This window comes from Citrobacter sp. S-77 (genome assembly GCF_963864895.1).
GTDB lineage: Bacteria > Pseudomonadota > Gammaproteobacteria > Enterobacterales > Enterobacteriaceae > Citrobacter > Citrobacter murliniae.
Genome location: NZ_CAWLWU010000002.1, coordinates 255,611 through 312,933 on the forward strand (window position 1 = coordinate 255,611; position 57,323 = coordinate 312,933).

At 52.1% G+C, this 57,323-nt stretch carries 54 protein-coding genes (1 of these 54 cut by a window edge); 34 read left to right on the forward strand and 20 right to left on the reverse strand.

What is annotated here, in order from left to right; all coding sequences use genetic code 11:
- Both AACS05_RS01900 and AACS05_RS01905 read left to right on the forward strand, forming a co-directional pair.
- A protein-coding gene (locus AACS05_RS01900; protein ID WP_045439014.1) for an L-ribulose-5-phosphate 3-epimerase crosses the window boundary here: on the forward strand, positions 1 to 155 show its 3' portion. Its footprint begins 700 nt before the window's first position; the window shows 155 of its 855 coding nt (coding positions 701-855); the start codon falls outside the window, past its left edge; its stop codon occupies positions 153 to 155.
- Positions 155 to 841 (forward strand): L-ribulose-5-phosphate 4-epimerase, encoded by a 687-nt coding sequence (locus tag AACS05_RS01905; RefSeq protein WP_045439017.1) that lies wholly within the window; start codon positions 155 to 157, stop codon positions 839 to 841. Before AACS05_RS01900 ends, AACS05_RS01905 begins: the two co-directional genes overlap by 1 nt.
- A gap of 134 nt (positions 842 to 975) precedes the next feature.
- Here AACS05_RS01905 and yjfY read toward each other — a convergent pair whose 3' ends face one another.
- Positions 976 to 1,251 carry a DUF1471 family protein YjfY gene (gene yjfY / locus AACS05_RS01910; protein ID WP_045439020.1) on the reverse strand — a complete coding sequence of 92 codons (276 nt, stop codon included), beginning with the start codon at positions 1,249 to 1,251 and terminating at the stop codon, positions 976 to 978.
- Between the two features lie 297 nt (positions 1,252 to 1,548).
- Between yjfY and AACS05_RS01915 the strand changes: the two genes are divergently transcribed.
- The 6 genes from AACS05_RS01915 (at position 1,549) to AACS05_RS01940 (ending at position 5,003) form a co-directional block, all read left to right on the forward strand.
- On the forward strand, positions 1,549 to 2,313 hold the full coding sequence (locus AACS05_RS01915) for a TSUP family transporter (RefSeq protein ID WP_045439023.1): 765 nt from the start codon (positions 1,549 to 1,551) through the stop codon (positions 2,311 to 2,313).
- A gap of 159 nt (positions 2,314 to 2,472) precedes the next feature.
- Entirely contained in the window at positions 2,473 to 2,868 is a 396-nt protein-coding gene (rpsF, locus tag AACS05_RS01920) for a 30S ribosomal protein S6 (protein ID WP_006686337.1), read from the forward strand.
- Positions 2,869 to 2,874: 6 nt separating this feature from the next.
- Complete coding sequence (gene priB, locus AACS05_RS01925) at positions 2,875 to 3,189, forward strand: primosomal replication protein N (RefSeq protein ID WP_006686338.1); 315 nt, start codon at positions 2,875 to 2,877, stop codon at positions 3,187 to 3,189.
- A gap of 4 nt (positions 3,190 to 3,193) precedes the next feature.
- The gene (gene rpsR, locus AACS05_RS01930) at positions 3,194 to 3,421 is read left to right on the forward strand and encodes a 30S ribosomal protein S18 (RefSeq protein ID WP_000135199.1); all 228 of its coding nucleotides are present in this window, start codon (positions 3,194 to 3,196) and stop codon (positions 3,419 to 3,421) included.
- Between the two features lie 41 nt (positions 3,422 to 3,462).
- Entirely contained in the window at positions 3,463 to 3,912 is a 450-nt protein-coding gene (gene rplI / locus AACS05_RS01935; protein WP_003025676.1) for a 50S ribosomal protein L9, read from the forward strand.
- A 143-nt stretch (positions 3,913 to 4,055) separates the two neighbouring features.
- Positions 4,056 to 5,003 (forward strand): DMT family transporter, encoded by a 948-nt coding sequence (locus AACS05_RS01940; protein WP_045439029.1) that lies wholly within the window; start codon positions 4,056 to 4,058, stop codon positions 5,001 to 5,003.
- Between the two features lie 67 nt (positions 5,004 to 5,070).
- On the opposite strand, the gene AACS05_RS01945 is transcribed toward AACS05_RS01940, so the two are convergent.
- Entirely contained in the window at positions 5,071 to 5,721 is a 651-nt protein-coding gene (locus AACS05_RS01945) for an OapA family protein (protein WP_045439032.1), read from the reverse strand.
- Positions 5,722 to 6,057: 336 nt separating this feature from the next.
- Between AACS05_RS01945 and fklB the strand changes: the two genes are divergently transcribed.
- Together fklB and cycA are read left to right on the forward strand one after the other, a co-directional pair.
- A complete protein-coding gene (gene fklB, locus AACS05_RS01950) occupies positions 6,058 to 6,678 on the forward strand; it encodes an FKBP-type peptidyl-prolyl cis-trans isomerase (RefSeq protein ID WP_045449404.1) in 621 nt (206 codons plus the stop codon).
- A gap of 309 nt (positions 6,679 to 6,987) precedes the next feature.
- Positions 6,988 to 8,397 carry a D-serine/D-alanine/glycine transporter gene (gene cycA / locus AACS05_RS01955; RefSeq protein ID WP_045439035.1) on the forward strand — a complete coding sequence of 470 codons (1,410 nt, stop codon included), beginning with the start codon at positions 6,988 to 6,990 and terminating at the stop codon, positions 8,395 to 8,397.
- A 63-nt stretch (positions 8,398 to 8,460) separates the two neighbouring features.
- On the opposite strand, the gene ytfE is transcribed toward cycA, so the two are convergent.
- Positions 8,461 to 9,123: an iron-sulfur cluster repair protein YtfE gene (gene ytfE / locus AACS05_RS01960; RefSeq protein ID WP_045439037.1), complete on the reverse strand. Its 663-nt coding sequence runs from the start codon at positions 9,121 to 9,123 to the stop codon at positions 8,461 to 8,463.
- A gap of 245 nt (positions 9,124 to 9,368) precedes the next feature.
- On the opposite strand from ytfE, the gene AACS05_RS01965 reads away from it, so the two are divergent.
- Complete coding sequence (locus AACS05_RS01965; RefSeq protein ID WP_045439045.1) at positions 9,369 to 10,922, forward strand: methyl-accepting chemotaxis protein; 1,554 nt, start codon at positions 9,369 to 9,371, stop codon at positions 10,920 to 10,922.
- A gap of 63 nt (positions 10,923 to 10,985) precedes the next feature.
- On the opposite strand, the gene AACS05_RS01970 is transcribed toward AACS05_RS01965, so the two are convergent.
- From AACS05_RS01970 to AACS05_RS01980, 3 genes are all read right to left on the reverse strand, one after another.
- Positions 10,986 to 11,951, reverse strand: coding sequence for a DMT family transporter (locus AACS05_RS01970; protein ID WP_045439048.1), 966 nt, complete (start codon positions 11,949 to 11,951; stop codon positions 10,986 to 10,988).
- 76 nt (positions 11,952 to 12,027) lie between these two features.
- On the reverse strand, positions 12,028 to 12,852 hold the full coding sequence (locus AACS05_RS01975; protein ID WP_045439051.1) for an AraC family transcriptional regulator: 825 nt from the start codon (positions 12,850 to 12,852) through the stop codon (positions 12,028 to 12,030).
- Positions 12,853 to 12,932: 80 nt separating this feature from the next.
- Entirely contained in the window at positions 12,933 to 13,781 is an 849-nt protein-coding gene (locus tag AACS05_RS01980) for an SDR family oxidoreductase (RefSeq protein ID WP_045439053.1), read from the reverse strand.
- An 89-nt stretch (positions 13,782 to 13,870) separates the two neighbouring features.
- On the opposite strand from AACS05_RS01980, the gene AACS05_RS01985 reads away from it, so the two are divergent.
- Positions 13,871 to 14,251 carry a winged helix-turn-helix transcriptional regulator gene (locus AACS05_RS01985; RefSeq protein ID WP_045439054.1) on the forward strand — a complete coding sequence of 127 codons (381 nt, stop codon included), beginning with the start codon at positions 13,871 to 13,873 and terminating at the stop codon, positions 14,249 to 14,251.
- A gap of 91 nt (positions 14,252 to 14,342) precedes the next feature.
- Here the strand turns inward: AACS05_RS01985 and AACS05_RS01990 are convergent, their stop codons facing one another.
- Positions 14,343 to 16,286: a bifunctional 2',3'-cyclic-nucleotide 2'-phosphodiesterase/3'-nucleotidase gene (locus tag AACS05_RS01990; protein ID WP_071828882.1), complete on the reverse strand. Its 1,944-nt coding sequence runs from the start codon at positions 16,284 to 16,286 to the stop codon at positions 14,343 to 14,345.
- A gap of 256 nt (positions 16,287 to 16,542) precedes the next feature.
- On the opposite strand from AACS05_RS01990, the gene cysQ reads away from it, so the two are divergent.
- Positions 16,543 to 17,283, forward strand: a complete 741-nt coding sequence (cysQ, locus tag AACS05_RS01995) for a 3'(2'),5'-bisphosphate nucleotidase CysQ (protein WP_045439058.1) — start codon at positions 16,543 to 16,545, stop codon at positions 17,281 to 17,283.
- Here cysQ and AACS05_RS02000 read toward each other — a convergent pair.
- Positions 17,273 to 17,830, reverse strand: a complete 558-nt coding sequence (locus AACS05_RS02000) for a YtfJ family protein (RefSeq protein WP_045439061.1) — start codon at positions 17,828 to 17,830, stop codon at positions 17,273 to 17,275. The two genes, cysQ and AACS05_RS02000, sit on opposite strands and share 11 nt — an antisense overlap.
- A 329-nt stretch (positions 17,831 to 18,159) precedes the next feature.
- Between AACS05_RS02000 and AACS05_RS02005 the strand changes: the two genes are divergently transcribed.
- The gene (locus AACS05_RS02005) at positions 18,160 to 18,366 is read left to right on the forward strand and encodes a DUF1107 domain-containing protein (RefSeq protein WP_041143739.1); all 207 of its coding nucleotides are present in this window, start codon (positions 18,160 to 18,162) and stop codon (positions 18,364 to 18,366) included.
- A gap of 84 nt (positions 18,367 to 18,450) precedes the next feature.
- Here AACS05_RS02005 and AACS05_RS02010 read toward each other — a convergent pair whose 3' ends face one another.
- A complete protein-coding gene (locus AACS05_RS02010; RefSeq protein WP_045439075.1) occupies positions 18,451 to 19,788 on the reverse strand; it encodes a hemolysin family protein in 1,338 nt (445 codons plus the stop codon).
- 273 nt (positions 19,789 to 20,061) lie between these two features.
- Positions 20,062 to 20,700 carry a peptide-methionine (S)-S-oxide reductase MsrA gene (msrA, locus tag AACS05_RS02015; protein ID WP_045439078.1) on the reverse strand — a complete coding sequence of 213 codons (639 nt, stop codon included), beginning with the start codon at positions 20,698 to 20,700 and terminating at the stop codon, positions 20,062 to 20,064.
- 212 nt (positions 20,701 to 20,912) lie between these two features.
- On the opposite strand from msrA, the gene tamA reads away from it, so the two are divergent.
- From tamA to AACS05_RS02030, 3 genes are read left to right on the forward strand one after another with little or no spacing between them, the layout of a single operon-like run.
- Positions 20,913 to 22,646 (forward strand): autotransporter assembly complex protein TamA, encoded by a 1,734-nt coding sequence (tamA, locus tag AACS05_RS02020; protein WP_045439081.1) that lies wholly within the window; start codon positions 20,913 to 20,915, stop codon positions 22,644 to 22,646.
- Complete coding sequence (tamB, locus tag AACS05_RS02025; protein ID WP_045439084.1) at positions 22,643 to 26,419, forward strand: autotransporter assembly complex protein TamB; 3,777 nt, start codon at positions 22,643 to 22,645, stop codon at positions 26,417 to 26,419. Before tamA ends, tamB begins: the two co-directional genes overlap by 4 nt.
- Positions 26,420 to 26,421: 2 nt before the next feature.
- On the forward strand, positions 26,422 to 26,766 hold the full coding sequence (locus AACS05_RS02030; RefSeq protein WP_045439093.1) for a gamma-glutamylcyclotransferase family protein: 345 nt from the start codon (positions 26,422 to 26,424) through the stop codon (positions 26,764 to 26,766).
- Between the two features lie 43 nt (positions 26,767 to 26,809).
- Here the strand turns inward: AACS05_RS02030 and AACS05_RS02035 are convergent, their stop codons facing one another.
- The 3 genes from AACS05_RS02035 to ppa all read right to left on the reverse strand — a co-directional run bounded on the left by AACS05_RS02035 (position 26,810) and on the right by ppa (position 30,713).
- Positions 26,810 to 28,819, reverse strand: a complete 2,010-nt coding sequence (locus tag AACS05_RS02035) for a TonB-dependent receptor domain-containing protein (RefSeq protein ID WP_045439094.1) — start codon at positions 28,817 to 28,819, stop codon at positions 26,810 to 26,812.
- 83 nt (positions 28,820 to 28,902) lie between these two features.
- Positions 28,903 to 29,973 carry a 7-bladed beta-propeller protein YncE gene (gene yncE, locus AACS05_RS02040; protein ID WP_045439095.1) on the reverse strand — a complete coding sequence of 357 codons (1,071 nt, stop codon included), beginning with the start codon at positions 29,971 to 29,973 and terminating at the stop codon, positions 28,903 to 28,905.
- 209 nt (positions 29,974 to 30,182) lie between these two features.
- Positions 30,183 to 30,713, reverse strand: a complete 531-nt coding sequence (gene ppa, locus AACS05_RS02045) for an inorganic diphosphatase (protein WP_045439097.1) — start codon at positions 30,711 to 30,713, stop codon at positions 30,183 to 30,185.
- Between the two features lie 310 nt (positions 30,714 to 31,023).
- Here ppa and ytfQ point away from each other — a divergent pair, with 310 nt between their 5' ends.
- The 5 genes from ytfQ (at position 31,024) to AACS05_RS02070 (ending at position 36,829) form a co-directional block, all read left to right on the forward strand.
- The gene (gene ytfQ, locus AACS05_RS02050; protein ID WP_045439100.1) at positions 31,024 to 31,980 is read left to right on the forward strand and encodes a galactofuranose ABC transporter substrate-binding protein YtfQ; all 957 of its coding nucleotides are present in this window, start codon (positions 31,024 to 31,026) and stop codon (positions 31,978 to 31,980) included.
- A 106-nt stretch (positions 31,981 to 32,086) separates the two neighbouring features.
- Positions 32,087 to 33,589, forward strand: a complete 1,503-nt coding sequence (ytfR, locus tag AACS05_RS02055; RefSeq protein WP_045439104.1) for a galactofuranose ABC transporter, ATP-binding protein YtfR — start codon at positions 32,087 to 32,089, stop codon at positions 33,587 to 33,589.
- Positions 33,590 to 33,602: 13 nt separating this feature from the next.
- The gene (gene ytfT, locus AACS05_RS02060; protein ID WP_045439107.1) at positions 33,603 to 34,625 is read left to right on the forward strand and encodes a galactofuranose ABC transporter, ATP-binding protein YtfT; all 1,023 of its coding nucleotides are present in this window, start codon (positions 33,603 to 33,605) and stop codon (positions 34,623 to 34,625) included.
- On the forward strand, positions 34,612 to 35,610 hold the full coding sequence (gene yjfF / locus AACS05_RS02065) for a galactofuranose ABC transporter, permease protein YjfF (protein ID WP_045439110.1): 999 nt from the start codon (positions 34,612 to 34,614) through the stop codon (positions 35,608 to 35,610). Before ytfT ends, yjfF begins: the two co-directional genes overlap by 14 nt.
- 106 nt (positions 35,611 to 35,716) lie before the next feature.
- Entirely contained in the window at positions 35,717 to 36,829 is a 1,113-nt protein-coding gene (locus AACS05_RS02070) for a methyl-accepting chemotaxis protein (protein ID WP_081918180.1), read from the forward strand.
- Between the two features lie 126 nt (positions 36,830 to 36,955).
- Here AACS05_RS02070 and fbp read toward each other — a convergent pair whose 3' ends face one another.
- Positions 36,956 to 37,954, reverse strand: coding sequence for a class 1 fructose-bisphosphatase (gene fbp, locus AACS05_RS02075; RefSeq protein ID WP_045439113.1), 999 nt, complete (start codon positions 37,952 to 37,954; stop codon positions 36,956 to 36,958).
- A gap of 175 nt (positions 37,955 to 38,129) precedes the next feature.
- On the opposite strand from fbp, the gene mpl reads away from it, so the two are divergent.
- Positions 38,130 to 39,515, forward strand: coding sequence for a UDP-N-acetylmuramate:L-alanyl-gamma-D-glutamyl-meso-diaminopimelate ligase (gene mpl, locus AACS05_RS02080; protein ID WP_045439115.1), 1,386 nt, complete (start codon positions 38,130 to 38,132; stop codon positions 39,513 to 39,515).
- Positions 39,516 to 39,612: 97 nt separating this feature from the next.
- On the opposite strand, the gene yjgA is transcribed toward mpl, so the two are convergent.
- On the reverse strand, positions 39,613 to 40,164 hold the full coding sequence (gene yjgA / locus AACS05_RS02085; protein ID WP_045439118.1) for a ribosome biogenesis factor YjgA: 552 nt from the start codon (positions 40,162 to 40,164) through the stop codon (positions 39,613 to 39,615).
- 93 nt (positions 40,165 to 40,257) lie between these two features.
- On the opposite strand from yjgA, the gene pmbA reads away from it, so the two are divergent.
- From pmbA to AACS05_RS02140, 11 genes are all read left to right on the forward strand, one after another.
- The gene (pmbA, locus tag AACS05_RS02090; RefSeq protein WP_045439120.1) at positions 40,258 to 41,610 is read left to right on the forward strand and encodes a metalloprotease PmbA; all 1,353 of its coding nucleotides are present in this window, start codon (positions 40,258 to 40,260) and stop codon (positions 41,608 to 41,610) included.
- A gap of 160 nt (positions 41,611 to 41,770) precedes the next feature.
- Positions 41,771 to 42,157 carry a cytochrome b562 gene (gene cybC, locus AACS05_RS02095; RefSeq protein ID WP_045439122.1) on the forward strand — a complete coding sequence of 129 codons (387 nt, stop codon included), beginning with the start codon at positions 41,771 to 41,773 and terminating at the stop codon, positions 42,155 to 42,157.
- Positions 42,158 to 42,471: 314 nt separating this feature from the next.
- Positions 42,472 to 42,810 (forward strand): glycine dehydrogenase, encoded by a 339-nt coding sequence (locus tag AACS05_RS02100; protein WP_223306970.1) that lies wholly within the window; start codon positions 42,472 to 42,474, stop codon positions 42,808 to 42,810.
- A gap of 10 nt (positions 42,811 to 42,820) precedes the next feature.
- On the forward strand, positions 42,821 to 43,183 hold the full coding sequence (locus AACS05_RS02105; RefSeq protein WP_008786042.1) for an SFCGS family glycine-rich protein: 363 nt from the start codon (positions 42,821 to 42,823) through the stop codon (positions 43,181 to 43,183).
- Between the two features lie 2 nt (positions 43,184 to 43,185).
- Positions 43,186 to 43,485 (forward strand): DUF4312 family protein, encoded by a 300-nt coding sequence (locus tag AACS05_RS02110; RefSeq protein WP_045439135.1) that lies wholly within the window; start codon positions 43,186 to 43,188, stop codon positions 43,483 to 43,485.
- A 22-nt stretch (positions 43,486 to 43,507) separates the two neighbouring features.
- Positions 43,508 to 44,284: a DUF4311 domain-containing protein gene (locus tag AACS05_RS02115; protein ID WP_045439140.1), complete on the forward strand. Its 777-nt coding sequence runs from the start codon at positions 43,508 to 43,510 to the stop codon at positions 44,282 to 44,284.
- 11 nt (positions 44,285 to 44,295) lie between these two features.
- Complete coding sequence (locus AACS05_RS02120; protein WP_003830379.1) at positions 44,296 to 44,940, forward strand: DUF4310 family protein; 645 nt, start codon at positions 44,296 to 44,298, stop codon at positions 44,938 to 44,940.
- A 62-nt stretch (positions 44,941 to 45,002) separates the two neighbouring features.
- The gene (locus AACS05_RS02125; protein ID WP_045439149.1) at positions 45,003 to 46,136 is read left to right on the forward strand and encodes an amidohydrolase/deacetylase family metallohydrolase; all 1,134 of its coding nucleotides are present in this window, start codon (positions 45,003 to 45,005) and stop codon (positions 46,134 to 46,136) included.
- A complete protein-coding gene (locus AACS05_RS02130; protein ID WP_045439151.1) occupies positions 46,120 to 47,238 on the forward strand; it encodes a DgaE family pyridoxal phosphate-dependent ammonia lyase in 1,119 nt (372 codons plus the stop codon). The genes AACS05_RS02125 and AACS05_RS02130 overlap by 17 nt, the downstream gene beginning before the upstream one ends.
- Complete coding sequence (gene dagF, locus AACS05_RS02135) at positions 47,235 to 47,975, forward strand: 2-dehydro-3-deoxy-phosphogluconate aldolase (protein WP_045439154.1); 741 nt, start codon at positions 47,235 to 47,237, stop codon at positions 47,973 to 47,975. The genes AACS05_RS02130 and dagF overlap by 4 nt, the downstream gene beginning before the upstream one ends.
- A gap of 21 nt (positions 47,976 to 47,996) precedes the next feature.
- On the forward strand, positions 47,997 to 49,910 hold the full coding sequence (locus tag AACS05_RS02140) for a BglG family transcription antiterminator (RefSeq protein ID WP_045439156.1): 1,914 nt from the start codon (positions 47,997 to 47,999) through the stop codon (positions 49,908 to 49,910).
- A gap of 34 nt (positions 49,911 to 49,944) precedes the next feature.
- On the opposite strand, the gene nrdG is transcribed toward AACS05_RS02140, so the two are convergent.
- The 5 genes from nrdG to treR form a co-directional block, all read right to left on the reverse strand.
- Positions 49,945 to 50,409, reverse strand: a complete 465-nt coding sequence (nrdG, locus tag AACS05_RS02145; RefSeq protein WP_045439159.1) for an anaerobic ribonucleoside-triphosphate reductase-activating protein — start codon at positions 50,407 to 50,409, stop codon at positions 49,945 to 49,947.
- 105 nt (positions 50,410 to 50,514) lie between these two features.
- Positions 50,515 to 52,653, reverse strand: a complete 2,139-nt coding sequence (nrdD, locus tag AACS05_RS02150) for an anaerobic ribonucleoside-triphosphate reductase (RefSeq protein ID WP_045439162.1) — start codon at positions 52,651 to 52,653, stop codon at positions 50,515 to 50,517.
- Between the two features lie 408 nt (positions 52,654 to 53,061).
- Complete coding sequence (gene treC / locus AACS05_RS02155; protein ID WP_045439165.1) at positions 53,062 to 54,714, reverse strand: alpha,alpha-phosphotrehalase; 1,653 nt, start codon at positions 54,712 to 54,714, stop codon at positions 53,062 to 53,064.
- Positions 54,715 to 54,763: 49 nt separating this feature from the next.
- A complete protein-coding gene (gene treB / locus AACS05_RS02160; RefSeq protein ID WP_045439168.1) occupies positions 54,764 to 56,182 on the reverse strand; it encodes a PTS trehalose transporter subunit IIBC in 1,419 nt (472 codons plus the stop codon).
- Positions 56,183 to 56,292: 110 nt separating this feature from the next.
- A complete protein-coding gene (treR, locus tag AACS05_RS02165) occupies positions 56,293 to 57,264 on the reverse strand; it encodes a trehalose operon repressor TreR (RefSeq protein WP_255351280.1) in 972 nt (323 codons plus the stop codon).
- Positions 57,265 to 57,323 lie beyond the last annotated feature (59 nt).

Below are 57,323 nucleotides of genomic sequence, written 5' to 3' on the forward strand. Positions count from 1 at the left end.
GTTGTTTTGCGACACTCAAGCAGAGTGGGTATTGCGGGCCATACCTGATTGAGATGTGGAGTGAAACGGCAGATGATCCGGCACGAGAAGTGGCGAAAGCGCGTGATTGGGTGAAAGCGCGTATGGCAAGCGTTGGTCTGGTGGAGGCGGCGTAATGCAAAAGCTTAAACAGCAGGTGTTCGATGCCAACATGGATTTGCCGCGCTACGGACTGGTGACTTTTACCTGGGGTAACGTGAGTAGCATCGACCGCGAACGCGGTTGGGTAGTGATCAAACCCAGCGGTGTTGCTTATGAGGCCATGACCGCAGACGATATGGTTGTGGTCGATATGACAGGGAACGTGGTGGAAGGGCGTTATCGTCCTTCCTCTGATACTGCGACGCATTTGGCACTGTACCGCCGCTATCCGTCGCTCGGCGGCGTGGTGCATACCCACTCAACCCATGCGACGGCATGGGCGCAGGCGGGGCTGGCGATCCCAGCACTTGGCACTACGCATGCGGATTATTTCTTTGGCGATATTCCCTGCACCCGGGCGTTAAACGAAGAAGAGGTACAGAGCGAATATGAGCTGAACACCGGCAAGGTCATCATTGAAACTCTGGGGGACGTTGAACCGCTGCATACCCCAGGTGTGGTGGTGTATCAGCACGGTCCGTTTGCGTGGGGGAAAACTGCCTATGAGGCGGTACATAACGCAGTGGTGATGGAAGAGGTGGCGAAGATGGCGTGGATTGCGCGCGGCATCAACCCATGCCTCAATCCCATTGATGGCTACCTGATGAACAAACACTTCATGCGTAAGCACGGCCCGAACGCCTATTACGGACAGAAATAAACAAAACGCTCCGGAGCTAACGCTTTCAGGGGATGTTATCGATCAGCTCCGGATGCGTTTTACTGCAAAAAAAGCCCCCAATGAAGGGGGCAAGTCAAACTGTGGCAATGTTCTCGTTGGTTATTTCTGGATAGCTAGCGATAAATATCCGCGCTGGCGCGCATATTTCCGTTACTACCTGGCTCCCTGGTGAGGATTACGTGGTAGTAGGTAGCGCCTTGAGCATCTGTTTCTTCATTCAGGGCCTGATTGGCTTCACTTTCAGTGGCGAAGTTATGGTTTATGTAAATTACGCCTAAGCTCTGCACATCATCCATATTTCTGGCCTGATGATTGTCAATCTTGATGGCTGCTGTTGCACTTGCACTGAGCAAAAGTACAGCCAGAAGGGTCAAAACACGGGCTCGCATATGTACCTCCTCGACTGCGGTCTCTGGTTCGCTTTCTCCTGTGAGTAGATAACTTCTGATTTAATTTTAACCGTTACCGACGGAGTCGATAGCGACCATTTCTGATGCAGTTGTTCAAAAAATTACCGCATGCCTGTCTTTCCTTTAATTAACAGTTAGCTGATGTCTACCGCTGTGGTTAAAAATTCCTGTTTTCCAGGCATAACCTCTTACCAAATGGTCAATTTAACCGAATGAGTACGCCGTCTATAGTGAGCTGAAAAATAATATAACTTTATGATTATAAGGCAAAAACTTATGGATACTTCATTCATGGATTTCAGCTATTTCCTGATTATGTTTATGGTTGCGCTGGTAGCAGGTTTTATTAACGTAGTGTCGGGGGGCGGTGGGTTTCTCTCTATTGGCGCATTGTTGATTTCCGGTTTGCCGCCGGCCAACGCATTGGCGACCAATAAAATTCAGGCGTTGGGCAGTTCGCTCACCTCCGGGATTTATTTTTTACGCCGAGGGCATATCAATGTTCAGGAACACAAATATGTATTTTTATCTGCCTTTATTGGTTCTGCGCTGGGCACCACATTAATCCAGTTTATTGAGCCGGACCTGCTAAAAAAGTTGCTGCCGGTACTGATTATCGCCGTCGCCATCTATTTCATATTTGCCCCTAATCTCAGTGAACCGAAAAGAAAACAGCAGGTGTCACTGCTTCTTTTTTCACTTATCGGCGGTGGGTGCGTGGGTTTTTATGATGGGTTTCTTGGCGCTGGGGCCGGCTCTTTCTATACGCTCTGCTATATCCTGCTTTGGGGATACAGCATAGATAAGGCGCAAATCCACTCTAACTTTATTAATCTGGCATCGAACATCGCCTCGATTTTGTTTTTTATCTTCGGCGGTAAAATGATCTGGTCGCTCGGGCTGGTCATGTTCGTGGGACAATCCCTCGGTGCGCGCCTGGGGGCCACGGTGGTGCTGACGCGAGGAAAGAAAGTCATCAGACCGATGATTGTGATTGTCTCCATTTGCATCAGCGTCAAAATGCTGCTGGATATGTATTAATGACGCCATGATAAATAATCGAACAATCGCCTTGTGTTTGGCTGTAGGCGCAAGTATGATTACGCGTCAATTTTTCAGCCGACCTTTAACACGTTCCTTGCCTCCCCGGGCCTCGGCTGACCCAGACAGGAGGCTGAATAATCCGTAAGGAGCAATTCGATGCGTCATTACGAAATCGTTTTTATGGTCCATCCTGACCAGAGCGAACAGGTTCCGGGTATGATCGAACGCTACACTGGTGCAATCACTGCAGCAGAAGGCACGATCCACCGTCTGGAAGACTGGGGCCGCCGTCAGCTGGCTTACCCGATCAACAAACTGCACAAAGCTCACTACGTTCTGCTGAACGTTGAAGCGCCGCAGGAAGTTATCGATGAGCTGGAAACAAACTTCCGCTTCAACGATGCCGTTATCCGTAGCATGGTAATGCGTACTAAGCACGCTGTTACCGAAGCATCTCCGATGGTTAAAGCGAAAGACGAGCGTCGTGAACGTCGCGATGATTTCGCAAACGAAACCGCAGATGATGCAGATGCTGGGGATTCTGAAGAGTAATTTCTGATGACCAACCGTCTGGCGTTGTCCGGCACCGTGTGCAGGGCTCCCCTTCGAAAGGTCAGTCCATCAGGAATTCCTCATTGCCAGTTCGTGCTTGAGCATCGTTCTGTGCAGGAGGAAGCCGGTTTTCACCGGCAGGCATGGTGTCAAATGCCCGTTATTGTTAGCGGACACGAAAACCAGGCCATTACTCACAGTATAACGGTCGGTAGCGCAGTGACCGTTCAGGGGTTCATTTCTTGCCATAAGGCAAAGAACGGCCTGAGCAAAATGGTTCTGCATGCCGAGCAGATTGAATTGATAGATTCTGGAGACTAGCCATATGGCACGTTATTTCCGTCGTCGCAAGTTCTGCCGTTTCACCGCGGAAGGCGTTCAAGAGATCGACTATAAAGATATCGCTACGCTGAAAAACTACATCACCGAAAGCGGTAAGATTGTCCCAAGCCGTATCACCGGTACCCGTGCAAAATACCAGCGTCAGCTGGCTCGCGCTATCAAACGCGCTCGCTACCTGTCCCTGCTGCCGTACACTGATCGTCATCAGTAATCGGTCACGGTCCATTAATACGACTTTGAGAGGATAAGGTAATGCAAGTTATTCTGCTTGATAAAGTAGCAAACCTGGGTAGCCTGGGTGATCAGGTTAACGTTAAAGCGGGCTATGCTCGTAACTTCCTGGTACCACAGGGTAAAGCTGTTCCTGCTACCAAGAAAAACGTTGAATTTTTCGAAGCGCGTCGCGCTGAACTGGAAGCCAAACTGGCTGACGTTCTGTCTGCTGCTGAAGCTCGTGCTGAGAAAATCAACGCACTGGAAACCGTAACCATCGCGTCCAAAGCGGGCGATGAAGGTAAACTGTTCGGTTCCATCGGTACTCGCGACATCGCTGACGCTGTAACTGCAGCTGGCGTTGAAGTGGCTAAGAGCGAAGTTCGTCTGCCGAACGGTGTTCTGCGTACCACTGGTGAGCACGAAGTGAGCTTCCAGGTTCACAGCGAAGTGTTTGCTAAGCTGACTGTAAACGTAGTTGCAGAATAAGTTTTTATTCTAAAAACCGCGTAAAAGCGCCGGCCCTGTGCCGGCGTTTTGCTTTTCTCCCCCTCCTGTTTTTCGCTCTGGCTATTCTTTATCCTTTTCGGGATAATCGTAAAAATAAAACATTATTTCAAAGTGGTGATGGAATGGAAACAACGCACCAACCTCTGTTTGCGCGTAAAAACGTAGTCTATCTGAGCGCGGCGTTCTGCTGCCTGCTCTGGGGAAGTGCCTATCCGGCGATAAAAAGCGGGTATGAGATCTTCCAGATTGCCACGGATGACATTCCGTCGAAAATTGTCTTTGCCGGATACCGCTTCTTGTTTGCGGGATTATTACTACTGTTGCTGGCTATGATGCAGCGTAAACCTATCGGCAGGTTAAGCCCACGCCAGTTTGGACAGCTCACGCTGCTGGGACTGACGCAGACCTCACTGCAATACATCTTCTTTTACATCGGTCTGGCGTTCACGACGGGTGTGAAAGGCTCAATCATGAACGCTACTGGCACGTTCTTTAGCGTACTGCTGGCCCACTTTATCTACCAGAACGACAAGCTGAGCTACAACAAGGCGCTGGGCTGTATCCTGGGCTTTACCGGTGTGATGGTGGTGAACTTTAACAGTGGCCTGATGGACTTTAGCTTTAGTCTGTTAGGGGATGGCTCGGTGGTGCTGGCAGCCTTTATTCTCTCTGCCGCCACGCTTTACGGTAAACGTATTTCTCAGACAGTGGATCCGACGGTGATGACAGGCTATCAACTGGGGATAGGCGGTCTGGCATTGGTTATCGGGGGCTATGCTTTCGGTGGGACGCTGACCGTACACGGTTCGTCTTCGGTGGCGATTCTTGGCTACCTGACGCTGCTCTCTTCGGTGGCGTTCGCATTGTGGAGCATCTTGCTCAAATACAATCGTGTAGGGATGATCGCTCCGTTTAACTTTCTTATTCCCGTTTCGGGAGCGGTGCTGTCGGCGATCTTCCTCGGCGAGAATATTCTGGAGTGGAAATACGCGGTTGCGCTGGTGCTGGTCTGTTCGGGGATTTGGTGGGTGAATAAGGTCAGTAAAGTGCGCAAACCACAGAATGCCTGATAACGTGGCCCTTATCAGGCCGATGCCAGTCCGGGTGAGGCATTGACGTCGCCACCCGGACTAAAAATTACCGTGCGCGAATAAAGCTGCCGTTGGGTTGGCGGGTAAACAGCACCTGCTGACCATTACCGGTATCGATAGTTAAACCCGTCACCACTCCATTGGCATTCTGCCTGATCTGTATCATCTGACCATTTTTCAGATTACTCAGCGGTTTTCCTGCCCCCTCGACCTGTGCCATAGCATACACATCGGTTGGTGGAAGGTTATGATCGCGGAATACCTGCGCCAGCGTTTTGCCTGAATCTACGCGATAGGTGCGCCATTGCTGGTCAATCCCGCTATCCTGCTGAAAAGGCTGCGTCTGGGGCTGAGATTGTTGAGCCTGCGGCTGTACGTCTGGTTCTCCTTCCTGGATCGGTTCCGGCGCAACCGGAGCGACCTGGCCAGGATCGTTTTGCGGGGCAACCAGCTGTGCCTGAAGCTGAGCCTCAGTCGGCGGCTGTGATTGCGACTGGAAATCCAGTTGTGCATCACGTGTGACCACTGGAGTATCGCTGGAGTCATTAGAAGGGAGCAGGAAACCTATCACCAGCACGATTGCAGCAGCAATGATGCCACGGCGATGCATAGGCGGTAGCGGGTCCATAATGCGAAAATTGTCCGGTGCATGCCAGATTTTCGCCAGGGTTGGTTTTAATTCAAAGCGCCCGGGCATGGCTTTCCTCCTGCTCCGCTTATCGTTCCTCGATCATAGAGTATAGATGGCTAACGCTATGATGTTCGTCATAATACCCTTCATGTTTCGCGTTGCCGGTGTGTTGGCTGCTCTCACTCACCCTAATTACTTATAAATGTAAGCTTATCGGGATTCGTTCGCCTGCCTGCACTCGAATTTTTCAGGGTATACATCCGCTTTCGTGATATGGATGCGGAATATAGCCATTGTTTCTTTTTCCTCGCGATTTGTCATCTCTTCCTGATACAAAGTTTTACCGGATGCGGCATGGCTGATATGCTGCCCGCTACTTTACATCCGATGAAAGGAAATATGATGGCCACCCCGACTTTTGACACTATCGAAGCGCAAGCAAGCTACGGCATTGGTTTGCAGGTTGGACAGCAACTGAGCGAATCCGGTCTGGAAGGGCTGTTACCTGAAGCGCTGGTCGCTGGTATTGCTGATGCGCTGGAAGGCAAACACCCAGCTGTGCCTGTTGACGTTGTGCACCGCGCACTGCGTGAAATCCACGAACGTGCGGATGCGGTACGTCGTGAACGTTTCCAGGCTATGGCCGCCGATGGCGTCAAATATCTGGAAGAAAACCGTGAGAAAGACGGTGTGAACAGCACTGAATCCGGTCTGCAGTTCCGTGTTCTGACTCAGGGTGAAGGTGCAATTCCGGCGCGTACCGACCGCGTACGTGTGCACTATACCGGTAAACTGATTGACGGTACTGTGTTTGACAGTTCTGTCGCTCGTGGTGAGCCGGCTGAATTCCCGGTTAATGGCGTGATCCCTGGCTGGATTGAAGCGCTGACCCTGATGCCGGTGGGTTCCAAATGGGAACTGACTATTCCTCAGGAACTGGCTTATGGCGAGCGTGGCGCTGGCGCGTCCATTCCTCCGTTCAGCACGCTGGTGTTCGAGGTTGAGCTGCTCGAGATCCTGTAAGCAGTGACTTCTGTTCCCCTCAGGGTTGAGGGGAGCGGAAAATTAGTTTTAAAACCTATAGTTGTAATAGTATCGATATTTTATCTTGCAAATGACGTTCTTGCGTGTATTTTTGTGAGCTAATTCGCGGTATCAGAGTGATATGACACTCACTTTAAACATTAAATTAACATTATATCTAAATCTTAGTATTCATCCCGCCGATTCTTACCTAATATCGATGAGTCCTGCTAACGGGATCGTCGTATCATAGACACATTAAAGGCCGTAGAGCCTGAACAACACAGACAGGTACAGGAAGAAAAAAACATGGTAGATCAGGTAAAAGTCGTTGCCGACGAAGAGGGTTCGTCTGAACAGTCGCTACGGCGCAATCTCACAAACCGTCATATTCAACTTATTGCAATCGGTGGTGCCATCGGCACGGGCCTGTTTATGGGCTCCGGAAAAACCATCAGTCTCGCCGGACCGTCGATCATCTTTGTATATATGATCATCGGTTTCATGTTGTTTTTCGTGATGCGGGCAATGGGAGAACTGTTGCTTTCGAATCTCGAATACAAATCCTTCAGCGATTTCGCCTCTGACCTTCTAGGGCCATGGGCTGGGTATTTTACCGGCTGGACCTACTGGTTTTGCTGGGTAGTTACCGGGATGGCGGACGTTGTCGCCATTACGGCTTATGCGCAATTCTGGTTCCCTGGACTCTCTGACTGGGTTGCTTCACTGGCAGTGATCATTCTGCTGCTGAGTCTCAACCTCGCCACCGTCAAAATGTTCGGTGAGATGGAGTTCTGGTTTGCCATGATCAAAATCGTCGCCATCGTTGGACTGATTGTTGTCGGTCTGGTGATGGTACTGACGCACTTCCAGTCGCCAACCGGCGTTGAAGCGTCGTTTACGCACTTATGGAATGATGGTGGCTGGTTCCCGAAAGGTCTGAGTGGTTTCTTTGCTGGCTTCCAGATAGCGGTGTTCGCGTTTGTGGGTATCGAGCTGGTGGGAACGACAGCTGCGGAAACCAAAGACCCGGAGAAATCTCTGCCGCGAGCAATTAACTCGATTCCGATCCGTATTATCATGTTCTACGTTTTCGCGCTGATCGTGATTATGTCTGTAACACCGTGGAGCTCGGTTGTTCCAAGCAAAAGCCCGTTCGTTGAGCTGTTTGTGCTGGTAGGGCTACCGGCAGCGGCGAGCCTGATTAACTTTGTGGTTCTGACCTCTGCTGCGTCTTCTGCGAACAGCGGTGTGTTCTCAACCAGTCGTATGCTGTTTGGTCTGGCGCAGGAAGGCGTAGCGCCTAAAGCGTTCGCCAAGCTGTCTAAACGTGCAGTACCGGCGAAAGGTTTGACGTTCTCCTGTATCTGCCTGCTGGGCGGCGTAGTGATGCTGTATGTTAACCCGAGTGTGATTGGCGCATTCACCATGATCACCACCGTATCAGCGATTCTGTTCATGTTTGTCTGGACCATTATTCTTTGCTCGTACCTGGTGTACCGCAAACAGCGTCCGCATCTGCATGAGAAATCGATCTACAAGATGCCGTTAGGCAAGCTGATGTGCTGGGTGTGCATGGCGTTCTTCGTGTTTGTACTGGTACTGCTGACGCTGGAAGAGGATACCCGACAGGCACTGATCGTAACGCCGCTGTGGTTCATTGCACTGGGGCTGGGCTGGCTGTTTATCGGTAAGAAACGCATGGCTGGCGTACGCTAATAAAAAAAGAGCCGCGATGCGGCTCTAATATTCCGTAAAACAGGGCGCTCTCAGGCGCCCTTTTTATTCACCAGCGAGGGCACGCGGGAACAACACATTGTTTTCCAGACTGATGTGCTCCATCAGGTCGTCGATCAACTCGTTAATGCCGTTATACATGGCTTTCCAGGTGGTGCAGGCTTCTGGCGGAGGCGTCACATTGTTGGTGATGTGCTTGATCACTTCTACCAGTTCACCGGCATCGTCGTGCTCGCTTTCCATCACGCTGATAGGTCCCATCGCCTGGCTACCCATTCCCTGTTTAATCATCGGGAACAGGATCTGTTCTTCTTTCATCATGTGGCTGGACAGTTCTTCATGCAGCATGGTCAGGTTCTTTGCCAGACCGCGTGGTACGTTAGGTTTGTCTGCATGAACGCGTTCAACTTTAGTGGCTTGCAGGATCAGTTCCGGCAGTTGTTCGCGGTGGCGGTCGTGATAACGAACGATGATATGGTCGATGATTTCTGCCAGCGCTACGGTGCGCCAGTCTTTCTCCAGCGGTTGTTCTGCCAACTGTGCGAGCTGTGCTTCGATAGTTTCTACATCCAGCTCTTTACGTGCGGCAGCGCGTGCCAGCGTTTGCTTACCGCCACAGCAGTAATCCATATCGTATTTACGAAACAGTGCCGAAGCGCGAGGAATAGAGAGCGCCAGTTCACCTAAAGGTTGATCGCGATAAGACATAGCCGTTACCTCATTCTCAATAATATAAGGTGCATTTTAAATGCAACTTATAGAGAAGGATATAACCCTTTCGGGGCAGAGGATTATGTGATGGTTGTCACGAAAATTTCTTATCTCTTTAACATGCTGAATCTTATTGAAAAGGGGAAAAACGGCGAAAAAAACCGCGTCACAAGATTAAATAAGCGGACGCGGCTGCCGATAGTTAGACCTCAGACAATACCTGCATAATAAAAAGGCAACAGATGTTCAAACGAATCAAAGTGATAACCTTACTTATCACCGTGTTACTCGCCCTGGGCGCAATGCAGCTCATTTCCGCAGGCGTTTTTATTGGCGCGCTCAATAACGACAAGCAAAACTTTAACGTGTCTCAGCTTTCCAGCCAGAATGTGGCCGAGTTTACTGATGCCTGGATTAGCCTGAACCAGGCTCGCGTCACGCTCAATCGGGGTATGCTGCGTTTGCAAGGGACGATGGCGAATGAAATTAACGGTGGCCAGTTGAAGGAACTGGTGAATACAGCAAATCGCCTGCTGAATGATGCCAAAGATCATTACGATAAATACTATGCCTTGCCGGAAACGCCGGGTCTGGATGAGCATCTGGCTGACCGGCTCGAAGAGCAGTACGGCATCTATTCTGCAACGCTGGCAAAAATGAATGCGCTGCTCGCTGAAGGCAAACTGGAGGAGATGTTTAAACAGAATGCTGAGCAAAAGCAGACGGCGATGCAGGGGGTTTATCAGGAATGGCGCGCTGCGCAATCTGCTCTGGCAAATGCTGGTGTACAGGATAACGAGAAGGACTATCAGAAGATTATCTGGCTATTGTCCGCGGTGATGCTGATCGTGATAACCGTTATTGTCGTCAGCTGGATAGCCATGCAACGCGTACTGCTGAGGCCACTCCATGAGGTAATTGGGCACATCCGCCATATTGCCGCTGGCGATCTGACCCACGGTATCAGCGCCGAGGGCAGTAATGAAATGGCGCTACTGGCGCGTAATGTCCGTGATATGCAACAGGCGCTGGCAAACACGGTTGGCGTCGTACGCGATGGGGCAGATACCATCTATACCGGCGCGGGGGAAATCGCTGCGGGTAGTAATGATCTCTCTTCTCGTACTGAACAACAGGCCGCCTCTCTGGAAGAGACGGCTGCCAGTATGGAGCAGCTTACCGCTACCGTGAAACAGAATGCGGACAATGCGCGGCAGGCAACCAGTCTGGCAAAAAATGCCTCACAGACGGCGCAGAAAGGTGGCGCTGTGGTCGATGGTGTGGTGCGCACTATGGATGAGATCGCCACCAGTTCGAGTAAAATTGCGCAAATTACCAATGTTATCGACGGTATTGCCTTCCAGACCAATATTCTTGCACTGAACGCGGCGGTAGAAGCGGCGCGAGCCGGTGAGCAGGGGCGCGGTTTTGCTGTGGTAGCAGGAGAAGTGCGTACGCTGGCGCAGCGCAGCGCCCAGGCGGCGAAAGAAATTAAGGCGCTGATTGATGATTCCGGTAACCGGGTCAACGCCGGTACTGCGCTGGTGCATGAAGCCGGTGAAACGATGGCGGAAATAGTCAGTGCCGTCAGCCGGGTGACTGACATCATGGGTGAGATTGCATCCGCCTCAGATGAACAGAGTCGGGGTATTGATCAGGTAGGTCAGGCGGTTGCTGAGATGGACCGCGTGACGCAGCAAAATGCCTCGCTGGTGGAAGAGTCTGCTTCTGCCGCTGCCGCGCTAGAAGAGCAGGCTGCACGCCTGAATCAGACGGTGGCGGTGTTTAAAGTTTAACGTCTGCTCCGGCCTACAAGAAAATATCCTGTAGGCCGGATTAGCGCAGTACTATCCGGCTCATTATGATGGTGAAACTGCGACGACACTTGGTTTTTCCGGTTTGGCCCTGACGGCGACCACCACACCCACAACCAGCAGCACGATGCCACTCAGGGTCAGCAGCGGCGGCATCTCCTGGCGCAGAATAAAGGTGTAGAGCAGGCCCGCCAGCGTTTCAAAGACAATCAGCGGCCCGAGGATCACCGTTGGTAACTTCTGACTGGCGACGTTCCAGCACAATGCTCCCACCCACGAACACAGTACCGCAATGGCGACCATCAGACCGATAAACACGCCCGGACGTGGGCCGAAGGGCAGAGAGAAATCTGGTGTTTGTCCATTTAGCCACAGACAGGCCGCAACGTATCCCAGCAGGGAGACGGGAAGCGTTACCAGTGCCTGCGCTGTTGCCCACATCATTGGATGCTTATCGGGATTCTCTCGCAGCCAGCGGGCATTACGTAGCGCATACCACGCCCAGCACACTACGGAAACCAGCGCCAGCGCGATACCGGAACCGTATCTCCAACCGCTAAAATCAGGCAGTCCCTGATTCAGCTCAGAAATATTCACGCACAGCAGACCAATGCCGATTAGCACCAGGGCAGGGGCTAAGCGCCACCACGATAATTTGCCATCACGTTGACTGTAGAGCAGGTTGGCGAATACCGGGATCACCACCGGTAATGTGCCAATGATCATTGTTGAGACCGGCGCGCCGGTGCGCTGAATCGCACTGGCCAGGCAAACGTAATAAATCAGGTTACCCATCATCGTCAGCGTCAGTGCGGTCATCCAGTCTTTACGCGCCAGCTGGAGCAGACGTCCGCGGCCCAGCCAGGCGATCGGCAGGGCGATCAGTCCCAGCGCCAGATAGCGTCCCATCGACTGCAATACCGCTGGATAATCCGGCACGATCAGCGGCCCGACAAAAATTAATCCCCACATCAGCCCGGCCAGCAGGGCATACAACACACCGCTAATCATTTTTGACATCCACATCGCTTAACATTGCGAGCAGTGTAGGCAGGCAAAATGGCCACGTATTGTATGAGATTGCGCATTAGCGCGAAAAAACCTGTTTCTGGTAGCGTACAGGCGTAATGCCGTAACGATGAGTAAATGCGCGGGTGAGATGCGACTGGTCGGTCAGGCCAGTCGCTGCGGCGACATCTGCAGCGGGCATGCCGTGAGTAAGAAAACATTTGGCACGCCACAGGCGGATCGCCATCAGCATCTGGTGTGGCGTGACGTGGAAATGAGATTTGAACTGGCGCTGAAAATGCCAGGGACTCAGCGAGGCAACGCGGGCCAGTTCGTCGAGCGTCACCGGGTGCATGTAGTTGTCGTGTAGATATTCGCGTACGCGCTCAAAGCGATGGGCGCCTTCCAGTTGTACCGGCGCATGACGGGCCAGAGGCTGGAATGTATCAATCAGATCGAGCAGTAACCCTTTTTGCGCCAGCGGATCCTCGGTATTCCACAGGCCGTGGATAAGTGAACAGATCTGGTACGAGCGTAGCGGATCGTGGCGCGTAACATCATGAAACCACCAGTGGCGGATCCCGGTGATGTCTTCCAGAAGGTCGGGTTCGAGGTAGACCATCCGATAGCGCCAGCCGTCGGCGGTTGCCGCCTCACCGGTGTGCAGCTCATCAGGATTCATGGTGACGACGGAGTGGGCAGGAGCAACGTGCTGCGTACCGCGATAGCGAAAACGTTCTGCACCCGCTTCAATCGCGCCTATGCCAAACGCTTCGTGGGTATGTGGTTCAAAGGCATAACGGGAGATGTGCGCATGATACAACTCAACGCCCGGAACCTGCGCCAGATGGCGAAAGCGGGCGCTGTCTTTCTCATCAATGAACTGCTCAGGTACACCTTGCACGTTTTCTCTCCCCACGCATCGTCTTTCATTATCAGAGAGGATACGTGGGGATGCCACCATAATTAACCGATTTTTAACACTTACACGATGCCTTTGACGCTGTCCGCCAGAGAAGTTGTCGGGTGACCGGTTAATTGGCTCAGGGTGTGGCTGTCGTCGAACAGACCACCTTTTGAGGCACCGATGTCAGAGTCGGCGAGCATATCCGCCAGTCCGGCAGGCAAACCAAAATCTTTCAGCGCAGCGGCAAAATCGGCTTCACTCAGGTTTTGATACACCACTTTTTTGCCACTCTGTTTTGCCAGTTCGGCGGCCAGTTGGCTCAGGGTCCAGCCCTCATCGCCCGCCAGCTCGTAGATCTTACCGGCGTGACCGTCTTCACTGATGACGCGTGCGGCAGCGGCAGCATAGTCGGCACGGGTCGCTGAGGCGATTTTGCCTTCGCCCGCAGCACCAATAAACACGCCGTGCTCCAGCGCGGCTGGCGCGCTGGCCAGATAGTTTTCGGTATACCAGCCGTTACGCAGCAGGGTATAAGCAATGCCGGAGTCAGCCAGCATTTTCTCGGTTTCCACGTGTTCAGCTGCCAGCCCCAGCGGAGAGCTGTCGGCATGCAACAGACTGGTATAGGCAATAAATTTCACATTAGCGGCTTTTGCCGCGTTAATCACGTTGCGATGCTGTGGGGTACGTTGCCCAACTTCGCTGGACGAGATCAGCAGCAGCTTGTCGATCCCCTGCAATGCTGTAGTGAAAGCGGCCTCGTCGATGTAATCCGCCTGACGGACGGTAATACCCTGTTGGCTGAGTGCAGTAGCTTTGGCTGGGTTACGCACAATGGCCACAATCTGGCTGGCGGGTACGGTTTTCAGCAGGGCTTCAATAACGTGTTGGCCCAGTTGGCCAGTGGCACCGGTAATCGCAATCATGGGGAACTCCTTGGTGTTTGTCTTGTGTTTAGTAAAGCTAGCACTTAAACTTACTTTTAGTAAGTACGTACAAAAAGGTAAGTATAAATATGACAACTTCGACACTTTCTCAGCAATTGCGTGACGGCAACTTATTTGCCGAACAGTGTCCCTCCCGCGAGGTGTTAAAACACGTCACCAGCCGCTGGGGCGTGTTGATTCTGGTGGCGCTGCGTGATGGTACGCACCGGTTCAGTGATTTACGTCGCAAGATGGGCGGCGTTAGTGAAAAAATGCTGGCGCAATCCCTGCAGGCGCTGGAGCAGGACGGGTTTATCAACCGGGTGTCGTATCCGGTGGTTCCGCCGCATGTGGAGTACAGTCTCACGCCGTTGGGTGAGCAGGTGAGTGATAAAGTTGCTGCACTGGCGGACTGGATTGAAATGAATTTACCGCAGGTGCTGGCACTGAGGGAAGAGCGGGTTGCATGATATGTTGCCGGATGGCGTTTCGCTTATCCGGCCTGTGTGCGTACAAAATTTTTAAGCCGGACAAGGCGTTAGCCGTCATCCGGCATTAACGTTACTTACTCAAATCCAACTGATAAATGGCAAAACCGATATCGTCGGTGGCGACTTTCTTCAGCGGATACTGCCCTTTCTCTTTGATAAACGTGGCGGCTTTATCGGACGGCGACGTTTCAAAGCGAATATCCAGTTTCGTATCGCTGTGGATCGGCGCCAGACGCCAGTTGTTATCCGCCGCCGGGTGAATTTCACCTGCACTCTTCGTCTGGGCACCTATCCATGCCGCCAGCACTGAGCGGTTTTCATCCGGTGAAGCAAACGCGATATGGCTGTCGCCGGTACCGGCGAACTTGCCACCGTAGGCGCGATAGTTGTTGGTTGCTACCAGGAAGGTCGCGTCAGGATCGATAGGTTTACCGTTAAAGGTCAGATTTTTAATACGCTCTGCTTTGGCGTTCACGGTCTGGCACTCGCCGTCGTAGCGGGCGGGTTGTGAAACATCAATCTGATAATCCACGCCGTCAATCACGTCGAAGTTGTAGGTACGAAAGCCGTCCCAGTTAATTAACGACTGGGGTTTGTTGCTGTGAATATCAATCTGATTAAACTGCCCGGCGGAACATTCCAGCCACTCTTTCACTTCTTTACCGCTGGCTTTTACCACCACCAGGGTATTCGGATACAGATAGAGATCGGCGGCATTACGGAAAGTCAGCTGGCCTTTTTCGACTTCTACAAAGCTTGCCGGATCGTTTTTACGTCCGCCAACCTTAAACGGCGCAGCGGCAGAAAGTACCGGCAGTTTTGCCAGGTCTGGATCACCCTGAATAAAGTGTTCAACGTAGGCCTTTTGCGCGTTATTCACGACCTGTACGGTCGGATCGTCCTGCACTAATGCCAGATAGCTATACATGTTATCGGCAGATTTTCCGATTGGCTTACTGACAAACTCACGCGTGGCGTCGTGATCGGCTTTCAGGATCTCAACTATCTTGCTGTCCTCGGCAGCCAGGGATTTTTTAGCCGCCGCGTCATAAATGGGACGCGCCTCGGCTTTCGCCTGGGTGACCTGCCATTTACCACTGTTGTCGTTCAGTACCAGATCCACCACGCCCAGATGATCTCCCCACATGCCTGGCATTACTGCAGGAATACCGTTCAACGTGCCTTTGGTAATGTCTGCGCCTTTGATACTGGCAAAGTCTTTACCCGGGAAAACGGCGTGAGCGTGGCCAAACATAATCGCATCCACGCCCGGGACTTCGCTGAGGTAATAAACAGAGTTTTCCGCCATGGTCTGGTATGGGTCGGCAGAGAGACCGGAGTGAGCAATCACTACCACCACATCAGCGCCTTTTTCGCGCATTTCCGGCACATACTTACGTGCGGTTTCGGTAATGTCATTCACCGTCACTTTACCGCTGAGATTAGCCTTGTCCCAGGTCATGATCTGCGGGGGTACAAAGCCGATATAGCCAATCTTCAGTGTCTGCTTTTTGCCCTCATTATCGACAACTTCAGTGTCTTTAATCAGGTAAGGGGTAAACAGCGGCTTTTGGGTCTTAACGTCGATGATATTGGCGTTAACGTAGGGAAATTTTGCGCCAGCGAGCGCTTTATGCAGATACTCCAGCCCATAGTTAAACTCATGGTTGCCGAGGTTGCCCACCGCGTAATCGAGAGTATTGAGCGCCTTATAGACCGGGTGAGTCTCGCCAGTTTTAAGCCCTTTGGACGCCATGTAATCACCGAGAGGGCTGCCCTGAATCAGATCGCCGTTATCGACCAGAACGCTGTTTTTTACTTCACCCCTGGCGGCATTAATCAAACTTGCCGTACGCACCAGACCGAATTTTTCAGTTGGTGTATCTTTGTAATAATCGAAATCCATCATGTTGCTATGCAAATCAGTGGTTTCCATTATGCGGAGATCGACGGTTGCAGCATTCACGCTGGCTGCAATCAGCGTGGCCAGAAGCGTTGCACTAAACTTAATCATCAGGGGCATCCTTTTTAAGATCTAAGCCACAAAAGAAAATGTATATAAATCTTCTTGCTTACAGAACTGTGAATCATGACATGAAGTTAGCGTTTAAAACCGCAGACGCTATCACAGTTGGCGGATCCCCTGACGATCGGGTATAAGTAAAACAACGAGTTAACATCACTGATATATACTCTAAATAATTCGAGTTGCAGGAACGCAGCCAACGTACATGCAACTTGAAGTATGACGGGTGTAAACGAGGTGGAGAATGCTAGAACATGTATGCCAGCTTGCACGGAACGCGGGCGATGCCATTATGCAGGTCTACGATGGAATCAAACCGATAGAGATCACCAGCAAGCAGGATGATTCTCCGGTCACTGCGGCGGATATTGCCGCGCACATGGTGATCCTCGAAGGATTACAGGCCCTGACGCCAGATATTCCGGTTTTATCAGAAGAGGCTCCCCCGGGCTGGGATATACGTCAGCACTGGCAGCGCTACTGGCTGGTTGATCCTCTGGACGGAACGAAGGAGTTCATCAAACGTAACGGCGAATTCACCGTGAATATTGCGCTAATTGAGAAGGGAAAACCGGTTCTGGGCGTGGTGTATGCGCCGGTGATGAACGTGATGTACAGCGCGGCGGAAGGTAAGGCGTGGAAAGAAGAGTACGGCGTGCGCAAGCAAATCCGGGTACGCGACGCGCGTCCACCGCTGGTGGTGATCAGCCGTTCGCATGCTGACAATGAGCTAAAAGAGTATCTGCAACAATTAGGCGAGCATCAGACCACGTCGATTGGATCGTCGCTGAAGTTTTGTCTGGTCGCTGAAGGGCAGGCACAGCTGTACCCGCGCTTTGGGCCAACCAATGTTTGGGATACTGCCGCAGGCCACGCTGTTGCCGCAGCAGCCGGGGCGCACGTTCACGACTGGCAGGGGAAACCCCTGGATTACACTCCGCGTGAATCGTTTCTCAACCCCGGCTTCCGGGTCTCTATTTACTGAGCAACTTATGCAGCAGGGCAATAACCTGCTGCACCTCTTCCTGCGTCAATGCGCCATCTTTTGCCCACTGAATGCGGCCATCCTTGTCGAGTACCGCGATGGCTGAACTTTCTTCATCCAGTTGCCAGGCTTTACGCGCAACACCGTTACTGTCGACAATAAACTGTGACCAGGGATAGAGCTTCTTATTACTCTCAAGGCTGCTGCGAACGAACATGCCGGAGCCTGGAATGGCGTCGTCTGTATTGACGATGGTGGTGGTCTGGTATTTATCGTGCGGCAGATTTGCCGCTTTGATTGCCTCGATTAACGTCGCGTTTTTCTCTTTGGCAGAAGTGCGTCCGGCAATGTGTTGCACAATGCGTACCTTCCCTGGCAACTGCGCGCTATTCCAGCTTTTATAACTAAACTTATCGTTATCAAGCACCAGTTCACCGCGATCGGTAATCCCCACCGGCGGCACGCGCTGGTTGGTTTCAAACTTATGTGCGGAGGCCATCATGGGTAGCAGCAGGCATGATACCGCCAGCAGTTTTTGTAAGGTCATGGTGTTTCCTTCTTTCTTTATATTTTGCAGGTGATCCGACCACTTGGGTCTGGAATTTAATCATATGTGCGAATGATGCTTTTTCCCGCAAGTGCGATGCCAGTTTGCGGACGGGCGCACAAATCCTGTGAAAAATGAAGGCTTATACTGAAGACAGCGAATGGATGAAAAGATAATTCTGAATAATTGTAACCTGAAGGTAAATAAACTTATACACGCTGGAAACATCGTAGAGATAGTCTATAGTCATAGGGCATTAAAATTTGCGCCTGAGTATTGTCGGACCGATTGTGGTACCGCAAAGGCGTAATGCTCAGCAGGAGACAACAATGAAAATTTTCCAACGATACAACCCGCTGCAGGTGGCGAAGTACGTGAAGATCCTGTTTCGTGGACGGTTATATATCAAGGATGTAGGCGCTTTTGAATTTGATAAGGGTAAGATTCTTATCCCAAAAGTGAAGGACAAACAGCATTTCTCTGTGATGTCCGAAGTTAACCGTCAGGTTTTGCGTCTGCAAACTGAGATGGCTTGACCAAAGTGCTATGCAGTAGTGTAAGTGGTATATAAAAAACGGCTCCTTAAACAGGAGCCGTTGATGTTTTTACACTCAGGACATTCAGGCTTTGCTTTCTTCTTTTGCATCCGGCAGTTTCGGCACCAGGACGCTGGGTTTGCTGTCCAGTCGCGTCACCAGCAGCTGATCGATCTTGTAGTTATCGATATCCACCACTTCAAATTTATAGCCTGAGAACTTCACCGAGTCGGTGCGTTTCGGGATTTTACGCAGCATAAACATCATGAAACCGCCGATAGTTTCATAGTTGCCAGACTGTGGAAACTCGTCGATATCCAGCACGCGCATCACGTCATCAATCGGCGTACCGCCGTCAATCAGCCAGGAATTCTCATCACGTGCTACGATCTGTTCTTCAAGGCCTTGACCGACTAAGTCACCCATCAACGTGGTCATTACGTCGTTAAGCGTGATAATCCCTACTACCAGCGCGTACTCGTTCATGATGACGGCAAAGTCTTCACCTGCAGTTTTGAAGCTTTCCAGCGCTTCTGAGAGCGTCAGCGTATCCGGGACAATCAGTGTATTGCGGATCTGCACGCCGCTGTTTAGCGCCATGCTCTGGTTTGCCAGTACGCGGTTAAGCAGATCTTTGGAGTCCACATAGCCAATGATGTGGTCGATATCTTCATTACACACCAGAAACTTGGAGTGCGGATGTTCCGCAACTTTGTTCTTCAGGCTCTGCTCGTCTTCGTGCAGATCGAACCAGATAACGTTTTCACGTGATGTCATGGAAGACGGGACGGTACGGGATTCCAGCTCGAACACATTTTCAATCAACTCATGTTCCTGTTTACGCAGTACACCCGCCAGCGCGCCAGCTTCTACCACGGCGTAAATATCGTCTGAGGTGATGTCATCTTTGCGCACCATTGGGATCTTAAACAGGCGGAAAATGTTATTTGCCAGGCCGTTAAAGAACCACACCAGCGGGCGGAACACGAACAGGCAGAAGCGCATCGGGTTGATGATACGCAAAGCCACAGCTTCTGGCGCAATCATACCGATGCGTTTCGGGGTTAAATCCGCGAACAGGATGAACAGGCCAGTTACCAGTGAGAACGAGAGGATAAAGCTCAACTGTTCGGACAGCTCTGGAGCGAAGTATTGCGAGAACAAGCCGTAAAAAGCCGGAGAAAACGCAGCATCCCCCACGATACCGCCAAGAATGGCGACGGCGTTAAGACCAATTTGCACCACGGTGAAGAACATGCCGGGATTTTCCTGCATCTTCATAACGCGTTGTGCATTGATATTGCCTTCATCGGCAAGCAGCTTAAGTTTAATTTTGCGTGATGCGGCAAGCGAGATCTCGGATATCGAGAAGAACGCACTCACGGCGATCAGGCAGAGAATGACTAAAATACTGTTTAACATATCTTATCCGACCGTTAAGGCCAGATCCTCGGAAGGGAGAAGTTGATACTCGTCGTCTTTCAAGCCGCAGATGCGTTGGCTGCACTCATTCACCCCAGTCACATAGTTATCTATGCTCCTGGGGATTCACGAGTTTGCCGCCTTTCTGCAACTCGAAATCCATAGAGTATAAATCCAATGGAATATTCATTGAAAACCGGCTCGCGGAAGTGAGCCGGTAAATTCAGAAGCTAGTATAGCGTAAGCGACTGTAAAGTCGCCAGAGGCTGATATTTATCCTTGTGGCGGCAGGCAAACCCCAATGCCGCCAATGCCGCAATATCCATAAGGATTTTTGTGCAGGTACTGCTGGTGATCGTCTTCGGCATAGTAGAACGGGGTTGCCGTTTTGATTTCCGTTGTAATAGGACGATCATCACCGGCTGCGGTCATCGCTGCCTGAAAGCGTTCAAGGCTGGCCTGGGCTGCGGTATTTTGCTCCGGAGTTAATGGATAAATTGCGGAACGATACTGAGTACCCTGATCGTTGCCCTGACGCATACCTTGCGCCGGGTCGTGATTTTCCCAGAATACCTGCAGTAGCTGTTCGTAGCTGATAACATGCGGATCATAGACGATACGTACTGCTTCAGCATGGCCCGTATCACCAGAACAAACCTCCCGATAGGTTGGATTGGGGGTATAGCCGCCAGTGTATCCGGCTGCAGTGCTGTACACGCCGGGGAGTGACCAGAACAAACGTTCTACGCCCCAGAAACAGCCCATGGCGAAAAGGGCGATCTCCATACCGTCGGGCACGTTGGTCATTGAATGTTGGTTAACCGCATGCAGCGTTGCCACTGGCATCGGGGTGTTGCGTCCAGGTAATGCATCTGCTTGAGTAACAAGATGCTTTTTATCAAATAAACTCATGGCCGTTCTCCCGAAATCAGTCATTTGGGTTAAGGTTGTAACAAGACGCGTCTTTGCCCACAATAAACGGTGTGAATACGTCTAGAGTTAAACATAAGAAATATTTGGGTTGTCGTCTGTTTTTCAACTCTTATTGTTGATTTTTTGTTAAGCCCAGGAACGGCATAGTATTTTTTTCCAGGGGTGGGAAAAAAGGATATTCAGGAGAAAATGTGCCACATATCCGTCAGTTATGTTGGGTGGGGTTACTGTGCTTAAGTGGCTCAGCCGCCGCTGCGAATGTTCGCTTACAGGTCGAGGGATTATCGGGACCGCTGGAAAAAAACGTCCGTGCGCAGTTATCCACGATTCAGAGTGATGAAGTCACGCCTGACCGCCGTTTTCGTGCGCGCGTCGATGATGCTATTCGCGAAGGGCTAAAAGCGCTGGGCTATTTTGAGCCGACCATTGATTTTGAATTGCGTCCACCACCGGCGAAGGGACGTCAGGTGTTGATTGCCAAAGTGACACCCGGTGAACCGGTACTGATCGGCGGAACCGACGTCATTTTACGCGGTGGGGCGCGCACTGACAGAGATTATCTGGACCTGCTAAAAACGCGTCCAGCCATCGGCACTGTGCTGAATCAAGGCGACTATGACAGCTTCAAAAAGTCGCTAACCAGCGTGGCGCTGCGTAAGGGCTATTTCGACAGTGAATTTAATAAAAGCCAACTCGGGATCGCGCTCGATCGTCGCCAGGCATTCTGGGATATCGATTACAACAGCGGAGAGCGTTATCGTTTTGGACATGTCACCTTTGAAGGATCGCAGATTCGCGATGAGTATCTGCAAAATCTGGTGCCGTTCAAAGAAGGCAAAGAGTACGAATCGAAAGATCTGGCGGAGCTGAACCGTCGTCTCTCGGCAACCGGTTGGTTTAATTCTGTAGTGGTCGCGCCGGAATTCGACAAAGCCCGCAAAACCAAAGTGTTGCCGCTGAAAGGCGTGGTCTCGCCACGCACGGAAAACACCATTGAAACCGGGGTCGGCTATTCCACCGACGTCGGGCCACGGTTAAAAACCACGTGGAAAAAACCGTGGATGAACTCGTACGGTCACAGTCTGGCGACCAGCGTCAGCGTTTCTGCGCCTGAACAGGTTCTTGATTTCAGTTATAAAATGCCGCTGTTAAAGAACCCACTGGAGCAGTACTACCTGGTTCAGGGGGGATTTAAACGTACCGATTTGAACGATACCGAGCAGGACTCCACCACGCTTGCCGTCTCTCGCTACTGGGATCTCTCCAGCGGCTGGCAGCGCGCAATTAACCTGCGCTGGAGCCTCGACCACTTTACCCAGGGTAATGTCACCAATACCACCATGCTGCTCTATCCTGGTGTGATGATTAGCCGGACGCGCTCGCGCGGCGGTCTGATGCCCGTCTGGGGGGATTCTCAGCGCTATTCCATCGATTACTCGAATACCGCCTGGGGTTCAGATGTCGATTTCTCCGTCTTCCAGGCACAGAACGTCTGGATCCGCACGTTGTACGACCGTCATCGCTTTGTGATGCGCGGTAACCTCGGCTGGATTGAAACCGGAGACTTCGACAAAGTACCACCGGATCTGCGTTTCTTCGCCGGGGGCGACCGCAGTATTCGCGGTTACAAATACAAATCTATTGCGCCTGAAGGCAGCGACGGCAAACTGAAAGGGGCCTCGAAGCTGGCGACAGGATCGCTGGAATACCAGTACAACGTGACCGGAAAATGGTGGGGTGCGATGTTTGTTGATAGCGGTGAAGCGGTCAGCGATATCCGCAGAAGTGATTTTAAAACCGGTGCCGGGGTTGGTGTGCGCTGGCAGTCACCGGTAGGACCTATCAAGCTCGATTTTGCTGTACCTGTCGGCGACAAAGATGAGCATGGTTTACAGTTTTACATCGGTCTGGGGCCTGAATTATGAGTTTATGGAAGAAGATAAGCCTCGGCGTTCTGATTTTTATCCTGCTGTTGTTAGGCACCGTAGCGTTTCTCGTGGGTACAACCTCGGGTCTGCATCTGCTCTTTAAGGCGGCTAATCGCTGGGTTCCGGGGCTGGAGATAGGCCAGGTCACTGGCGGCTGGCGGGATTTATCGCTGAAAAATATCCGCTACGATCAGCCTGGCGTGGCGGTGAATGCGGGTGAAGTGCATCTGGCCGTCGGCCTCAACTGTCTGTGGAACAGCAGTCTGTGCGTCAATGATCTGTCGCTAAAAGATATTAACGTGGCTATCGACAGTAAAAAGATGCCGCCTTCTGCTCCGGTGGAGGAAGAGGATAGCGGCCCGCTTAATCTGTCAACGCCTTATCCCATCACGCTTTCACGCGTGGCGCTTAACAACATCAATATCAAAATTGATGACACCACCGTTTCCGTGCTGGATTTTACTTCCGGCCTGAACTGGCAGGAAAAAACACTGACCCTGAAGCCAACGTCATTACAGGGCCTGCTGATTGCACTGCCTAAAGTGGCGGAAGTCGCCCAGGAAGAGGTTGTTGAGCCGAAGATCCAGAATCCGCAGCCGGATGAGAAACCGTTGGGTGAAACGCTCAAAGATCTGTTCTCAAAACCGGTCCTACCGGAAATGACCGATGTTCACCTGCCGCTGAATCTCAATATTGAAGAATTCCGCGGCGAGCAACTGCGCGTGACCGGGGATACCGATCTGACAGTACACAACATGTTGCTGAAAGTGAGCAGCATTGACGGCAATATGAAGCTCGATGCGCTGGATATCGACTCCAGCCAGGGGACGGTGAACGCCAGTGGGACGGCGCAACTGACCGATGCGTGGCCAGTCGATATTACGCTGAACAGCACGCTGAACATTGACCCGTTAAAAGGCGAAAAGGTGAAGCTGAAGGTTGGCGGCGCGCTGCGCGAACAACTGGAAGTGGGTGTTAATCTATCCGGCCCGGTGGATATGGATCTGCGCGCACAAACGCGCCTGGCGGAAGCAGGATTACCGCTCAATCTGGACGTCGTCAGCAAACAGGTTTACTGGCCGTTTACCGGCGATAAGCAATTCCAGGCCGATGATATCAAGCTCAAACTGACCGGCAAAATGACGGACTATACGCTGTCGATGCGCACAGCAGTGAAGGGACAGGACATTCCTCCGGCAACCATTACGCTGGATGCTAAAGGCAACGAACAGCAGATTAATCTCGACAAACTTACCGTGGCGGCGCTGGAGGGGAAAACCGAACTCAAAGCGTTGCTTGACTGGCAGCAGGCTATAAGCTGGCGTGGAGAACTGACGCTGGATGGTATTAACACTGCGAAAGAGCTTCCGGACTGGCCGTCAAAACTGAATGGTTTGGTGAAAACCCGAGGTAGCCTGTATGGCGGAACCTGGCAGATGGAGGTTCCGGAGCTAAAGCTGACCGGTAACGTTAAACAGAACAAGGTTAATGTGAATGGCTCACTGAAAGGGAACAGTTACCTGCAGTGGACAATCCCAGGCCTGCACCTGGAACTGGGGCGTAACAGCGCCGAGGTGAAAGGTGAACTGGGGGTAAAAGATCTCAATCTCGACGCGATGATTGATGCTCCGGGCCTGGATAACGCGCTACCGGGGTTAGGCGGTACGGCGAAAGGTCTGGTCAAAATTCGCGGTACGGTGGAAGCGCCGCAACTGTTGGCGGATATCACCGCCCGTGGCCTGCGCTGGCAGGAACTCTCCGTTGCCCAGGTGCGCGTTGAAGGCGATGTGAAATCGGCTGAACAAATCGCCGGTAGCCTCAACGTGCGCGTAGAGCGGATTGTGCAACCTGATGTGAATATCAATCTCGTTACCCTGAATGCCAAAGGCAGCGAAAAGCAGCATGAGCTGCAGCTGCGTATTCAGGGGGAGCCGGTCTCCGGGCAGCTTGACCTGGCAGGGAGTTTTGATCGCAAAGAACAGCGCTGGAAAGGAGCCTTGAGCAATACCCGCTTCCAGACGCCGGTTGGTCCGTGGTCGCTGAACCGCGCGATAGCGCTGGATTACCGTAATCAGGAACAGAAAATCAGCATCGGGCCGCACTGCTGGAACAATCCAAACGCTGAGCTGTGCGTGCCGCAGACGATTGATGCCGGTGCTGAAGGACGTGCAGTGGTTAATCTGAACCGCTTCGATCTGGCGATGCTGAAACCGTTTATGCCAGATACCACGCAGGCGAGCGGTGTGTTCAGCGGTAAAGCCGATGTAAGCTGGGACACGACTAAAGAAGGGTTGCCACAGGGAAAGGTAACGCTAAGCGGGCGTAACGTGAAGGTCACACAAAGCGTCAATGATGCACCGTTGCCGGTGGCATTTGAAACGCTGAATATGACCGCTGACCTGCATAATAACCGTGCCGAACTGGGATGGCTGATTCGCCTGACCAATAACGGACAGTTTGACGGGCAGGTGCAGGTTACCGATCCGCAAGGGCGACGCAACCTTGGCGGTAACGTTAATATCCGTAACTTTAATCTGGCGATGGTCAATCCCATCTTCTCGCGTGGTGAAAAAGCTGCGGGGATGTTAAACGCTAACCTGCGCCTCGGCGGCGATGTGCAAAGCCCGCAGTTGCTCGGACAGTTACAGCTTAGTGGTCTGGACATTGACGGCAACTTTATGCCATTTGACATGCAGCCAAGCCAGCTGGCGATTAATTTCACGGGGTCACGTTCGACGATTGCGGGCGTGGTGCGCACGCAGCAGGGACAGATTAACCTGAGTGGTGACGCCGACTGGACTCAGATAGACAACTGGCGGGCGCGTATCGCGGCTAAAGGCAGCCGCGTTCGTATCACCGTGCCGCCAATGGTTCGTCTGGATGTATCTCCGGATGTGGTCTTCGAAGCCACGCCAAGTTTATTCACGCTGGATGGTAGCGTTGATGTACCGTGGGCGCGTATTGTGGTGCATGACCTGCCGGAAAGCGCGGTGGGTGTCTCCAGCGATATGGTAATGCTCAATAACGATCTTCAGCCTGAGAAGCCACAGAGTGCGGGTATTCCGATCAACAGCAATCTGATCGTGCATGTAGGCAACAACGTGCGCATCGATGCGTTTGGTCTGAAAGCAAGACTGACAGGCGATCTGAAAGTGGCGCAGGACAAGCAGGGGCTGGGGCTTAACGGGCAGATTAACATCCCGAGCGGTCGCTTCCATGCTTATGGTCAGGATCTTATTGTGCGCAAAGGCGAGCTGTTGTTCTCCGGCCCGCCGGACCAGCCGTTGCTCAACATCGAGGCGATTCGTAACCCGGATGCCACTGAAGACGACGTCATTGCCGGTGTTCGCGTTACAGGTACTGCTGATGAACCAAAAGCGGAGATCTTCTCTGACCCGGCGATGTCACAGCAAATGGCGCTTTCCTACCTGCTTCGTGGGCAAGGACTGGACAGCGAGCAGAGCGACAGTGCGGCAATGACATCAATGCTTATTGGTCTGGGGGTTGCACAAAGTGGTCAGGTTGTGGGTAAAATCGGGGAGACATTTGGCGTAAGCAATCTGGCACTGGACACACAAGGGGTGGGCGACTCATCTCAGGTGGTTGTCAGCGGATACGTACTGCCAGGTCTGCAGGTGAAATATGGTGTGGGTATATTTGACTCCTTAGCGACACTCACGCTACGTTATCGTCTGATGCCTAAGCTATATCTGGAAGCCGTGTCTGGCGTAGATCAGGCACTTGATTTGCTCTATCAGTTTGAGTTTTAGCAATGCGAATATTTGTCTACGGTAGTTTACGACGCAAACAGGGCAACAGCCACTGGATGACCAACGCCCAGTTGCTGGGTGATTTCAATATCGAGAACTACCAGTTGTATAGTCTGGGCCACTATCCAGGCGCAGTTCCGGGAAACGGATCGGTACACGGGGAAGTTTATCGTATTGACAACGCTACGCTGGCAGAGCTTGACGCTCTGCGTACGCGAGGCGGCGAGTATGCACGCCAGTTAATTCAGACGCCGTACGGAAGTGCATGGATGTACGTGTACCAACGTCCGGTCGAGGGGTTAACGCTGATTGAAAGCGGTAACTGGTTAGACAGAGACCAGTACTAATATGAACACGCCACCCTCGGGTGGCGTTGTTTTATTACAGGGCTTAAAACTCCACTCGCGCGCCGAGGTTATAGCGACGTCCTTCCACCTGAGCGGACTCATTCCACGCGGTAGTCAGCTTCGGATCCTCATCCAGCAGGTTGTAGATACCCGCCATCAGCTGTGTATTTTTATTGAGTTTATAGCGTACGCCTACGTCTACCATCGTGTAGTCATCGTACTTATAGTTGTTGCCACTGTTGCGGTTACTGCTGCGATAATTCACCGTACTCCATACGTCCAGACTTTGTGTTGCCGTCCAGTTCAGCGACAGATTTGCCATATGGCGTGGGTAATCGTTCAGCGCGTAGCCTTTATTTACCCCACTTTTCTGCTCGCTGTGGTTCCAGGTGTAGTTGGCGTTAGCTTTAATATCCGCGCTGATTTGCCAGTCGGCGTTGAGCTCCACACCGTATACATCCGCCTCGCTAACGTTGAAGTACTTACTGACGGAATCTGCCTTGTAACCATTTACGGAGCATTGATTTGTCGCCGTGGTTTCGCAAATGGTTTGCTCGGCAATTTTATCTTTGAACTGGGTATAGAAGACGGTGCTATCCAGCGACAATGTATTGCCGGTCCAGTAGAGACCCAGCTCAGAGTTAACGCTTTTCTCCGGTTTCAGGTCGTCATTACCCACCGTCAGGAACGGATAAGGCACAGTTGAGCCGTAAGGCGTGACGAAGTCGCTGGAGGTCGCGCGCAGCTCTGGTTTTTTATACCCTGCGGAAACGCCGCCTTTCAGCGCCCAGGCATCGCTGAATGCCCAGTTGCCGTACATTTTTGGCGTAATATGTGTCCCAAAATTATCATCCTGATCCATACGCGCTGACGTAGTCAGGATAAAATCATCAATACTCCAACCGTCCTCAGCAAACAGCGCCCAACCGTTGCGGCTGACTTTGGTCACGGGTTCTGAACCCGGCAGCGTTTTGTTTGCCACATCAAAGCGGTCGTTTAACTCTTCACGGGTAAAATTCGCCCCGACGGTCAGCTTGTGGTTGTCGAGAGTGATGGTGGTTTGCGAGTTGGCGACGTAGTTTTCCATCTGCACATACTGCGGTGATTGCCCGTCGTAAACGTATTTTGACCGGCCTTTTTCGTAGTTAATGTAATTGGTTGTCGCGACGGTATCTTCTGCGTACCAGCCGGTATGAGTGAGGGTGACGGCGTTACGATCGAACAGCCATGACCACGGCGCGCCACGTTTCTGGGTGCGGTTTTTCTCTTGTTCACCGGTGACGACGTTGAGGTCGAACAGGTTATTTTCGCTGGCGGCCAGACCCAGCGTCATATCCACGGATTTACGGTTATGCTTGCCAAAGTAATTGTTGCGATCGTCATCGCGTCGGTCGAGCCAGTCTGCCGCCACGCTTAATCCCAGAACATCAGGGATAATGGGACCCATAGTGAACAGATTCATCTGGCTGGTATTACCCAGATACTGGTGTTCCTGAAGCCAGGTATTGGCGGCAATTGCCGTCGTCCAGTCCTTTGTACCGTAAGGCTTTTTAGTGATAACGTTCACCACGCCGCCGATGGCATCTGATCCGTACAGCGATGACATCGGCCCGCGAATAACCTCGATACGCTCAATGGCCTCCATCGGCGGTAAGAAGTTGGCTTCGGTACCAATATCGTGTCCGTACGGGCGTGACTCGCCGGTGTTTTGTTTGACGCTGTTGACCATGAATGCGGTATAGGACGGGTCCATCCCGCGGATCATAATGCTGCCAGCATTCATACCGCTGCTGTTGGTAACTGAAACGCCGGGAATATTTTTTATTGCTTCACCGATGTTACGGTCGGGTTGAATATCCAGTGTTTTACGATCGATAACGGAAATGGTCGCCGGGGCTTCACGTTTTTGTTGTGAGAAACCGGATGCGGTGATTACCATTTCATCTTCGCTGTTGCGAGAAGTTTCACTTAATTCCTCGGCCTGTGAGGGGAATATAACACCTCCAGAGAGTGCAACGATCCCTGTCAGCGTAATAAGTTGACGCGTTTTCATAATATAAGACACCTGAAAAGTAAAAATAACAACGTCACCTTGTCGTCGTTTTGGCGACAAGGTGAAAGAATGATTTTTGATTATTAATATTTAGAGAGATCGATTTTCAGCACATAGTCGGGCTTCACGCCAATCATTTTTTCTGGCTGTTTTACGCTGACATACAAGGAGTTAGCATCTGTCGATAGCGCAAGACTATTTGGTAATGCATTGGTTTCAATGCTTTGTTTCACCTGATAGGTCTTGCTGTCCACAATGCTGACTCGTTTTGCATTGCGGTGGGTGATGTAAACTTCCTGACGTTTTTCGTTATATAACACGGCAAGAGAATTAATTACCTTAATTGGCGCAATGACTTTTCCGTTATTAATATCGACAACCAGTACGTCCGCGAGATCAGGATCGGTGAGGAATGCACGATTATTTTTCGCATCAAGAGCGATATTCAGGAAGAAATGTTTTTTGGCAGGTTCAATGGTAAAGCGGTTAATAATTTTATGGCTGGTGGTATCCAGAGTAATCAACTCGTTTCTGCCATTAACGACATACAGGCGATCTTTATCGGCATCAACAGCCATGCCGGTCGGGTATTCACCCATATTTTCAATAGTGGCAATTTTTTCACGCTTTTGCGTATCTACTACCCAGACAATTCCTTTTTCTGCAACGCCGGAAATGTACAGACGGTGATGTTGCTTATCGAGCACCATTTCACGGGTATGGACAATGTCTTTCGGGCTTTTGGTCTCGCTCAGTTGTAGTATCGCCAGCTCTTTACCGCTGCGGGTATCGATTAGCGTTACTGAACCTTCCAGCGTATTTCCGACATACAGAACATGATTTTCTGCATCCAGCGCGGTAGCAAAAGCGCGACGGCTGGTAGTAATAACTTCCGTGGTGGTGAGTTTCTCCAGATCGAGTTTATAGATCAGCCCACTGGTTTTATCCTTATCAAACGACGGCGACGAGGCAGCAAAAAGTGCATTCTGTTGGCCATCAACCGCCAGTTCATACACGCCGTTACCGACATCGCGGGTCAGAAAATCTTTCTCAGGCAGCGTACCTGCGTAACCGGACAGAGTGGTAAATAGCAGCGCTGTGGCGAAGGCCACACCGGAATAGCATTTCAGGGACTTCACATTGTGGAGGTTCATTGACGTTTATTCACATTTATTTACGTGTTGCGAATGATAATGAGATCGAATCTTATTCGCAAATAAGATGAATGAAATGTGACTACCCGATTTGGTAGGTCAAAAAGGAACCAGCAGGTTGCGTGAGGAAACGGAAGGGGGAAAGCACAGACATAAAAAAGCCCTTACTAACCAGAGTATGGTGTTCAGGGCTATCAGCACAAGCGAACTTATTTCTTCGCGGCGCGCTCGAAGGATGCAACGATTTCAGCTTTTGCAGCTTCTGCGTTGTCCCAACCGTCAACTTTCACCCATTTGCCCGCTTCGAGGTCTTTATAGTGCTCGAAGAAGTGAGTGATCTGCGCTTTCAGCAGGTCCGGCAGGTCGTTCACATCTTTGATGTGATCGTATTCTTTGCTCAGTTTGGTGTGCGGTACTGCAACCAGTTTCGCATCTTCACCGGATTCGTCGGTCATTTTCAGTACGCCAACCGGACGGCAGCGGATGACTGAACCTGGCTCCAGCGGGTACGGGGTCGGGACCAGAACGTCTACCGGATCACCATCCAGAGACAGGGTGTGGTTGATGTAACCGTAGTTGCATGGGTAGAACATCGCAGTGGACATGAAGCGGTCAACGAACAGGGCGCCGCTCTCTTTGTCAACTTCGTATTTGATCGGATCTGCGTTCGCAGGGATCTCGATAACAACGTAGATATCTTCCGGCAGATCTTTACCGGCAGGGACGTTGAGTAAGCTCATGTCTGTTTCCTTTAAATATGCTATGGCAAACAAGTGGCGGGTATTATAGCCAACTCGCGCTGAATGTCTCCGCTTGTTTTTCGATTTAGTTCCTCTGAATTTCTCTTTTTCACACTGTTTGCATGACAGAAAAATCCATAAGTTCAGTCGCATTTTTCATAGGGTAATGAAAGCGATTACAAACTTGTGATTAACGTTTTATTTACTTTTTTGAAGTGTGATGTAACTCAATTCGTTACATGCTCGATTGTCTATAGTTTTTTCGCGACTGTTTATTAATCAACAATAATCACCCTACGAGGACGCACTTATGTGGAAGCGCTTACTTTTAGTCACAGCAGTTTCAGCAGCCATGTCGTCTATGGCAATGGCAGCCCCTTTAACCGTAGGATTTTCGCAGGTCGGGTCTGAGTCCGGCTGGCGCGCCGCAGAAACCAACGTGGCGAAAAGCGAGGCCGAGAAGCGCGGTATTACGCTGAAAATCGCCGACGGTCAGCAAAAGCAGGAAAACCAGATTAAAGCAGTACGTTCATTCGTTGCCCAGGGCGTGGATGCCATCTTCATTGCACCGATCGTGGCAACGGGTTGGGAGCCAGTATTAAAAGAAGCTAAAGATGCCGAAATTCCGGTCTTTTTGCTCGATCGTTCCATCGATGTAAAAGACAAATCTCTCTATATGACCACTGTCACCGCCGATAACGTGCTGGAAGGTAAATTAATCGGCGACTGGTTGATTAAAGAAGTGAACGGCAAGCCATGTAACGTCGTTGAGCTGCAAGGGACCGTCGGTGCCAGCGTGGCAATTGACCGTAAAAAAGGCTTTGCTGAAGCCATTGCCAACGCGCCAAATATCAAAATTATTCGCTCCCAGTCCGGAGACTTTACCCGCAGTAAAGGTAAAGAAGTTATGGAAAGTTTTATCAAAGCGGAAAACAACGGCAAGAACATCTGCATGGTTTACGCCCATAACGATGACATGGTGATCGGGGCTATTCAGGCGATTAAAGAAGCAGGCCTGAAGCCGGGCAAAGATATTCTCACCGGTTCAATTGACGGCGTACCGGATATCTATAAAGCGATGATTGACGGCGAAGCCAACGCCAGCGTCGAGCTGACGCCAAATATGGCTGGTCCGGCATTCGACGCGCTGGAGAAATTCAAAAAAGACGGCACGATGCCCGAGAAGCTGACCATTACCAAATCAATCCTCTATCTGCCTGATACCGCCAAAGAAGAGTTAGAGAAGAAGAAAAACATGGGCTACTAAGTCGTTAGCGTGAGGAACAATGCAGGATGGCCGGCCTACAGGCGAGTGTATTGTAGGCCGGATAAGATGCGAGCGTCGCCATCCGGCAGTTGATAGAGGGGGAACCATGACCACCGAACAGCACCAGGAAATCCTCCGAACCGAAGGATTAAGTAAATTCTTTCCCGGCGTCAAAGCGCTGGATAACGTGGATTTCAGCTTGCGTCGTGGCGAGATTATGGCGCTGTTGGGAGAAAACGGAGCCGGAAAATCGACGCTGATCAAAGCGCTGACCGGCGTTTACCATGCCGATCGTGGCACTATCTGGCTCGAAGGCCAGACGATTTCCCCCAAAAATACCGCCCACGCCCAGCAACTGGGGATTGGCACCGTTTATCAGGAAGTGAACCTGCTGCCCAATATGTCGGTAGCGGATAATCTGTTTATTGGCCGTGAACCGCGGCGCTTTGGCCTGTTGCAACGTAAACAGATGGAAAAGCGTGCGACAGAGCTGATGGCCTCTTACGGTTTTTCTCTCGACGTTCGCGAACCGCTTAACCGCTTTTCCGTCGCGATGCAGCAGATAGTCGCCATCTGCCGGGCAATCGATCTCTCCGCGAAAGTGTTGATCCTTGATGAGCCCACCGCCAGCCTGGATACCCAGGAAGTTGAAATGCTGTTTGGACTAATGCGTCATCTGCGCGATCGCGGCGTCAGCCTGATTTTCGTCACCCATTTTCTCGATCAGGTTTATCAGGTCAGCGATCGGATCACCGTTCTGCGTAACGGCGGCTTCGTTGGTTGCCGTGAAACACGAGAACTACCACAGATCGAACTGGTGAAAATGATGCTGGGTCGTGAGCTGGATACCCATGCGTTACAGCGCGCAGGTCGCACGCTGTTGAGTGATAAGCCGGTGGCGGCATTCAGTAATTTTGGCAAGAAAGGCACGATCGCACCTTTTGATTTGCAGGTTCGGCCCGGCGAGATCGTTGGCCTGGCGGGGTTGCTGGGTTCGGGGCGGACGGAAACGGCGGAAGTGATCTTCGGTATTAAACCTGCCGACAGTGGCAGTGCGCTGATCAAAGGTAAACCGCAGACCCTGCGATCGCCGCATCAGGCCTCGTGCCTGGGGATCGGCTTTTGCCCGGAAGACAGGAAAACGGATGGCATTATTGCCGCTGCTTCGGTGCGGGAAAATATCATTCTGGCCCTGCAGGCGCAGCGAGGCTGGTTGCGGCCCATTCCCCGTAAAGAACAAAACGAGATCGCCGAGCGCTTTATCCGCCAGCTCGGCATTCGTACGCCGAACGCCGAACAGCCGATCGAATTTCTCTCCGGCGGTAATCAGCAAAAAGTATTGTTGTCACGCTGGCTACTGACTAAACCACAGTTCTTGATCCTTGATGAACCGACGCGTGGGATCGACGTCGGTGCGCATGCGGAGATCATTCGCTTGATCGAAACGCTGTGCGCTGATGGCCTCGCTCTGCTGGTTATTTCGTCCGAACTGGAAGAGCTGGTGGGTTATGCCGATCGGGTCATTATTATGCGCGATCGCAAACAGGTGGCAGAGATCCCACTGGCTGAACTGTCCGTACCGGCAATTATGAACGCCATTGCGGCCTAAGGAGATTATTGTGATGCCTCAATCTCTCCCCCAATCTACTCCGCCTAAACGACGGTTTCGCTGGCCAAAAGGAATGCCACAGCTGGTAGCGCTGCTGTTGGTGTTGCTGGTGGATAGCCTGGTAGCACCGCACTTCTATCAGGTGATTTTGCAGGACGGCCGCCTGTTCGGTAGCCCTATTGATATTCTCAACCGCGCTGCGCCCGTAGCGCTGCTGGCGATTGGCATGACGCTGGTGATTGCCACCGGCGGTATCGATCTTTCTGTTGGTGCGGTGATGGCCATTGCAGGCGCCACCACCGCTGCGATGACAGTCGCAGGACACAGTTTACCTATTGTCCTGCTCGCTGCGTTAGGCTCCGGTATTCTGGCAGGATTGTGGAACGGTATTCTGGTGGCGATCCTCAAGATCCAACCGTTTGTCGCGACGCTTATCCTGATGGTGGCCGGGCGTGGAGTTGCACAGTTGATCACCTCAGGGCAGATCGTCACCTTCAATTCCCCCGATCTGTCGTGGTTCGGCAGCGGCTCGTTGTTACTGTTCCCTACGCCGGTGATCATCGCGCTGCTGACGTTGGTTGCATTCTGGCTGTTGACCCGCAAAACGGCGCTGGGCATGTTTATTGAAGCGGTAGGTATCAATATTCGCGCGGCGAAAAACGCCGGGGTGAACACCCGCATCATTGTAATGCTCACCTATGTACTGAGCGGCCTGTGCGCAGCGATTGCCGGAATTATCGTCACTGCGGATATTCGTGGGGCAGATGCTAATAATGCCGGATTATGGCTGGAGTTAGATGCCATTCTGGCGGTGGTCATTGGCGGCGGCTCGTTGATGGGAGGGCGTTTCAACCTGCTGTTGTCGGTAGTCGGAGCCCTCATTATTCAGGGGATGAACACCGGGATTTTACTCTCGGGCTTCCAGCCGGAGCTGAACCAGGTGGTCAAAGCCATTGTCGTGTTGTGTGTGCTGGTCGTGCAGTCACAACGCTTTATCAGCCTGATAAAAGGAGTGCGCGGTCATGATAAAACGTAATTTACCGTTGATGATCACCCTCGGTGTTTTTGTGCTGGGCTATCTCTACTGTCTGACGCAATTCCCGGCTTTTGCCTCTACCCGAGTGATATGCAATATCCTGACTGATAACGCTTTTTTAGGGATCATTGCTGTTGGTATGACCTTCGTCATTCTCTCTGGCGGGATCGATCTTTCCGTCGGCTCAGTGATTGCTTTTACTGGCGTATTTCTGGCAAAGGCCATTGGCTACTGGGGAATTTCTCCTCTGCTGGCGTTCCCCCTGATTCTTTTGATGGGCTGCGCATTCGGTGCGTTTATGGGGTTGTTAATTGATGCGCTGAAGATCCCGGCATTCATCATTACTCTGGCGGGGATGTTCTTCCTTCGCGGCGTCAGCTATCTGGTCTCCGAAGAATCAATCCCGATTAACCATCCTGTTTATGACACGCTCTCCAGCCTGGCATGGAAGATCCCCGGCGGCGGTCGCCTAAGCGCGATGGGATTGCTGATGCTGGCTGTGGTGGTGATCGGCATATTCCTTGCGCACCGTACGCGGTTTGGCAATCAGGTTTACGCTATCGGCGGTAATGCCACCTCTGCCAACCTGATGGGGATCTCAACCCGCAGTACGACAATCCGCATCTATATGTTGTCTACCGGGTTGGCGACGCTGGCCGGAATTGTTTTTTCAATTTATACCCAGGCAGGTTATGCACTGGCAGGTGTCGGCGTAGAACTGGATGCTATTGCCTCGGTGGTGATTGGCGGTACGCTGCTGAGCGGCGGAGTGGGAACGGTTTTAGGAACCCTGTTTGGCGTAGCCATTCAGGGGCTGATTCAGACCTACATTAATTTTGATGGCACATTAAGTTCATGGTGGACAAAAATCGCCATTGGCATTTTATTGTTTATTTTTATTGCCTTGCAACGGGGTCTTACTGTGTTGTGGGAGAACCGTCAGAGTTCACCGGTAACCAGAGTTACCACGTCTGCGGCACCATAGTAACATCATGATTTTATAGAAAACATTTAAATGCCTAAACTTTTTCCGGTTGTAGTCGATAGGTTCTGTACAGGTCTGTTTTATCCCTACAACCGGAAATATAACGATGCCAAAATCCCTTTCAATTCGATCAAGTTTGTTGGTGTTATTGTCTCTGCTGACTTTTCTTCTGTTGCTGACTGGAGGGATGGGGCTTTATGCCGCAACCCGTGTAATTACTTCATTGATTTATCACGGTATTATGGGAATATCCATGTTGGCTGCCATCGCTTTGCTGGCGGTTATTTGGTTTATGCTGCGAAATAAGTTTCTGCAGCCTCTGGATAACATTGTGGAACAGCTTGAGCGTCTGGCGACGGGCGATTTGTCACCCGTTACTGCCTTGTCAGCCAGTGCCGAATTCAACCGCCTTAATACTGCAATGGATGAAATGCGTCATGCATTGGGTGATTCTGTGCAACGCGTACGTGATGCCAGCTCGCAAATTGATCTCGGCAGTCGCGAACTGACCGCAGGTAACCAACACCTGGCACAACGTACAGAATCCACCGCAACCTCGCTGGAACAGACCGCCGCCAGTATGGAAGAGCTAACGGCGACCGTGAAACAGAATGCGGAAAACGCGGAACAGGCGCATCAGATGGCAAAATCGGTATCGGATACCGCTGATCGGGGCAGTGAAATGGTGTGCTACGTTATTGAAAAAATGCGTGATATTTCCAGGAGTTCCAGTCGTATCGCCGACATCCTCAGCGTAATCGATGGCATTGCTTTTCAGACCAATATCCTGGCGCTGAATGCTTCTGTTGAAGCGGCGCGTGCTGGCGAGCAAGGGCGTGGTTTCGCGGTGGTAGCAGGAGAAGTGCGCAATCTTGCCAGCCGCAGTGCCGAAGCGGCAAAAGAGATCCGTACCTTAATCAGCGACTCGCACACGCATGTGGGAGAAGGAAGTGAGCTGGCGCAGCAAGCGGGCGAAACCATGGATGAGATTGCGACTGAAGTTATGCGTATGACTAAACTAATGCGTGAAATTGCCAGCGCTTCCCAGGAACAGAGCCGCGGGATTGAACAGGTGAACATTGCCGTGAGCCAGATGGATGAAACGGCGCAGCAGAATGCGGCGTTGGTACAGCAATCTTCGGCGGCTACTCGCTCACTGGAAGAGCAGTCACATGCACTGTTGGAGGCGATGGCGGCGTTCCGGTTGCAGGTGTCGTAATCGGGCTATGGATTTTGTAGGCCGGATAAAGGCGTTTACGCCGCCATCCGGCAATATTACCGTATCGTGCGCGGATGGCGCTTCGCTTATCCGGCCTACAACGTGGTGTAGACCGGGATGTTGCGTTTACGCGTCCGGGAACTCACGGATAAAGCGTTCTACATCTTCAACCATATGGTCATTACCTACGAAGAACGAGCGACGCTGGTGCAGGCTTTCTGGGGTGATATCCAGAATACGATCTTTGCCATCGCTCGCCTTGCCGCCCGCTTGCTCGGCCAGGAAGGCCATTGGGTTGCATTCGTACAGCAGACGCAGTTTCCCTTGCGGGTGGCTGGCGGTGCTTGGATACAGGTAGATCCCGCCTTTCAGCAGGTTGCGGTGGAAATCTGCGACCAGAGATCCAATATAGCGCGAGGTGTACGGGCGCTGAGTGGCCTTATCTTCTTCCTGGCAGAATTTAATATACTTCTTCACGCCATTCGGGAATTTGATGTAGTTGCCTTCGTTAATGGAGTAGGTGCTTCCTTTTGCCGGGAAGCGCATACGTTCCTGGCTGAGGCAAAATACGCCCAGAGAAGGATCGTAGGTGAAGGCGTGTACGCCACAACCAGTGGTGTACACCAGCATGGTGGATGAACCATAAACAACATAGCCCGCAGCAACTTGCTTGTTACCCGGCTGCAGGAAATCCTCTTCCGTGACCGGTGTGCCGACAGGAGTTACGCGGCGGTAAATAGAGAAAATCGTACCGACGGAGACGTTAACATCGATGTTGGATGAGCCATCCAGCGGATCCATTAGCACGACATATTTTGCGTGTTCACAACCTTCAAAGACGACGATTTCATCTTCTTCTTCGGAGGCGATGCCTGCGACAATATCACGAGCCTTCAGTGCTGCTTTCAGTTTTTCGTTCGCAAACAGATCGAGTTTTTGCTGTACCTCTCCCTGCACGTTTTCTGCACCGCTGGCACCCAGGATATCGACCAGACCGGCCTTATTGATATCGCGGTGGATGATCTTGGCGCCCAGCTTTATTGCCGACAACAAAGCAGTGAGTTCACCGGTAGCATGAGAAAACTCGTGCTGCTTTTCGACAATAAATTCACCTAACGTTTTCATAACACTTTCCCTGCAATTTATGTGGAGTAAAGCGACCGCAACAATATTAACAAATATTTCAGCTATCGCGCTCAGGTGAATCGCGCCAGCAAACTACGGAATATCCTGAAATGCGTTTCTCACTTGCCAGACATGTGCGTAAAATGGCCCCCAGATTAAAAAAGGATAGTGACGTATGCGCATTCATATTTTGGGAATTTGTGGCACCTTCATGGGCGGTCTGGCGATGCTGGCGCGTTCGCTCGGCCATGAAGTAACGGGTTCGGACGCCAATGTGTATCCGCCGATGAGTACTTTACTTGAGAAGCAGGGCATTGACCTGATTCAGGGTTACGATGCCAGCCAGCTCGACCCACAGCCGGATTTGGTGATCATCGGTAACGCCATGACTCGTGGCAATCCGTGCGTGGAAGCGGTGCTTGAGAAGAATATTCCGTACATGTCCGGTCCGCAGTGGCTGCATGACTTTGTTCTGCGCGATCGCTGGGTACTGGCGGTGGCGGGGACACACGGTAAAACCACCACGGCAGGGATGGCGACCTGGATTCTGGAAGCCTGCGGTTATAAGCCGGGGTTTGTCATTGGTGGCGTACCAGGTAATTTTGAGGTTTCTGCTCGTCTGGGCGAAAGCGACTTTTTTGTCATTGAAGCGGATGAGTACGACTGCGCGTTCTTTGATAAGCGTTCCAAGTTTGTGCATTACTGCCCGCGAACGCTGATCCTCAACAACCTTGAGTTTGATCACGCAGACATCTTTGACGATCTGAAAGCGATTCAGAAACAGTTCCACCATCTGGTGCGTATTGTGCCGGGTCAGGGTCGCATCATCTTCCCGGAAAACGACATCAATCTGAAACAGACGATGGCGATGGGATGCTGGAGTGAACAGGAACTGGTCGGCGAGCAGGGACACTGGCAGGCGAAAAAACTGACTACTGATGCTTCCGAGTGGGAAGTGTGGCTGGACGGTGAAAAAGCCGGTGTTGTGAAATGGGGCCTGGTGGGTGAACACAACATGCACAACGGCCTGATGGCGATTGCGGCGGCCCGTCACGTTGGTGTGACGCCAGCGGATGCGGCCAACGCACTGGGATCGTTCATCAATGCCCGCCGTCGTCTTGAGCTACGCGGTGAAGCTAATGGCGTGACGGTGTATGACGATTTCGCCCATCACCCAACGGCGATTCTGGCTACCCTCGCGGCACTGCGCGGTAAAGTCGGCGGTACGGCGCGTATCATTGCTGTGCTGGAACCTCGGTCTAACACCATGAAAATGGGGTTGTGCAAAGACGATCTGGCACCTTCGTTAGGACGTGCGGACGAAGTATTCCTGCTGCAACCACCACATATTCCGTGGTTGGTCTCTGAAGTAGCAGAAGCCTGTGTCCAGCCTGCTCACTGGAGCGGAGATGTTGATACGCTGGCTGATATGGTGGTGAAAACCGCGCAGCCTGGCGATCACATTCTGGTGATGAGCAACGGCGGGTTTGGCGGCATCCATCAAAAACTGTTGGATGGTCTGGCGAAGAAAGCGCAAGCAGAAGCAGAAGCGGAAGAGTAAGAGAATGCCCGGTAGCGTGGCCGCTTACCGGGCATGTAATTGACTGTAGGCCAGATAAGGCATTGACGCAGTTATCTGGCACTTTCAACGCATGAAATTATGCTTCGTTTTCAGCCAGCTCACGCAGATACTGGAAGATCTGACGCGCTGATTTCGGCGGTTTATTGCCTTCTTTCTCTTTCTTCGCATTGCGAACCAGAGAACGAAGCTGCTGACGGTCGGCGTTTGGCCACAGGCTCAGTACTTCTGCTACCGCGTCATCACCTTCAACGATCAAACGATCGCGCAACTGTTCAAGTTTGTGAAACAGCACAACCTGTTGGTTATGACGGTTTTTCAGCTTATCCAGCGCCTGGCGAATAGGATCGACATCCCGCTGGCGCAGCATTTTACCAATCAGCTGCAACTGGCGGCGACGGCCTTCCATCTTGATACGCTGCGCCAGTTCAATGGCGGCACGCAGATCCGCATCGAGCGGGATTTTATCCAGCGCGTTTTTCCCCAGTTCTACCAGTTCTACGCCCAGGCGCTTTAACTCCTCGGCGTCACGCTTAATTTCACTTTTACTGACCCAGATAATTTCATCGTCTTCGTCTTCGATGTCATCACCGGGAACGTCGTCGAGCCAGTCTTCGGGCTGCTTAGTCATGTCAGGCTCCTTAAAAAAAGAGGCTAATGTTACCAGTTAAGATGCGCACTGAAAAACGGTTCTCTGTTAGACTTCAGAGAAACTCTCTACATTATGGCATTTGCGATGAAAGTAATCTCACAAGTTGAAGCGCAGCGTAAGATTCTGGAAGAAGCGGTCTCGACAGCACTGGAGCTAGCGTCAGGTCAGTCGGATGGCGCGGAAGTCGCTGTAAGCAAGACCACGGGTATTAGCGTCAGCACCCGTTATGGTGAAGTGGAGAACGTAGAATTCAATAGTGATGGTGCTCTTGGCATTACGGTTTATCACCAGAACCGTAAAGGGAGCGCATCATCCACTGATTTAAGCCCGCAGGCTATCGCACGTACCGTGCAGGCCGCGCTGGATATCGCCCGTTACACCTCGCCGGACCCGTGCGCGGGCGTGGCAGATAAAGAGCTGCTGGCATTTGATGCGCCAGATTTAGATCTGTTCCACCCGGCAGAAGTGTCGCCTGATGAAGCTATTGAATTGGCCGCGCGTGCTGAACAGGCTGCGTTACAGGCCGATAAGCGCATTACTAACACCGAAGGCGGCAGTTTTAATAGCCACTATGGCATCAAAGTTTTTGGTAACAGCCATGGCATGCTACAGGGTTACTGCTCCACGCGTCATTCACTTTCCAGCTGCGTTATCGCTGAAGAGAACGGCGATATGGAACGCGATTATGCCTATACCATTGGCCGTGCAATTGGCGATCTGCAAACGCCGGAGTGGGTCGGCGCAGACTGTGCCCGTCGCACCTTATCTCGCCTGTCGCCGCGTAAGCTGTCCACCATGAAAGCACCGGTTATTTTTGCGAACGAAGTAGCGACCGGACTGTTTGGACATCTGGTCGGCGCTATTGCAGGCGGCTCGGTGTATCGCAAATCCACCTTCCTGCTGGATTCACTGGGCAAACAGATCCTGCCGGAATGGCTGACCATTGAAGAACACCCGCATCTGTTGAAAGGGCTGGCATCCTCACCGTTCGACAGTGAAGGCGTGCGTACCGAGCGTCGTGACATTATCAAAGATGGTGTACTGACTCAGTGGCTGTTGACCAACTATTCTGCCCGTAAACTGGGGCTGAAAAGCACCGGTCATGCTGGCGGCATTCACAACTGGCGTATTCCCGGACAAGGGCTAAGCTTCGAGCAGTTGCTCAAAGAGATGGGCACTGGCCTGGTTGTTACCGAACTGATGGGGCAGGGCGTAAGTGGTATTACCGGCGATTACTCTCGCGGTGCGGCTGGCTTCTGGGTCGAAAACGGTGAAATTCAGTATCCGGTAAGTGAAATTACCATTGCCGGTAACTTAAAAGAGATGTGGCGCAATATTGTGACCGTAGGGAACGATATTGAAACGCGCAGTAATATACAGTGTGGTTCTGTACTGTTGCCGGAGATGAAGATCGCCGGTCAATAATACCCTTCATACTTCAAGCTACAGGTGTGTTGGTTTTACGCGTTCATCCCAGTCACTTACTTATGTAAATGGCCGGGATTCACACGCTTGCCGCTTGCCTGCAACTCGGATTATTTAGGGTATCGGGCGTTATTTTTTAATAATAAAAAGGAAGTGAGCAATGCGTAAACACCTGTTAGCGATCATCGCGGCTTCAACGCTGGTTCTTGGCTCTTCTGCGTTTGCTGCCGATCTCGAAGACGACATGGGGATCCTCAACGATAACCTGAAGATCGTCGAAAAAACGGATAATGCGACTGAACTCAAAGGTGCGTTAACCAAAATGCGTGCAGCCGCACAGGACGCACAAAAAGGAACGCCGCCGAAGCTGGAAAGCAAATCCCCGGACAGCCCGGAGATGAAAGATTTCCGCCACGGTTTTGACACGTTGATCGGTCAGATTGACGGTGCGTTAAAACTGGCGAACGAAGGTAAAGTCAAAGAGGCGAAGGCAGTAGCGGAAGAGCTGAAATCCACCCGCAATGCTTACCATAAGAAGTACCGTTGATTTATTTATCCGGCCTACAGACTACGTAGGTCGGGTAAGACATACCCATCAGATTCCCTCCATAAGTAAACGTTATGCCCATCACATTTTTTAACTTTTAACGTCAGACCGTTATTCCTTCCGCTTGTGCTTTACCTGCAATCTCCTGCGATCCCCATCACGTTATGCTGGTTATTAATCGTCAATTCCGTCTTTTCTGTGGCACAGATCACTATCGCTGCTCGCCTTTCCACTTCGAAGTGGAAAACAACTCGCTACAAACTTTTAACCTCCAACGCTAGTTTACCCTCATAGCCATGAGTGGGGTGAAACGAGTGAATAACGGAGTTGCAATGAATGACATGGGGGAACCGGTGACACCGTCTGGTGAACTGGCCGATCGCATGCTGGCGCAGGTATATGCCCTGTTGCGTGAACGCCACATCATCCCCAACGCCGTACAGGAACAAATGCTGACGTCGCATGTTCGCGCCATGGCGCACCGCTCGGTGACGGGGGAACCCTTGCCAGACGTTGATGCCAGCCTATTTGATGAAATTTCTGCCGAATCAATGGCGCTTGCCCGCGACGTCGTAGCTGAGTTTGGCAATCTTCCAGAAGAAGAGGCCTGGCTGCTGTCGGTACATTTCGAAGTCGCGAAAGATAACCTTTAAGGAGCAAAAGATGGAACAGATTACTGTGGTGATTGGCGATCGTCTGGGTAAGGGCCAGAAAGTGGCGGCAGGCGTTGAGAAAGCTGGTGGTCGTGCGGTCGTGGTGCCGGGTGTGGCGGCAGATATGAAACTGGGCGACGTTATGAAAGCGGAAAACGCCACCTTTGGCATCTCTTTTTGTGGCAGCGGCGGCGCGGGAGCCATCACTGCGCAGACCAAATATGGCTACAAAGCAAAATACGGCATGCGCTCAGTGGATGAGGGTGTGACCGCCATTAACGAAGGCTGCAACGTGCTGGGCTTTGGCTTTATGGATAAGGAAGAACTGGGCGAGCGTCTGGTACAGGCGTGGCAAAAGAAATACGGCGCCTGAGTATGAAAGAGCAATTCACCACGACGGTGAGAGTTACCGGCAAAGGCGACACGAAAGCACGCGCCTTTGCTGATGCCCTGAATCATGTTCAGGCTGCGGTGATGAAGGCATCGCCGCATATCTTACTGCGTATTGAGCCACAGGATGTGCAGGTTGTTCAAGCGCGTGAATCGGTGCGTAAAGAGGCATTTTTATTCTTCTTTATGCGCCGGGAAAGACGCACTTTCAGCGTGGAGCTGGATGTGACCGTCAACGTGACTGCCATCAATCTCGACAAGGTGGATTTCGTCACGCAACGCTGATTTACTATTAAAAGGCATAAATATGTTCCTGATAATATTAATAAAATCGCTCATCATCGGCGCGCTGGTTGGCGTGGGTGTCGGCGCTGGGGCTGCACGCATGTTTCATGCGCCTACCACTCAGGGGATGGGCGCATTTCGTACCCTGGGAGAACTGAATTCCTGCGAAGGGGATCCGGCTTCTCACTTCTCATTTGGTCTGGGTTTCTTCTTCAACGCCTGGGCATCATCCGTGGCGGCCGGCGCGTTCACTCAGGATGTCGATCACCGCATCATTCCTAACTGGGGCGCGGCGGCGTTGATGCTGAAAAACCGTAATGTCGGTGAAACGCTGCATGACCCTAAACGCATGGCGATTGCCTGTGGCGTTATCGGCATGATCGTCGTGACCTTTCTGAACCTGACCGCTTCATCCGTACCGGAAGCATTGCAGGTTACCGCTGTTAAGGTGTTGGTTCCTGCGGCAAACCTGCTGGTCAATACCGTGATGCCGGTGATCTTCTGGCTGGCGGCTATTGATGCCGGTAAGAAATCCGGTTTCTGGGCGACAGTCTTTGGTGGTGCAGCACAGCTCATTATGGGTAATGCGGTACCGGGTCTGGTACTCGGTATTCTGATTGGTAAAGGCGTAGAAGAGAGCGGCTGGAACCACGTCACCAAAGTGATGATGGTCGCTATCGTCGCGTTGTTCGTCCTGAGCGGCTTCTTCCGCGGCTTCGATATGAAGATGATCGAATCCTTCCATCTGACCGTGCCGAACTGGCTCGAACTGATCCACAACTCGCTCAGCGGCAAATAACGGAGGTCATCATGGAACAGAATAAAGGTTTTTGGTTTGCCGACTGGTCGTTCCCGATCTTCGTTGGCCTGCTCTCCTCCGGTGTCTTTGCCGGAACGCACATGTACTACCTGTACGGCATCGGCGCATTTAACGAAGTGGCATTTGTGGCGATGCTGAAAGCGGGAATGGACACCGGATCCTACGGCGCGGTTGCGGCGTTTGGCGCAAGTTTCCTGTTTGCCCGAATCATTGAAGGTTCGCTGGTAGGGATCCTTGATATCGGTGGGGCGATTCAGACCGGTGTTGGCCTGGGCGTCCCGGCATTGTTGCTGGGCGCGGGCATTATTTTCCCGGTAGCGAACTTTGCCGCCTCGTTGGTCACGGGTCTGGTGATTGGCCTGGCGATTGGCTACATCATCATTCTGGCGCGTAAGTTCACCATCAATCAGAGCGACTCGACCTATGGCGCTGACGTAATGATGGGGGCCGGTAACGCCTCTGGTCGCTTCCTTGGGCCGTTGATCATTCTCAGTGCGATGACTGCCTCCATCCCTATCGGTATCGGCTCCCTGGCGGGTGCGCTGCTGTTTTACCTGTGGCAAAAACCGATCACTGGCGGGGCGATCCTCGGTGCGATGATTTTGGGATCAATCTTCCCGATTGCGATTAGCTAACACTGCTGTTTTGTAGGCCGGACAGAGCGATTACTCAGCCCTGTCCGGCAAAGGAGAGAACGATGTTTGATTTACTCCTGCGCCATGCGCGTCTGGTTGACGATACGGTGAGCGATATTGCTCTCAAAGACGGCAAAATTGCGGCGCTGGGCGATGTTGATAGCCCGGCGGCGAAAACCATCGACTTACGCGGCGAGTGCTACGTCAGCGCAGGCTGGATTGATTCTCACGTCCACTGCTACCCGAAATCCCCGATTTATCATGACCAGCCAGACAGCGTCGGTATTGCCACCGGCGTCACCACGGTGGTCGATGCGGGTAGTACCGGGGCTGATGATATTGACGATTTTTACACGCTGACTCGTGAAGCGATCACTGATGTTTATGCGCTACTGAATATCTCTCGCGTTGGACTTATCGCCCAAAATGAACTGGCGAACATGACCAACATTGATGCCGATGCGGTGCGACAGGCGGTCAACCGCTACCCTGATTTTATCGTCGGCCTGAAGGCGCGGATGAGCAGCAGCGTGGTCGGTGAAAACGGCATTACGCCGCTGGAGCATGCCAAAGTGATGCAGGCCGAAAACGGCGACTTGCCGTTGATGGTACATATTGGTAATAACCCGCCGGATCTGGATGAAATTGCCGAGCGCCTGGCGGCGGGCGATATCATTACTCACTGTTACAACGGCAAACCGAACCGCATTCTGACGCCAGAAGGCGAGCTGCGAGCCTCGGTGTCGCAGGCTCTCGCGCGTGGTGTTCGCCTTGATGTCGGGCACGGCACCGCCAGCTTGAGCTTTGCGGTCGCGAAGCGCGCCATCAGTTTAGGCATTCTGCCGCATACCATCAGCTCAGACATCTATTGCCGTAATCGCATCAGCGGCCCGGTGTATTCGCTTGCCAATGTGATGTCCAAGTTTCTCGCCATCGGCATGTCGCTACCGCAGGTTATTGACTGCGTGACCGCCAATGCTGCTGACGGTCTGCGTTTGAAAAACAAAGGCCGACTTCAGGTCGGTCAGGATGCTGATCTCACCCTCTTTATGCTTAAACGCCAGCCAGCCGTGCTGGTCGATGCAGAAAAAGACAGCTTACAGGCAGATCAACTGCTGGTGCCGCTTGCCGCAATACGTGCGGGCAAGGGTTATATGACCGAACAAGGGAGCGCAGAACATGTCTTCGATTTTTGAAAAATACGATTTAAAACAGGTGATTAACACTTCAGGTCGCATGACGGCGCTCGGTGTTTCCACGCCGCGCCCGGAGGTAGTACAGGCCGCGATGGAAGGGATGAATCAGTACTTTGAGATGAAAGATCTGGTCAACAAAACAGGAGACTACATCGCAAAGCTACTGGAAGTAGAGGGGGCTACGGTCGTCTCCTGCGCTTCGGCAGGGATTGCCCTGTCGGTTGCCGCTGTGTTGGTTAAGGACAGTGACTGGCTGCTGGAAAATCTGCACGTTACGCCAATTGACAACAATGAAATCGTGCTGCCAAGAGGACACAACGTCAACTTTGGCGCACCGGTTGGCAGCATGGTGGCGCTTGGCGGCGGTAAGTTGGTGGAGGCGGGTTACGCTAACGAATGCTCTGCGGCACAACTGGCAGCCGCTATTACACCACGCACGGCGGCCATTCTGTATATCAAATCCCACCACTGTGTGCAGAAAAGCATGCTCAGTGTGGAGCAGGCCGCAGTGGTAGCGCGTACGCATAACTTGCCGCTGATTGTCGATGCGGCGGCGGAAGAAGATTTGCAATGCTATTACCGTGTTGGCGCGGACCTGGTGATTTATAGCGGTGCGAAAGCCATTGAAGGGCCAACCAGCGGTCTGGTGATCGGCAAAACTCAGTATGTCGAGTGGGTAAAACGCCAGACAGCGGGTATTGGGAGGGCAATGAAGGTCGGCAAAGAAGGCATTCTCGGTCTGACCTGTGCCATTGAACTCTATCTGAACGCGCAGAAAGAGAGCGGCGCGGAAATGGTGGAAAAAATGACACCATTTATCAATACGCTGAATACCTTTAATGGCGTTAGCGCCCGCGTGGTATGGGATAGCGCAGGACGCGACATCGCCCGTGCAGAGATTAAGTTTGACGAAGCGGTGACCGGTATCGCCACGGGTGAACTGGTTGATGCGCTTAAACAGGGTGAGTACGCGATTTATTTCCGTGGCTATAAAGCCAACGAAGGGATTATTGAAGCGGATGTGCGCAGCGTCGATCGCGCACAACTGGAGATTGTGGCGCGTCGTATTGGTGACGTGACCCGGCAGGAGAAAAAAGCATGAAACTGACCCCTAACTTTTATCGCGATCGCGTTTGCCTGAACGTGCTGGCGGGTTCCAAAGAGAATGCCCGGGATATTTATGCGGCGGCTGAAGGCCATGTGCTGGTCGGCGTGCTCTCTAAAAATTACCCGGATGTTGAAAGCGCTGTGGCGGATATGCGCGAATATGCGGCGCTTATTGACAATGCGCTCTCCGTGGGCCTGGGAGCCGGTGATCCCAACCAGTCGGCGATGGTCAGTGAAATCTCCCGCCAGGTACAGCCACAGCATGTAAACCAGGTTTTTACCGGCGTGGCAACCAGCCGTGCGCTGCTGGGGCAGAATGAGACGGTGGTCAATGGTCTTGTGTCACCTACCGGAACGCCTGGTATGGTCAAAATCTCCACCGGGCCGCTGAGCAGCCAGTCTCCGGATGGCATTGTTCCACTAGAAACAGCTATCGCCCTGCTCAAAGACATGGGCGGCAGTTCGATTAAATACTTCCCGATGGGCGGTCTCAAGTGCCGTAACGAGTACAAGGCTGTGGCTGAAGCCTGCGCCCGGCATGACTTCTGGCTGGAGCCAACGGGTGGTATAGACCTGGATAACTTTGCGGAAATCCTGCAGATAGCGCTTGATGCAGGCGTGAGCAAAATCATTCCTCACATTTATAGTTCTATTATTGATAAGGTGAATGGAAACACTCGCCCGGATGATGTACGCCAGCTGCTGGCGATCACCAGGGCCTGTGTAGGTTAACTGACTGATGAGGAAAAAGACGTGCGATTCCCCAACCAACGTTTAGCACAGCTGTTTGACATGCTGCAAAACGAGGCGCTGCCGCAGGATGAGCTGGCGCAGCGGTTGTCGGTTTCCACACGTACTGTACGAGCGGATATCACCGCGCTGAATACGCTACTCACCCAGTATGGCGCACAGTTTGTTCTCAGTCGGGGCAACGGCTACCAGCTTAAAATTGACGATCCGGCAAGTTATCACGCGTTGCAAACGCAGCAACCAGAGCAGCTGTTGCGTATACCGCGTACCAGCCGGGAACGGGTTCACTGGCTGGTGGTCCGTTTTCTGACAGCGGCTTTTTCGCTAAAGTTGGAAGATTTAGCTGATGAATGGTTCATCAGTCGGGCGACGCTGCAGAATGACATGGCGGAGGTGCGTGAACACCTGCAACGTTATCATCTGACGCTGGAAACGCGCCCCCGGCATGGAATGAAGCTGTTCGGTAGCGAGATGGCGATTCGGGCCTGTTTGACCGATCTTCTGTGGACGCTGGCACAGCAAGATCCTGCCCATCCGCTGGTAATGGAAGAGGCGCTCAATGCTGGCGTACCGCAGCAGTTGCAACCTGTTTTACAGGATATTTTTTCCCGTTTTCATATCAGCCTGACCGATGAGGGTGAGCTTTTTCTGCGCTTATATTGTGCGGTGGCGGTACGCAGGATTAGCGAGGGGTATCCACTTCCTGAGTTCGCCGCAGAAGAAGTCGAACATGCGGTGTGCCTTGCTACGCGGGAAATTGCGGCGGTATTGCACCAGTTGGCAGATAAACCGCTTTCCGTTTTTGAAGAAAACTGGCTGAAGGTGCATATTGCTGCCCGTCAGGTTCAGGAGATCGCCCCCAGTGCCATCAATGCTGACGATGATGAGGCGCTGGTTAATTACATCCTGCGTTTTATCAACACCCAGTACAACTATAACCTGCTGAATGACCAGCAACTGCATGCCGACCTGCTAACGCATATTAAGACGATGATCACCCGGGTACGCTACCAGATCATGATCCCCAATCCGCTGCTGGAAAATATTAAACAGCACTATCCAATGGCATGGGACATGACACTTGCTGCCGTGTCGGGATGGGGGAAATACACCCCGTATACGATCAGTGAAAATGAGATTGGCTTCCTTGTCCTGCATATTGGTGTTGGGCTGGAACGTAGTTACAACATCGGTTACCAACGACAGCCCCGTGTACTTCTGGTCTGTGATGCGGGAAATGCGATGGCAAGGATGATTGAAGCGGTGCTGGCGCGTAAGTATTCACAGATTGAAATTGTAAGTACCGTGACGCTGCGAGACTATGAACAACGGGACAGTATTAGCGAAGACTTTGTTATCTCTACTGCGCGAATTAGCGAAAAAGATAAGCCCGTAGTGATGATTGCGCCGTTTCCAACAGATTATCAACTGGAGCAAATTGGTAAACTGGTGCTGGTGGACAGGACCCGCCCATGGATGCTGGACAAATACTTCGATGCGACGCATTTTCGTATTGTCGACGGGCAAATGGATCAACAGACGCTGTTCAACACACTATGCCATCAGTTGCAGGATGAAGGTTTTGTGGATGCGGAGTTTGTCAGTTCGGTGGTGGAACGTGAGGCCATCGTTAGCACCATGCTGGGTGACGGCATTGCACTACCGCACGCGCTCGGTTTGCTGGCCAAGAAAACGGTGGTCTACACGGTCCTCGCTCCGCAGGGCATTGCCTGGGGAGATGAAACCGCACACGTGATCTTTTTACTCGCCATCAGCAAAAGCGAGTACGAAGAGGCGATGGCAATCTACGATATTTTCGTTACTTTTCTGCGCGAACGCGCCATGGCAAGACTCTGTACCTGCCGTGACTTTAACGAATTCAAAGCAGTCGCGATGGAGTGTGTGAGCCGGTTTTGACAGGCGGAAAACAGAACATCATCCGCCTGAAGTGTTAGCGCAAATGATGCACAACCTGGTTGCTGCTACCGCGCCAGATAAGCGCCGGGTCTTTGAGATCCTGAACAAATTTACCATCGACCAGCACGTTGATGAGATCCACCACCCGCATTTGCTCGGCATTGAGCTCATCGAGTTTGTAACCAGTCCACACCCAGATATCTTTTCCCGGACACTCAGCGTGAATGCGCTGTACCAGTTTCAGAATATCCGGCACGTTTTGCGGATGAAGTGGATCGCCGCCCGACAGCGAGATCCCCTGACGATGGATCCGTGTATCGTTCAGATCGGCAATGATCTTGTCTTCCATCTCTGTGGTAAACGGCTGGCCGGAGTTTAGCCGCCAGGTGCTTTTGTTATAGCAGCCAGGGCATTCGTGCACGCACCCTGAAACAAACAGGGTACAGCGAGTACCGGGACCGTTGACGATGTCAACAGGGTAATACTGGTGATAATTCATTTCGCTTAACCATGCCGGATGGCGTTTTGCTTATCCGGCCTACAATGTATGCACAGTTTGTAGGCCCGGTAAGCGTAGCGCCACCGGGCATAAAACCGTGAGGGATTAACCGAGTTGCCCATTACCTAAATGCTTAACGCGGCGCTTCACTTCTTCTTGCTTACCGGCATTAAACGGGCGTGCGTCCGGGCTGCCTAAATAACCGCATACACGGCGGGTCACTGACACGCGGGCTGCATCATGATTACCACATTTCGGGCAGGTGAAGCCTTTGCTGGTGCACTCAAACTCACCGGTAAAGCCGCATTCATAGCACTCATCGATAGGCGTGTTAGTACCGTAATACGGCACATGCTGGTAGCTGTAATCCCAGACGTCTTCCAGCGCTTTCAGGTTATGCTGAATGTTCGGATACTCGCCGTAGCAAATGAAGCCGCCATTCGCCAGCGGCGGGTACGGTGCTTCGAAATCGATCTTGTCGTAAGGATTAACCTTTTTCTCCACGTCGAGGTGGAAGCTGTTGGTGTAGTAACCCTTGTCGGTCACGCCCGGCACGACACCAAACTCGGCGGTATCCAGACGACAGAAACGATCGCACAGGTTTTCACTCGGTGTGCTGTACAGGCTGAAGCCGTAACCGGTCTCGTCTTTCCACTGATCGACTGCCTTACGCAGACGTTCGACAATGGCAATGCCCTTGGCACGAAGCGCTTCGCTGTCGTACAAGTGCGTATCACCAAACAGCGCATTGATGGTCTCGTGAATACCGATATAGCCCAGAGAGATTGATGCACGGCCATTTTTGAAGATTTCAGACACGTCATCATCCGCTTTCAGGCGCACACCGCAGGCACCTTCCATATACAGGATTGGCGCTACGCGGGCTTTCACGCCTTCCAGACGAGCGATGCGGGTCATCAGCGCTTTACGCGCCAGCACCAGACGATCGTCCAGCAACTTCCAGAAAGTGGCTTCGTCGCCGTGGGCTTCCAGCGCAATACGTGGCAGGTTGAGGCTGATCACGCCGAGGTTGTTACGACCGTCATGGATCTGTTCGCCGTTCTCGTTTTCCCAAACACCGAGGAAACTACGACAGCCCATCGGGGTTTTGAACGAACCGGTGACTTTTACGACCTGATCGTAGTTCAGGATGTCCGGGTACATACGCTTGCTCGCGCACTCCAGCGCCAGCTGTTTAATGTCATAGTTCGGATCGCCAAACTTATGGTTCAGACCGTCACGGATAGCGAACACCAGTTTCGGGAAGACGGCAGTTTTACGATTTTTACCCAGACCGGCAATACGGTTACGCAGGATGGACTGCTGAATCAAACGAGATTCCCAACTGGTACCCAGGCCAAAACCAAAGGTGACGAACGGCGTCTGACCATTGGCGGTATGCAGCGTGTTCACTTCATACTCGAGTGACTGGAATGCGTCATAGCACTCTTTCTCGGTACGGGAATGCGCATAACCGTCTGCATCCGGGATTTGCCACTCTTCAGCAGTTTTACGGTGTTTGTTAAAGCTCTCGGTCACGAACGGTGCCAGGACTTCATCAATACGGTTAATGGTGGTGCCACCGTAAATATGGCTGGCAACCTGCGCGATGATTTGTGCCGTAACGGCGGTTGCAGTCGAGATAGATTTTGGCGGCTCAATCTCCGCGTTACCCATCTTAAAGCCCTGCGTCAGCATGCCTTTCAGGTCGATCAGCATGCAGTTAAACATCGGGAAGAATGGCGAGTAGTCGAGATCGTGATAGTGAATATCACCACGCTCGTGTGCCTGGACGACATCACGCGGCAGCAGGTGCTGACGTGCATAGTGTTTGGCGACGATACCGGCCAGCAGGTCGCGCTGGGTCGGGATCACTTTACTGTCTTTATTGGCGTTTTCGTTCAGCAGAGCTGAGTTGGTTTGTTCAACCAGACCACGAATTTCCTGGTTCAGACGGCCACGTTTTTCACGCTGTATATCACGATCGTGGCGGTATTCGATGTACGCACGGGCGAGTTGTTTGTACGGACCAGACATCAGCTGGTTTTCTACCGCTGTCTGGATCTCGTTGATATCGACCTGGCTGCGCTCATTCATCTGGCTGCTAACGACTTCTGCGACGGTGGCACAGTAATCTGCGTCATCGACTCCCGCTGCTTTAGCTGCACGCAGAATGGCTTCTTTGATGCGCTCTGATTTAAACGGCACTTTACAGCCATCTCGTTTCATCACATGCGGTGTCATGATCACTCCATATTTATAAGAACAGGTTATCCACAGAGGTTAGGGAGCGTTCATCGGTTTATTCATCTTTCTATCCAATGACTTCTCGCAATCCAGACCTCTTTTATCCACATTTCCACTGCTATGAAGGGAAATGTTGTTGTAGCAATTGTAGTCGATTAATACAACATATTGGGTCGGAGTGCATTTTAAGTTCTATATGTAGTGATTTGCATCAAGGATGTTTACGTTTTTATTGACGTAGCTCAAAGTAAAAACTGGAGCGTACAGATGACGGGCACTGCAGCCGATTGTAAATTGTGGTGAGAAAAATCTGATTAATTATTCAACAAAAACAGAAGGGTAGGCTGGATGCATGCAGAGAAGCCCGGCAGCGCTATACGCACCGGGCTTAAAACCAATTGCAAGCTATTTTTGCAGCCACCAGATAGCTTCAAAAGGACGCAATGTCATGCCTCCGGGCTGGCTGGCGACCTCGGCATAGTTGTGCATCAGCACCCGCCAGTTTCCACCGGTATGGATCGGTTGCCAGGGTTGGAAGGTCTCGCTCAGGTTGGCAATGACCAGCAGCCGCTGTCCTTGCCATTCTCGCTGATAGCACCACAGATGCGGGCTTTCCGGTAACAGATCCTCGTAGTCGCCCCAGGTGATAACTGGTTCAGTTTTGCGTAAGGCGATCAGTTTCTGATAGGCGTAAAATACCGAATCGGCATCATCAAGCGCTGCTGAGACATTGATATCAGCCGCGTTGTCGCACAGATTGATCCACGGCTCCCCCTGCGTAAAACCGGCATGTTTGCTGCGATCCCACTGCATCGGCGTGCGGCTGTTATCGCGGGATTTACTGGCGAGGATCGCCAGCAGCTCATCGGCATCACGCCCAGCGGCATTCAGTTCGGCAAACATATTGTGGCTTTCCACATCGCGATAATCGGTAATCTGTCGAAAATGCGGGTTGGTCATGCCAATCTCTTCGCCCTGGTAGATATAGGGTGTGCCCTGCATACCGTGCAGCACCATTGCCAGCATTTTGGCCGCAGGTATGCGGTATTTCCCTTCATCACCAAAGCGTGAAACGATGCGCGGCTGATCGTGGTTACACCAGAACAGTGCGTTCCAGGCGGTGTCGTGCATACCCTGCTGCCAGTGGCGAAACAGGGCTTTCAACGCCACATAATCTGGCTTTGCCAGTGTCCACTTTTCACCATTGGGGTAGTCTACTTTCAGGTGGTGGAAGTTGAAGGTCATCGACAATTCGCTGCCGTCCTGTGCGGCGTATTGCTGACAATGAGCAAGCGAAGTAGAAGACATCTCGCCCACCGTCATCAGATTACGTGGCGTGAAGACGTCACGGTTCATTTCGCGTAAAAATTCATGCACGCGTGGGCCATCGGTATAAAAACGGCGTCCATCACCGTCAGGATCGCTCGGGAAGTCCTGCTCTTTGGAGATAAGGTTCACGACGTCGAGGCGCAGTCCATCTACGCCGCGATCGGCCCAGAATTCACAGACTTTTTTCAGCTCCGCGCGCACTGCCGGGTTTTCCCAGTTCAGGTCAGCCTGCTCCGGGGCAAAGAGGTGCAGATAATACTGCTCGCTTTCAGCGTGCCAGCCCCAGGCGCTGCCACCGAATTTTGAACGCCAGTTATTCGGGCATGCGTCCGGTGTACCATCGCGCCAGATATAAAACTGACGATACGGACTGTCTTTATCCAGCGACTCGCGAAACCAGGCGTGTTGCGTCGAAGTATGGTTAAACACCATATCCAGAATAATACGGATGCCGCGCGTTTTCGCCTGCGCCACCAGTTCGTCAAAATCATCCAGCGTACCGTAGGCCGGGTCGACGGAAATGTAATCAGCGACATCGTAGCCGTTATCAACCTGCGGCGAAATGTAGAATGGCGTCAGCCAGATGGCATCTATCCCCAGTTTTTGCAGATAGTCGAGACGTTGTGTCACACCGCGTAAATCGCCAGTGCCGCTACCGGTTGTGTCCTGAAAACTCTTGGGGTAAATCTGATAGATAACGCCGTTTTGCCACCAGTGGGGAATATTCATCGTTATTTCCTGCAAATGCGATGGGGCGCAACTGCGCCCCGAAAAAAAGTCAGACAATCTGTAATGTGCCCTGACGGTATTTACGCTGGTAGATGAACGAGGTCAGTACCATCGGGATAACAATCGAGATAACCATTGCCAGGCCAAATACCTGCCAGTAGGTTGGCTGGATGGAAAGGATGCCCGGCAAGCCGCCGACGCCAATACCATTCGCCATCACGCCGTTCAGACCGCACAGCAGTCCGGCAAGGCCGGAGCCGATCATCGCGCATAGCATCGGGAAACGGTATTTCAGGTTGATGCCGTACATTGCCGGTTCAGTCACTCCCAGATAAGCGGAGATCGCAGCAGGAACGGAAATTTCCCGCTCGTTATGTTTACGACTGGAGATAATGATGCCGACCACTGCAGAGGCCTGAGCGATATTCGACAGTGCAATGAGCGGCCACACAGGCGTTCCGCCCATGCTTTGAATCATCTGCATGTCGATAGCGAGCGTGGTCTGATGCACTCCGGTGATCACCAGTGGGGCGTACAGGAAGCCGAACAGCGCTGCGCCAATCGGAGCAAAACTGCCGGTCATCAGATGACGCACAGCAAAGGCGACACCATCGCCAATCCAGCGGCCAAACGGACCGATAAAGGCGTGCGCAAGGAACACCGCGAGGATCAGTGAGCACACCGGAACCACCACCAGATAGAGGTAGTCCGGGACGATGCGTTTCAGGCGCGTTTCAATCAATCCAAGTGCCAGACCTGCCAGCAGAGCTGGAATGACCTGTGCCTGATAACCGACTTTTTCGATAGTAAACAGGCCGAAATTCCATACTTCCGGCACTTGCTGACCCAGCAGGTAGGCGTTCATCAACTGCGGTGAAACCAGCGTGACGCCGAGCACAATGCCAAGGATCGGCGTACCGCCCATTTTCTTCACCGCAGACCAGCAGATCCCGACCGGCAGATAGAAGAAAATTGCCTCGCCAATCAGCCACAGAAAGTCATAAAGCGTTTTCAGTGAGGGATACATCTGCGCCAGCGTCTGGCCGTTGCTCATCGGCAGATCGCCGATCACGTTACGAAACCCTAAGATCAAGCCTCCGCTAATCAACGCTGGCAGCAGCGGGAAGAAGATCTCTGCGAAATGAGAAATCATCTGCTCGTGCCATTTCATGTTCTGCCGCGCGGCTTTTTTCGCCTGCTCTTTGTCGGCACTGGCCTGTCCGGTGGTCGCCAGCAGCGCTTTGTAGTAATCGCCCACCTCGGTGCCAATCACCACCTGGAACTGCCCGGCGTTGGTGAAACAGCCTTTGACCATCGGAAGTTGTTCGATCTCTTTCGGCCTGGCGTTCGCAGGCTGATTCAGCACAAAACGCAGGCGCGTGATGCAATGACTCACCGTGGCGATATTGTCGCGCCCGCCCACCAGCTCAATCAGCCGATCGATGTCTGCTTGTTTTATTTTGCTCATTATTAAGCCCTGTTGTTGACCTGGCGTCAGAGTATATCTTCGTTGAATATTTAAAAATGGGAACGTTCCCGAAACGTAGCCAAGATCACAAATTAACGCTCAGAAAGCAATCAGGAAAGGGTGGATGGGATGATGATTTGGCGCGGCTCGCTGCGGCCGTTGATCTGTTCGATCAGCTGTAAAGCCGCCTGTCGTCCGGCTTCGGCGTAACCGGGATCGACAGTGATGATCTCCGGATGGAGGAATTTCATCAGTGGTGTATTCCCCACACTCGCCAGTTGCAGATTATCGATCCGCTGCTCCTGCAAATATTTGCTGACCCCAAGGGCAAGGGTATCCGTCGCGCATACCAGGGCCGTGGTTTCCGGAGTAATGACATCTGCGGCATGCTCATAACCCTGCTTCATGGCGAGACCTGGCAGAGCAGCAACAGGATGCAGTTTATGTTTCTTGCAGAATGCAAGGTAAGCCTCATGGCGGCGCTTACCGGTGGTCACATCGCTATGGGGAACACCAAGAAAACTGATCTGGCGATGTTCACGGCCGTACAGACGTTGCATCAGAGTATGGATTGCACCCTCATCGTCATAACAGACGGAGGCGAAACCTTTGGCATCTCTTGCCAGTAGCACCAGAGAGTCCTGCCAGGAAGCGATCATGACTTCTGTAATACCGGTAAAACCAAACAGTACCACGCCGTCAATATTGCGACGTCTGAGCATGCCCAAATGCTCTTCTACCAGTTCAGGTGAAAACTGGCTTTCCATCATAATAGGATCGTAACCCTGCTCATAGAAGGCGGGCAGCATGGTCTGGACGGCGAGATTTTCTGAAAGTGAATCCAGGCGCGTGACGATAATTGCTACCACTTTGTCACTTTGCCCACGCATGGCGCGTGCGGAGCGGGAAGGGGAAAAACCGTGCTGATTCATTACCGCTTCAACACGTTCACGGGTGCGTTCGCTGACACCGCTTTCATTGTTGAGAACGCGGGAAACTGTTGATTTTCCCACGCCGCTTAAGCGGGCGATGTCTTTAATAGTCAGCCGATTCTGCATCCTGTTTTCCCGTAGCGCATTCAGTTTTAATTAAGAGGGTAACTTTACTCAAGTGGAGTGCAATGGGCAAAGTCTGCTTTATT

Bases quoted from the DNA above. Each gene is read 5' to 3' on its own strand.
- AACS05_RS01915 (WP_045439023.1), top strand. From the start codon at position 1,549: ATGGATACTTCATTCATGGATTTCAGCTATTTCCTGATTATGTTTATG.
- yncE (WP_045439095.1), bottom strand. From the start codon at position 29,973: ATGAACCTCCACAATGTGAAGTCCCTGAAATGCTATTCCGGTGTGGCC.
- AACS05_RS02000 (WP_045439061.1), bottom strand. From the start codon at position 17,830: ATGACCTTACAAAAACTGCTGGCGGTATCATGCCTGCTGCTACCCATG.
- nrdD (WP_045439162.1), bottom strand. From the start codon at position 52,653: ATGACACCGCATGTGATGAAACGAGATGGCTGTAAAGTGCCGTTTAAA.
- fklB (WP_045449404.1), top strand. From the start codon at position 6,058: ATGGCCACCCCGACTTTTGACACTATCGAAGCGCAAGCAAGCTACGGC.
- rpsF (WP_006686337.1), top strand. From the start codon at position 2,473: ATGCGTCATTACGAAATCGTTTTTATGGTCCATCCTGACCAGAGCGAA.
- yjfY (WP_045439020.1), bottom strand. From the start codon at position 1,251: ATGCGAGCCCGTGTTTTGACCCTTCTGGCTGTACTTTTGCTCAGTGCA.
- treB (WP_045439168.1), bottom strand. From the start codon at position 56,182: ATGAGCAAAATAAAACAAGCAGACATCGATCGGCTGATTGAGCTGGTG.
- AACS05_RS02120 (WP_003830379.1), top strand. From the start codon at position 44,296: ATGGAACAGAATAAAGGTTTTTGGTTTGCCGACTGGTCGTTCCCGATC.
- ytfQ (WP_045439100.1), top strand. From the start codon at position 31,024: ATGTGGAAGCGCTTACTTTTAGTCACAGCAGTTTCAGCAGCCATGTCG.
- cycA (WP_045439035.1), top strand. From the start codon at position 6,988: ATGGTAGATCAGGTAAAAGTCGTTGCCGACGAAGAGGGTTCGTCTGAA.
- nrdG (WP_045439159.1), bottom strand. From the start codon at position 50,409: ATGAATTATCACCAGTATTACCCTGTTGACATCGTCAACGGTCCCGGT.
- priB (WP_006686338.1), top strand. From the start codon at position 2,875: ATGACCAACCGTCTGGCGTTGTCCGGCACCGTGTGCAGGGCTCCCCTT.
- ppa (WP_045439097.1), bottom strand. From the start codon at position 30,713: ATGAGCTTACTCAACGTCCCTGCCGGTAAAGATCTGCCGGAAGATATC.
- AACS05_RS01970 (WP_045439048.1), bottom strand. From the start codon at position 11,951: ATGATTAGCGGTGTGTTGTATGCCCTGCTGGCCGGGCTGATGTGGGGA.
- AACS05_RS01980 (WP_045439053.1), bottom strand. From the start codon at position 13,781: ATGATTGCGATTACCGGTGCCACTGGCCAACTGGGCCAACACGTTATT.
- rpsR (WP_000135199.1), top strand. From the start codon at position 3,194: ATGGCACGTTATTTCCGTCGTCGCAAGTTCTGCCGTTTCACCGCGGAA.
- yjgA (WP_045439118.1), bottom strand. From the start codon at position 40,164: ATGACTAAGCAGCCCGAAGACTGGCTCGACGACGTTCCCGGTGATGAC.
- ytfE (WP_045439037.1), bottom strand. From the start codon at position 9,123: ATGTCTTATCGCGATCAACCTTTAGGTGAACTGGCGCTCTCTATTCCT.
- yjfF (WP_045439110.1), top strand. From the start codon at position 34,612: ATGATAAAACGTAATTTACCGTTGATGATCACCCTCGGTGTTTTTGTG.
- AACS05_RS01985 (WP_045439054.1), top strand. From the start codon at position 13,871: ATGACAACTTCGACACTTTCTCAGCAATTGCGTGACGGCAACTTATTT.
- dagF (WP_045439154.1), top strand. From the start codon at position 47,235: ATGAAACTGACCCCTAACTTTTATCGCGATCGCGTTTGCCTGAACGTG.
- ytfT (WP_045439107.1), top strand. From the start codon at position 33,603: ATGCCTCAATCTCTCCCCCAATCTACTCCGCCTAAACGACGGTTTCGC.
- AACS05_RS02005 (WP_041143739.1), top strand. From the start codon at position 18,160: ATGAAAATTTTCCAACGATACAACCCGCTGCAGGTGGCGAAGTACGTG.
- AACS05_RS02110 (WP_045439135.1), top strand. From the start codon at position 43,186: ATGAAAGAGCAATTCACCACGACGGTGAGAGTTACCGGCAAAGGCGAC.
- AACS05_RS01905 (WP_045439017.1), top strand. From the start codon at position 155: ATGCAAAAGCTTAAACAGCAGGTGTTCGATGCCAACATGGATTTGCCG.
- AACS05_RS02105 (WP_008786042.1), top strand. From the start codon at position 42,821: ATGGAACAGATTACTGTGGTGATTGGCGATCGTCTGGGTAAGGGCCAG.
- tamB (WP_045439084.1), top strand. From the start codon at position 22,643: ATGAGTTTATGGAAGAAGATAAGCCTCGGCGTTCTGATTTTTATCCTG.
- cysQ (WP_045439058.1), top strand. From the start codon at position 16,543: ATGCTAGAACATGTATGCCAGCTTGCACGGAACGCGGGCGATGCCATT.
- mpl (WP_045439115.1), top strand. From the start codon at position 38,130: ATGCGCATTCATATTTTGGGAATTTGTGGCACCTTCATGGGCGGTCTG.
- AACS05_RS01990 (WP_071828882.1), bottom strand. From the start codon at position 16,286: ATGATTAAGTTTAGTGCAACGCTTCTGGCCACGCTGATTGCAGCCAGC.
- treC (WP_045439165.1), bottom strand. From the start codon at position 54,714: ATGAATATTCCCCACTGGTGGCAAAACGGCGTTATCTATCAGATTTAC.
- AACS05_RS02130 (WP_045439151.1), top strand. From the start codon at position 46,120: ATGTCTTCGATTTTTGAAAAATACGATTTAAAACAGGTGATTAACACT.
- AACS05_RS02035 (WP_045439094.1), bottom strand. From the start codon at position 28,819: ATGAAAACGCGTCAACTTATTACGCTGACAGGGATCGTTGCACTCTCT.
- AACS05_RS02030 (WP_045439093.1), top strand. From the start codon at position 26,422: ATGCGAATATTTGTCTACGGTAGTTTACGACGCAAACAGGGCAACAGC.
- msrA (WP_045439078.1), bottom strand. From the start codon at position 20,700: ATGAGTTTATTTGATAAAAAGCATCTTGTTACTCAAGCAGATGCATTA.
- AACS05_RS01965 (WP_045439045.1), top strand. From the start codon at position 9,369: ATGTTCAAACGAATCAAAGTGATAACCTTACTTATCACCGTGTTACTC.
- fbp (WP_045439113.1), bottom strand. From the start codon at position 37,954: ATGAAAACGTTAGGTGAATTTATTGTCGAAAAGCAGCACGAGTTTTCT.
- AACS05_RS01945 (WP_045439032.1), bottom strand. From the start codon at position 5,721: ATGCCCGGGCGCTTTGAATTAAAACCAACCCTGGCGAAAATCTGGCAT.
- AACS05_RS02115 (WP_045439140.1), top strand. From the start codon at position 43,508: ATGTTCCTGATAATATTAATAAAATCGCTCATCATCGGCGCGCTGGTT.
- AACS05_RS02070 (WP_081918180.1), top strand. From the start codon at position 35,717: ATGCCAAAATCCCTTTCAATTCGATCAAGTTTGTTGGTGTTATTGTCT.
- ytfR (WP_045439104.1), top strand. From the start codon at position 32,087: ATGACCACCGAACAGCACCAGGAAATCCTCCGAACCGAAGGATTAAGT.
- pmbA (WP_045439120.1), top strand. From the start codon at position 40,258: ATGGCATTTGCGATGAAAGTAATCTCACAAGTTGAAGCGCAGCGTAAG.
- AACS05_RS02010 (WP_045439075.1), bottom strand. From the start codon at position 19,788: ATGTTAAACAGTATTTTAGTCATTCTCTGCCTGATCGCCGTGAGTGCG.
- cybC (WP_045439122.1), top strand. From the start codon at position 41,771: ATGCGTAAACACCTGTTAGCGATCATCGCGGCTTCAACGCTGGTTCTT.
- rplI (WP_003025676.1), top strand. From the start codon at position 3,463: ATGCAAGTTATTCTGCTTGATAAAGTAGCAAACCTGGGTAGCCTGGGT.
- AACS05_RS01940 (WP_045439029.1), top strand. From the start codon at position 4,056: ATGGAAACAACGCACCAACCTCTGTTTGCGCGTAAAAACGTAGTCTAT.
- AACS05_RS02125 (WP_045439149.1), top strand. From the start codon at position 45,003: ATGTTTGATTTACTCCTGCGCCATGCGCGTCTGGTTGACGATACGGTG.